At 71.3% G+C, this 55,401-nt stretch carries 58 protein-coding genes, 3 tRNA genes and 1 pseudogene (2 of these 62 running past the window's edge); 28 read left to right on the top strand and 34 right to left on the bottom strand.

The window, feature by feature from the left end:
* On the top strand, positions 1-654 hold the final stretch of the coding sequence (locus HOO61_RS04930; RefSeq protein ID WP_172257422.1) for a selenocysteine-specific translation elongation factor. 1,122 nt of this gene lie to the left of the window's left edge; the window shows 654 of its 1,776 coding nt (coding positions 1,123-1,776); its start codon lies off the left edge, out of view; the stop codon is at positions 652-654.
* Positions 655-667: 13 nt separating this feature from the next.
* On the opposite strand, the gene HOO61_RS24460 is transcribed toward HOO61_RS04930, so the two are convergent.
* The gene (locus HOO61_RS24460; protein WP_172257420.1) at positions 668-2,140 is read right to left on the bottom strand and encodes a fatty acid desaturase; all 1,473 of its coding nucleotides are present in this window, start codon (positions 2,138-2,140) and stop codon (positions 668-670) included.
* Positions 2,141-2,415: 275 nt separating this feature from the next.
* Between HOO61_RS24460 and ppgK the strand changes: the two genes are divergently transcribed.
* Positions 2,416-3,171 (top strand): polyphosphate--glucose phosphotransferase, encoded by a 756-nt coding sequence (gene ppgK, locus HOO61_RS04920; protein WP_172257418.1) that lies wholly within the window; start codon positions 2,416-2,418, stop codon positions 3,169-3,171.
* 158 nt (positions 3,172-3,329) lie between these two features.
* On the opposite strand, the gene HOO61_RS04915 is transcribed toward ppgK, so the two are convergent.
* Positions 3,330-3,824 carry a MarR family winged helix-turn-helix transcriptional regulator gene (locus HOO61_RS04915; RefSeq protein ID WP_367650028.1) on the bottom strand — a complete coding sequence of 165 codons (495 nt, stop codon included), beginning with the start codon at positions 3,822-3,824 and terminating at the stop codon, positions 3,330-3,332.
* Positions 3,825-3,931: 107 nt separating this feature from the next.
* Between HOO61_RS04915 and HOO61_RS04910 the strand changes: the two genes are divergently transcribed.
* Positions 3,932-6,139, top strand: coding sequence for an MMPL family transporter (locus tag HOO61_RS04910; RefSeq protein WP_367650027.1), 2,208 nt, complete (start codon positions 3,932-3,934; stop codon positions 6,137-6,139).
* On the opposite strand, the gene HOO61_RS04905 is transcribed toward HOO61_RS04910, so the two are convergent.
* Positions 6,120-7,499, bottom strand: a complete 1,380-nt coding sequence (locus tag HOO61_RS04905; RefSeq protein WP_172257416.1) for an NAD-dependent malic enzyme — start codon at positions 7,497-7,499, stop codon at positions 6,120-6,122. The two genes, HOO61_RS04910 and HOO61_RS04905, sit on opposite strands and share 20 nt — an antisense overlap.
* Positions 7,500-7,560: 61 nt before the next feature.
* Here HOO61_RS04905 and HOO61_RS04900 point away from each other — a divergent pair, with 61 nt between their 5' ends.
* The 5 genes from HOO61_RS04900 to HOO61_RS04880 all read left to right on the top strand — a co-directional run bounded on the left by HOO61_RS04900 (position 7,561) and on the right by HOO61_RS04880 (position 10,711).
* Entirely contained in the window at positions 7,561-7,839 is a 279-nt protein-coding gene (locus HOO61_RS04900; RefSeq protein ID WP_172257414.1) for a GNAT family N-acetyltransferase, read from the top strand.
* A gap of 86 nt (positions 7,840-7,925) precedes the next feature.
* Complete coding sequence (locus HOO61_RS04895) at positions 7,926-8,513, top strand: potassium channel family protein (protein ID WP_172257412.1); 588 nt, start codon at positions 7,926-7,928, stop codon at positions 8,511-8,513.
* Positions 8,510-8,896, top strand: a complete 387-nt coding sequence (locus HOO61_RS04890; protein ID WP_172257410.1) for a hypothetical protein — start codon at positions 8,510-8,512, stop codon at positions 8,894-8,896. Before HOO61_RS04895 ends, HOO61_RS04890 begins: the two co-directional genes overlap by 4 nt.
* Before the next feature lie 64 nt (positions 8,897-8,960).
* A complete protein-coding gene (locus tag HOO61_RS04885; protein ID WP_216658548.1) occupies positions 8,961-9,419 on the top strand; it encodes a DUF350 domain-containing protein in 459 nt (152 codons plus the stop codon).
* A 17-nt stretch (positions 9,420-9,436) separates the two neighbouring features.
* On the top strand, positions 9,437-10,711 hold the full coding sequence (locus tag HOO61_RS04880; RefSeq protein ID WP_172257408.1) for a glutathionylspermidine synthase family protein: 1,275 nt from the start codon (positions 9,437-9,439) through the stop codon (positions 10,709-10,711).
* On the opposite strand, the gene HOO61_RS04875 is transcribed toward HOO61_RS04880, so the two are convergent.
* Genes HOO61_RS04875 through HOO61_RS04865 form a run of 3 tightly spaced genes read right to left on the bottom strand, consistent with a single transcriptional unit; the run spans position 10,708 to position 12,838 of the window.
* A complete protein-coding gene (locus HOO61_RS04875; RefSeq protein ID WP_172257406.1) occupies positions 10,708-11,730 on the bottom strand; it encodes a hypothetical protein in 1,023 nt (340 codons plus the stop codon). The genes HOO61_RS04880 and HOO61_RS04875 overlap by 4 nt on opposite strands.
* Positions 11,730-12,206, bottom strand: a complete 477-nt coding sequence (locus HOO61_RS04870; RefSeq protein ID WP_172257404.1) for a glutathione peroxidase — start codon at positions 12,204-12,206, stop codon at positions 11,730-11,732. Before HOO61_RS04870 ends, HOO61_RS04875 begins: the two co-directional genes overlap by 1 nt.
* Positions 12,203-12,838: a nitroreductase family protein gene (locus HOO61_RS04865; protein ID WP_172257402.1), complete on the bottom strand. Its 636-nt coding sequence runs from the start codon at positions 12,836-12,838 to the stop codon at positions 12,203-12,205. Before HOO61_RS04865 ends, HOO61_RS04870 begins: the two co-directional genes overlap by 4 nt.
* 93 nt (positions 12,839-12,931) lie before the next feature.
* Here HOO61_RS04865 and HOO61_RS04860 point away from each other — a divergent pair, with 93 nt between their 5' ends.
* The gene (locus tag HOO61_RS04860; protein WP_172257400.1) at positions 12,932-13,786 is read left to right on the top strand and encodes a hypothetical protein; all 855 of its coding nucleotides are present in this window, start codon (positions 12,932-12,934) and stop codon (positions 13,784-13,786) included.
* Between the two features lie 12 nt (positions 13,787-13,798).
* Here the strand turns inward: HOO61_RS04860 and HOO61_RS04855 are convergent, their stop codons facing one another.
* Positions 13,799-14,110: a biopolymer transporter Tol gene (locus HOO61_RS04855; protein WP_172257398.1), complete on the bottom strand. Its 312-nt coding sequence runs from the start codon at positions 14,108-14,110 to the stop codon at positions 13,799-13,801.
* 99 nt (positions 14,111-14,209) lie between these two features.
* Positions 14,210-14,422 carry a hypothetical protein gene (locus HOO61_RS04850; protein WP_172257395.1) on the bottom strand — a complete coding sequence of 71 codons (213 nt, stop codon included), beginning with the start codon at positions 14,420-14,422 and terminating at the stop codon, positions 14,210-14,212.
* A gap of 102 nt (positions 14,423-14,524) precedes the next feature.
* Here HOO61_RS04850 and HOO61_RS04845 point away from each other — a divergent pair, with 102 nt between their 5' ends.
* Positions 14,525-14,965: an SRPBCC family protein gene (locus HOO61_RS04845; protein WP_172257393.1), complete on the top strand. Its 441-nt coding sequence runs from the start codon at positions 14,525-14,527 to the stop codon at positions 14,963-14,965.
* Here the strand turns inward: HOO61_RS04845 and HOO61_RS04840 are convergent.
* Together HOO61_RS04840 and HOO61_RS04835 are read right to left on the bottom strand one after the other, a co-directional pair.
* Positions 14,959-15,369, bottom strand: a complete 411-nt coding sequence (locus HOO61_RS04840; protein WP_172257391.1) for a DUF6632 domain-containing protein — start codon at positions 15,367-15,369, stop codon at positions 14,959-14,961. The genes HOO61_RS04845 and HOO61_RS04840 overlap by 7 nt on opposite strands.
* A 104-nt stretch (positions 15,370-15,473) precedes the next feature.
* Positions 15,474-15,560: transfer RNA gene (locus tag HOO61_RS04835), tRNA-Leu, on the bottom strand.
* A gap of 165 nt (positions 15,561-15,725) precedes the next feature.
* Here HOO61_RS04835 and HOO61_RS04830 point away from each other — a divergent pair.
* The 7 genes from HOO61_RS04830 to pknB are packed head-to-tail and all read left to right on the top strand — an operon-like array spanning position 15,726 to position 24,330.
* Positions 15,726-16,442: a DUF3662 and FHA domain-containing protein gene (locus tag HOO61_RS04830; protein WP_172257389.1), complete on the top strand. Its 717-nt coding sequence runs from the start codon at positions 15,726-15,728 to the stop codon at positions 16,440-16,442.
* Positions 16,435-16,920, top strand: coding sequence for an FHA domain-containing protein (locus HOO61_RS04825; protein ID WP_172257387.1), 486 nt, complete (start codon positions 16,435-16,437; stop codon positions 16,918-16,920). Before HOO61_RS04830 ends, HOO61_RS04825 begins: the two co-directional genes overlap by 8 nt.
* On the top strand, positions 16,920-18,161 hold the full coding sequence (locus HOO61_RS04820; protein WP_172257385.1) for a PP2C family serine/threonine-protein phosphatase: 1,242 nt from the start codon (positions 16,920-16,922) through the stop codon (positions 18,159-18,161). The genes HOO61_RS04825 and HOO61_RS04820 overlap by 1 nt, the downstream gene beginning before the upstream one ends.
* A gap of 13 nt (positions 18,162-18,174) precedes the next feature.
* Positions 18,175-19,581 (top strand): FtsW/RodA/SpoVE family cell cycle protein, encoded by a 1,407-nt coding sequence (locus HOO61_RS04815; protein ID WP_172257383.1) that lies wholly within the window; start codon positions 18,175-18,177, stop codon positions 19,579-19,581.
* Positions 19,578-21,041 (top strand): penicillin-binding protein 2, encoded by a 1,464-nt coding sequence (locus HOO61_RS04810; protein ID WP_172257381.1) that lies wholly within the window; start codon positions 19,578-19,580, stop codon positions 21,039-21,041. The genes HOO61_RS04815 and HOO61_RS04810 overlap by 4 nt, the downstream gene beginning before the upstream one ends.
* A complete protein-coding gene (locus HOO61_RS24785) occupies positions 21,038-22,531 on the top strand; it encodes a serine/threonine-protein kinase (RefSeq protein ID WP_172257379.1) in 1,494 nt (497 codons plus the stop codon). Before HOO61_RS04810 ends, HOO61_RS24785 begins: the two co-directional genes overlap by 4 nt.
* A complete protein-coding gene (pknB, locus tag HOO61_RS04800) occupies positions 22,528-24,330 on the top strand; it encodes a Stk1 family PASTA domain-containing Ser/Thr kinase (protein WP_172257377.1) in 1,803 nt (600 codons plus the stop codon). The genes HOO61_RS24785 and pknB overlap by 4 nt, the downstream gene beginning before the upstream one ends.
* A gap of 31 nt (positions 24,331-24,361) precedes the next feature.
* Here pknB and HOO61_RS04795 read toward each other — a convergent pair whose 3' ends face one another.
* Entirely contained in the window at positions 24,362-25,114 is a 753-nt protein-coding gene (locus HOO61_RS04795; RefSeq protein ID WP_172257375.1) for a DUF881 domain-containing protein, read from the bottom strand.
* Positions 25,115-25,209: 95 nt separating this feature from the next.
* Between HOO61_RS04795 and HOO61_RS04790 the strand changes: the two genes are divergently transcribed.
* Positions 25,210-25,662 carry a cell division protein CrgA gene (locus HOO61_RS04790; RefSeq protein WP_172257373.1) on the top strand — a complete coding sequence of 151 codons (453 nt, stop codon included), beginning with the start codon at positions 25,210-25,212 and terminating at the stop codon, positions 25,660-25,662.
* 338 nt (positions 25,663-26,000) lie between these two features.
* Here the strand turns inward: HOO61_RS04790 and HOO61_RS04785 are convergent, their stop codons facing one another.
* Together HOO61_RS04785 and HOO61_RS04780 are read right to left on the bottom strand one after the other, a co-directional pair.
* On the bottom strand, positions 26,001-26,945 hold the full coding sequence (locus HOO61_RS04785; RefSeq protein ID WP_172257371.1) for a rhomboid family intramembrane serine protease: 945 nt from the start codon (positions 26,943-26,945) through the stop codon (positions 26,001-26,003).
* Between the two features lie 48 nt (positions 26,946-26,993).
* Positions 26,994-27,506 carry a peptidylprolyl isomerase gene (locus tag HOO61_RS04780; protein WP_172257369.1) on the bottom strand — a complete coding sequence of 171 codons (513 nt, stop codon included), beginning with the start codon at positions 27,504-27,506 and terminating at the stop codon, positions 26,994-26,996.
* A gap of 218 nt (positions 27,507-27,724) precedes the next feature.
* Here HOO61_RS04780 and HOO61_RS04775 point away from each other — a divergent pair, with 218 nt between their 5' ends.
* Positions 27,725-28,537: a hypothetical protein gene (locus HOO61_RS04775; protein WP_172257367.1), complete on the top strand. Its 813-nt coding sequence runs from the start codon at positions 27,725-27,727 to the stop codon at positions 28,535-28,537.
* Between the two features lie 107 nt (positions 28,538-28,644).
* On the opposite strand, the gene HOO61_RS04770 is transcribed toward HOO61_RS04775, so the two are convergent.
* The 4 genes from HOO61_RS04770 to HOO61_RS04755 are packed head-to-tail and all read right to left on the bottom strand — an operon-like array spanning position 28,645 to position 31,651.
* Positions 28,645-29,661, bottom strand: a complete 1,017-nt coding sequence (locus tag HOO61_RS04770) for a lysophospholipid acyltransferase family protein (RefSeq protein WP_172257365.1) — start codon at positions 29,659-29,661, stop codon at positions 28,645-28,647.
* Positions 29,658-30,488: a patatin-like phospholipase family protein gene (locus HOO61_RS04765; RefSeq protein ID WP_172257363.1), complete on the bottom strand. Its 831-nt coding sequence runs from the start codon at positions 30,486-30,488 to the stop codon at positions 29,658-29,660. Before HOO61_RS04765 ends, HOO61_RS04770 begins: the two co-directional genes overlap by 4 nt.
* Positions 30,489-30,507: 19 nt before the next feature.
* A complete protein-coding gene (locus tag HOO61_RS04760) occupies positions 30,508-30,888 on the bottom strand; it encodes a DUF3817 domain-containing protein (RefSeq protein WP_172257361.1) in 381 nt (126 codons plus the stop codon).
* Positions 30,889-30,898: 10 nt separating this feature from the next.
* Positions 30,899-31,651 carry an SURF1 family protein gene (locus tag HOO61_RS04755; protein WP_172257359.1) on the bottom strand — a complete coding sequence of 251 codons (753 nt, stop codon included), beginning with the start codon at positions 31,649-31,651 and terminating at the stop codon, positions 30,899-30,901.
* 85 nt (positions 31,652-31,736) lie between these two features.
* Here HOO61_RS04755 and HOO61_RS04750 point away from each other — a divergent pair, with 85 nt between their 5' ends.
* The gene (locus HOO61_RS04750; protein WP_172257357.1) at positions 31,737-32,381 is read left to right on the top strand and encodes a hypothetical protein; all 645 of its coding nucleotides are present in this window, start codon (positions 31,737-31,739) and stop codon (positions 32,379-32,381) included.
* On the opposite strand, the gene HOO61_RS04745 is transcribed toward HOO61_RS04750, so the two are convergent.
* The 15 genes and pseudogenes from HOO61_RS04745 to dnaA all read right to left on the bottom strand — a co-directional run bounded on the left by HOO61_RS04745 (position 32,375) and on the right by dnaA (position 47,661).
* Complete coding sequence (locus tag HOO61_RS04745) at positions 32,375-33,631, bottom strand: RNA polymerase sigma factor (protein WP_172257355.1); 1,257 nt, start codon at positions 33,629-33,631, stop codon at positions 32,375-32,377. The two genes, HOO61_RS04750 and HOO61_RS04745, sit on opposite strands and share 7 nt — an antisense overlap.
* Before the next feature lie 4 nt (positions 33,632-33,635).
* Positions 33,636-33,968 carry a YciI family protein gene (locus HOO61_RS04740; RefSeq protein WP_172257353.1) on the bottom strand — a complete coding sequence of 111 codons (333 nt, stop codon included), beginning with the start codon at positions 33,966-33,968 and terminating at the stop codon, positions 33,636-33,638.
* Between the two features lie 113 nt (positions 33,969-34,081).
* Positions 34,082-34,753 carry a leucine efflux protein LeuE gene (gene leuE, locus HOO61_RS04735; protein WP_172257351.1) on the bottom strand — a complete coding sequence of 224 codons (672 nt, stop codon included), beginning with the start codon at positions 34,751-34,753 and terminating at the stop codon, positions 34,082-34,084.
* Between the two features lie 100 nt (positions 34,754-34,853).
* Positions 34,854-35,390: a hypothetical protein gene (locus tag HOO61_RS04730; RefSeq protein ID WP_172257349.1), complete on the bottom strand. Its 537-nt coding sequence runs from the start codon at positions 35,388-35,390 to the stop codon at positions 34,854-34,856.
* A gap of 296 nt (positions 35,391-35,686) precedes the next feature.
* Positions 35,687-35,762 (bottom strand) — tRNA-Ala (locus HOO61_RS04725).
* A 33-nt stretch (positions 35,763-35,795) separates the two neighbouring features.
* Entirely contained in the window at positions 35,796-35,921 is a 126-nt protein-coding gene (locus tag HOO61_RS23680) for a DLW-39 family protein (RefSeq protein ID WP_216658547.1), read from the bottom strand.
* Between the two features lie 60 nt (positions 35,922-35,981).
* Positions 35,982-36,055: transfer RNA gene (locus HOO61_RS04720), tRNA-Ile, on the bottom strand.
* Between the two features lie 72 nt (positions 36,056-36,127).
* Positions 36,128-36,694: a DUF3566 domain-containing protein gene (locus HOO61_RS04715; protein WP_172257347.1), complete on the bottom strand. Its 567-nt coding sequence runs from the start codon at positions 36,692-36,694 to the stop codon at positions 36,128-36,130.
* Positions 36,695-36,701: 7 nt separating this feature from the next.
* The gene (gene gyrA / locus HOO61_RS04710; RefSeq protein ID WP_172257345.1) at positions 36,702-39,437 is read right to left on the bottom strand and encodes a DNA gyrase subunit A; all 2,736 of its coding nucleotides are present in this window, start codon (positions 39,435-39,437) and stop codon (positions 36,702-36,704) included.
* Positions 39,438-39,497: 60 nt separating this feature from the next.
* Positions 39,498-41,585 carry a DNA topoisomerase (ATP-hydrolyzing) subunit B gene (gene gyrB, locus HOO61_RS04705; RefSeq protein WP_172258153.1) on the bottom strand — a complete coding sequence of 696 codons (2,088 nt, stop codon included), beginning with the start codon at positions 41,583-41,585 and terminating at the stop codon, positions 39,498-39,500.
* 414 nt (positions 41,586-41,999) lie between these two features.
* Entirely contained in the window at positions 42,000-42,569 is a 570-nt protein-coding gene (locus HOO61_RS04700; protein ID WP_172257343.1) for a DciA family protein, read from the bottom strand.
* Positions 42,559-43,686 carry a DNA replication/repair protein RecF gene (recF, locus tag HOO61_RS04695; RefSeq protein WP_172257341.1) on the bottom strand — a complete coding sequence of 376 codons (1,128 nt, stop codon included), beginning with the start codon at positions 43,684-43,686 and terminating at the stop codon, positions 42,559-42,561. The genes HOO61_RS04700 and recF overlap by 11 nt, the downstream gene beginning before the upstream one ends.
* Before the next feature lie 7 nt (positions 43,687-43,693).
* Positions 43,694-44,671, bottom strand: a pseudogene (gnd, locus tag HOO61_RS04690) (phosphogluconate dehydrogenase (NAD(+)-dependent, decarboxylating)); the annotation flags it as partial.
* Between the two features lie 45 nt (positions 44,672-44,716).
* A complete protein-coding gene (gene dnaN / locus HOO61_RS04685) occupies positions 44,717-45,853 on the bottom strand; it encodes a DNA polymerase III subunit beta (protein WP_172257337.1) in 1,137 nt (378 codons plus the stop codon).
* A 407-nt stretch (positions 45,854-46,260) separates the two neighbouring features.
* Positions 46,261-47,661: a chromosomal replication initiator protein DnaA gene (gene dnaA / locus HOO61_RS04680; protein ID WP_367650076.1), complete on the bottom strand. Its 1,401-nt coding sequence runs from the start codon at positions 47,659-47,661 to the stop codon at positions 46,261-46,263.
* 569 nt (positions 47,662-48,230) lie between these two features.
* Between dnaA and rpmH the strand changes: the two genes are divergently transcribed.
* From rpmH to HOO61_RS04640, 8 genes are all read left to right on the top strand, one after another.
* The gene (gene rpmH, locus HOO61_RS04675; RefSeq protein ID WP_011758123.1) at positions 48,231-48,368 is read left to right on the top strand and encodes a 50S ribosomal protein L34; all 138 of its coding nucleotides are present in this window, start codon (positions 48,231-48,233) and stop codon (positions 48,366-48,368) included.
* Positions 48,369-48,392: 24 nt separating this feature from the next.
* Entirely contained in the window at positions 48,393-48,746 is a 354-nt protein-coding gene (gene rnpA / locus HOO61_RS04670; RefSeq protein ID WP_172257333.1) for a ribonuclease P protein component, read from the top strand.
* Entirely contained in the window at positions 48,743-49,009 is a 267-nt protein-coding gene (yidD, locus tag HOO61_RS04665; RefSeq protein ID WP_172257331.1) for a membrane protein insertion efficiency factor YidD, read from the top strand. Before rnpA ends, yidD begins: the two co-directional genes overlap by 4 nt.
* A complete protein-coding gene (gene yidC, locus HOO61_RS04660) occupies positions 49,010-49,981 on the top strand; it encodes a membrane protein insertase YidC (protein WP_172257329.1) in 972 nt (323 codons plus the stop codon). It abuts the gene before it with no gap.
* Between the two features lie 197 nt (positions 49,982-50,178).
* Entirely contained in the window at positions 50,179-50,634 is a 456-nt protein-coding gene (locus HOO61_RS24005; protein WP_367650075.1) for a protein jag, read from the top strand.
* Positions 50,635-50,684: 50 nt separating this feature from the next.
* Positions 50,685-51,368: a 16S rRNA (guanine(527)-N(7))-methyltransferase RsmG gene (rsmG, locus tag HOO61_RS04650; RefSeq protein ID WP_367650026.1), complete on the top strand. Its 684-nt coding sequence runs from the start codon at positions 50,685-50,687 to the stop codon at positions 51,366-51,368.
* A gap of 202 nt (positions 51,369-51,570) precedes the next feature.
* A complete protein-coding gene (locus HOO61_RS04645; protein ID WP_367650025.1) occupies positions 51,571-52,509 on the top strand; it encodes a ParA family protein in 939 nt (312 codons plus the stop codon).
* Positions 52,506-53,510, top strand: a complete 1,005-nt coding sequence (locus HOO61_RS04640; protein ID WP_172257321.1) for a ParB/RepB/Spo0J family partition protein — start codon at positions 52,506-52,508, stop codon at positions 53,508-53,510. The genes HOO61_RS04645 and HOO61_RS04640 overlap by 4 nt, the downstream gene beginning before the upstream one ends.
* A gap of 123 nt (positions 53,511-53,633) precedes the next feature.
* Here the strand turns inward: HOO61_RS04640 and HOO61_RS04635 are convergent, their stop codons facing one another.
* Both HOO61_RS04635 and HOO61_RS04630 read right to left on the bottom strand, forming a co-directional pair.
* Entirely contained in the window at positions 53,634-54,410 is a 777-nt protein-coding gene (locus tag HOO61_RS04635) for a 1-acyl-sn-glycerol-3-phosphate acyltransferase (protein WP_172257318.1), read from the bottom strand.
* 46 nt (positions 54,411-54,456) lie between these two features.
* Positions 54,457-55,401: the 3' portion of a pyridoxal phosphate-dependent aminotransferase gene (locus HOO61_RS04630; RefSeq protein ID WP_172257316.1), read on the bottom strand. Its footprint extends 270 nt past the window's final position; 945 of the gene's 1,215 nt are visible here — the last part of the coding sequence; the start codon falls outside the window, past its right edge; it ends in the stop codon at positions 54,457-54,459.

The raw sequence follows: 55,401 nt of genomic DNA, 5'->3' as shown, positions 1-55,401 counted from the left end.
GAGCTCGCGCGGCGCGGCCTGGCCCCTCGCGACCGGTTGCGTCGGATCGGCGTGCCGGCCACACCCGGCGACCACCTCGAGGCCGGGCCGTGGCTGGTCAGCCGCGATCTCGCCGCGGCGCTCGCCGACCGGCTGCCGCGCCTCGTCGAGGAGCACGCGCGCTCCCATCCGCTCGACCCCGACGTGCCGCTGGCCGTCCTCGCCGACCGGCTCCGCCTGCCCAGCACGGACCTCGTGCTGCCGCTGGTGCGCCCGCCGCTGACGGTCGTCGGTGGTCGGGTGCGCGCGCCCGGGTCGGGGCTGCCGCGAGAGGTCGCCGCCGCCGTCGACGTCGTACGCCGAGAGCTGGAGGTCGCGCCCTTCGCCGCCCCCACCGCCGACCGGCTGCGTGAGCTCGGCCTCGACGAGCGCGCCCTCGGTGCCGCCGAGCGCGCCGGACTGCTGTGGCGCATCGCGCCGGGTCTGGTGCTGCTGCCCGGGGCCGACCGGGACGCCGCCGCCCGCCTCGCCCGGCTCGACCAGCCGTTCACCACCAGCGCGGCCCGGCAGGACCTCGACACCTCACGCCGGGTGGTGCTGCCGCTGCTCGACCGGCTCGACCGCGCCGGTCTCACCCGCCGCCTCGCCGACGACCGGCGCGAGGTGGTGCGCTGAGGTCGCCTCGGGCTCAGCCCGCCGCGCGCTCGGGCGCGCAGGGCACGAAGTCGACCTTGTCGCGCACCCCGCAGTCGGGGCAGCACCAGTCGTCCGGGACGTCCGCCCAGGCCGTTCCCGCGGCGAAGCCCTCGTGCTCGTCACCGGCGGCGACCTCGTAGACGTAGTCGCAGCCCGGGCACCGGGCCGCGAGCACCTCCTCCGGCTGCTTCGCCTGGGTCTCGACACGGGCTCGTTCCTCGCCCTGCCCGACCAGCGGCGGCGCGGCGGCGTACCGGGCGAGGTACTGCTCCCGCTTGCGCGGGCTGATGTTGGCCAGCGACACGTCGCCGCCGAAGTGGTCCACGACCCGCTGGTCCATCACCCGCCGCCACACCGCGGGCACGATGGCCAGCACGATCATCCCGGCGTAGCCGGTGGGCAGCACCGGGCTCTCCTCGAAGTCGCGCAGCGTCTGGTAGCGCCGCGTCGGGTTGGCGTGGTGGTCGCTGTGGCGCTGCAGGTGGTAGAGCAGCACGTTGGTCGCGATGTTGTTGGAGTTCCAGCTGTGGCTGGGCAGGACCCGCTCGTAGCGCCGGCGGTCGCCCTCGCCGACCTTCTGCCGCAGCATCCCGTAGTGCTCCATGTAGTTGACGACCTCGAGCAGCGAGAAGCCGACGACCGCCTGCACGAGGAGGTACGGCAGCACCTCGACGCCGAAGGCGACCAGCACCCCCGCCCACAGCACGAGCGTCATCAGCCACGCGTTGAGCACGTCGTTGTCGAGGCGCCACGGCGACTGCTTCCGCCGCGCGAGACGCCGCTTCTCCAACCGCCAGGCGGACCGCAGCGACCCGCCGACCGCGCGCGGCCAGAACGCGTAGAAGCTCTCGCCGAGCCGGGCGCTCGCCGGGTCCTCGGGGGTGGCGACCCGGACGTGGTGGCCCCGGTTGTGCTCGATGTAGAAGTGCCCATAGCAGACCTGGGCGAGCGCGATCTTCGAGAGCCAGCGCTCATTGGCCTCCTTCTTGTGGCCGAGCTCGTGGGCGGTGTTGATGCCGATGCCGCCGATGCAGCCGATCGAGACCGCCAGGCCGACCTTGTCGAGGGTCGACAGCGGCTGGTCGGCCAGCACGCCGAGGACGTCCCAGCCCCCGACGATCGCCATCGCGCCCAGGAAGCCGGCGTACTGGATGGGCAGGAAGAGGTAGGTGACCCACCGGTAGTAGCGGTCCTGCTCGAGCGCCTCGATCACGTCGTCGGGCGGGTTGGCGCGGTCGAGCCCGGCGACGAGGTCGATCGCGGGGACGATGCCGAGGATCACGATCGGTCCGACCCAGAACCACACGCCCCAGCCGGTCGCGACGTAGCCGCCGAAGGCGACGAACGCCAGGCTCGGCACCACCAGGCCGATCAGCCACAGGTGGCGCTTGCTGTCGGTCCAGATCTCGGTCGTGCCCTCGGGGACGGTGCCGCTGGGGGCGAGTCGGGTGGGGTAGCCGGTCATCTCCTGACCTCCTGCCGTGGTTTACATGACCATAGGATCTGTAAAGCCGCTTGACAAGAGGCCCGCTTGTGTCAAATCAGGAATCCCCGGCCGGCCGGCGGTCGCTGCACATGTCGGCCCGTGCACGGCCTGACATGTCCAGGAACCGCCGGTCAGCCGGGGATCGCTGAAGATGTCGGCCCGTCCACCGCCGCCGCGACCGCGATCCGGGCGCCCGGTCTCGCCGGGTGTTGCCCCCGTCACACCGGCGTACGGCTGGCGATAGGTTTAGTGCCATGGAACACCCCTTCGGCATCGACTTCGGCGGCACCGGCATCAAGGGCGCCCCGGTCGACCTCGAGGTCGGCGACTTCGCGCACGACCGCAAACGGATCGACACCCCCCGACCCGCCACCCCGCAGGCGGTCGCCGAGGTCTTCGGACAGATCATCGACAGCTTCCCCGCGTCCACGCGGCCGGTCGGCGTGACGGTGCCCGGCATCGTCCGGCACGGCGTGGTGCACTCGGCGGCCAACATCGACAAGTCGTGGATCGGCGAGGACGCGGACGCGATCTTCACCGCCGCCCTGGGGCGTGAGGTGCACGTCGTCAACGACGCCGACGCCGCCGGGCTGGCGGAGGCGGAGTACGGCGCCGCGAAGGGCCGCCGTGGACTGGTCATGGTCATCACGCTCGGCACCGGCATCGGCTCGGCGATGATCTGGAACGGCCAGCTCGTCCCCAACTCCGAGATGGGCCACCTCGAGCTGGACGGTGCCGTCGCCGAGGCGACCACGGCGACCAGCGCCCGCGAGCGTGAGGGCCTGTCGTGGGAGGAGTGGTCGGAGCGGCTCACCGCGTACTTCCGCCACCTCGAGCGCCTGTTCTCCCCCGACCTCTTCGTGATCGGGGGCGGGGTGAGCAAGTCGTGGGACAAGTTCGGCCACCTCATCAAGGTCGAGACCGAGATGGTGCCCGCGACCCTGCAGAACCGCGCCGGCATCGTCGGCGCCGCGCTCGTCGCGCACCGCATGGCCGGCACCGAGGACTGACCCGGGCCACAGCTGGCCCTGCGGTCGGTGGTCCAGCCACACTTCCGGTGCCCCGAACGTGGGTGGAACACCGCCCACCACCTAGCGGTGAGTAGCGCAGGTTCTCGCGCCCGAGAACATGTCCTGCTCACCGCTCGTCCAGCCTGATGCAGGGCCGGTCAGCCGTCGAGCACCCGCTCGAAGGCCTCGGTCGCGCCGCGGAGGTAGCGCCGTACGACGGCCTTCTCCTCCTCGGAGAAGCTGCCGTCGTGCCGGTGCAGGGCGGCGAACATCGGCATCAGGTGGCCGATGATCTCCTCGCGCCCGGAGTCGGTGATGTGCAGCTCGGTGCGGCGCCGGTCGACCTCGTGCGGGCGGCGCTCGACGTGACCCCGCGCGACCAGCCGGTCGACGATGCCCGTCGCCGCGGCGGTCGAGACCTCCAGCCGGCGCGCGACCTCCGCGGGGCCGATCTGCTCGCGACTGAGGTGCTCGAGGGTGACCAGCTCGGTCTCGCTGAGGCCGGCCCGTCGCGACACCACGTGGTTCACGCGGCTGCCCGCGGCGACGAGGTCGCGCAGGGCGAGGAGCGTCGGCGGCTGGGCGTCCTCGCGGCCCCGGTCCACCCAGGGCGGGGGCGCGACCACGTGCTGCTCCTCGGTCACGCTGGTCACACCTCCGGTCGTCGTCGTGCGCTTGCCTCGCTGAGGATACTATCGCTAACTTGATAAGTAACTTGCTTAGCAATCACCTTCCCTAGCTATCCCGTCGAGGAGACGCCGTGCCCTCCCACCACACCCCCGCCCCGGCCCGGGCGATCGCCGGACGCCGACTGGCCTGGTTCTTCGCGCTCGTGCCGATCCTGCTGGCGCTCTTCGTCATCGCCTTCGTGCCCGAGGGCGAGCGCGAGACCTCACCCCTGGACACGCTGCCCGTCGGGGCGGACAGCACGCTGGCCGTCGAGCTCGAGGAGCAGCTGCCCGACGACGAGGGCCAGGTGGCCATCGTGCTGTGGACCGCCGAGTCCGGTGAGCTCGACGCCGCGGCGCAGGACGAGCTGACCCAGCAGGCGGTCTCGCTGCTGTCGCAGAGCGGTGGGGGCGCTTCCGAGGGAGCCCCGGACGGCGCCGCGGCGGGCGGCGACCAAGGGACCGGCGGGGCCGGCGGGCCCCAGGGCGGTCCGCCCGGTGGCGGCGAGGGGCAGCAGTCCCCCCTCGTCGTGGCCGAGGACGGCACCGCGGCCTTCGTCGCCGTACCCGTCTCCTCGACCTCCGCCACCGACAACATCGACCGGGTCGAGGAGCTGCGCGACCAGCTGCGCGAGGACGCCCCCGACGGGGTCGAGGTCCAGGTCACCGGGCCGGCCGGCATCCAGGCCGACATCGGCCAGGTCTTCGACGGCGCCGACATCCGGCTCCTCGCCGCGACCGCCGCGGTCGTGGCCATCCTGCTGATCATCACCTACCGCAGCCCGGTGCTCTGGCTGGTCCCGCTGACGGTCGTCGGCATCGCCGACCGGCTGGCGGCGATCGTGTCGACCAACGTGCTCGAGGTGGTCGGCGTGGCCTGGGACGAGTCGACCGTCGGCATCCTCAGCGTGCTGGTCTTCGGAGCAGGCACCGACTACGCCCTGCTGCTGATCTCGCGCTACCGCGACGAGCTCAAGACCACCGAGTCGCGCTACGAGGCCATGGCCCACGCGCTCAGCCGGACCGTCGAGGCGGTGCTCTCGAGCGCCACCACCGTCGTGCTGGGCCTGCTCACGCTCCTCCTGTCGGCGATCCCGACCACGCGCGGTCTCGGCCTCGCCTGCGCGGTCGGCGTCGTCATCGCCGCGACGTTCGCCCTCGTCGTGCTGCCAGCAGCACTGGTGCTGTTCGGTCGGTGGGTCTTCTGGCCGCGGGTGCCGCACGTGGGCGACCCGGTCCTCGTCGACTCGCGCGGCGTCTGGCACCGCGTCGGCAGTGCCGTGTCGCGACGTCCGCGCACCTTCGTCGCCGTGACGGTTGCCGCGCTGGCGGTCATGGCTCTCGGCACCACGACCATCACCACGGGTCTCGACCCGGCCGACCAGTTCCTGGAGCGCCCCGAGGCCATCGCCGCCGCCGAGCGGCTCGGCGAGTCGTTCCCCGCCGGCACCAGCGACCCGATCCAGGTCCTCACCCGCGACGACGCCGACCAGGTGCTCACCGCCGTCGAGGGGGTCGGGGGCGTGGACTCCGCGCGCGTCACCAGCAGCGGTGACGGCATCAGCCGCATCGACGCCGTGCCCGACGCCGCCCCGGGCAGCGACGCGGCGCAGGCCGTCGTGCTCGACGTCCGGGGCGCGGTGGTCGACTTCGACGACACCCACGTCGGCGGCGGCGACGCCGAGGCGCTCGACGCGGAGGAGTACGCCGCAAGCGACCGGCAGCTGATCCTGCCGCTCATCCTGCTGCTGGTGCTCGGCGCCCTGCTCCTGCTGCTGCGCTCGATCGTGGCACCGCTGCTGCTCGTCGCGACGGTCGTGGCGACGTACGCCGCCAGCATGGGCGCGTCCTGGTGGCTCTTCCAGACCGTCTTCGGCTTCGAGGCGATGGACACGGGCGTGCCGCTCCTCGCCTTCCTGTTCCTCGTCGCGCTGGGCGTCGACTACAACATCTTCCTGGTCACCCGCGCCCGCGAGGAGGCGCGCGAGCACGGCACGCGCACCGGCATGCTCCGCGCCCTCACCGCGACCGGAGGCGTGATCACCAGCGCGGGCATCCTGCTCGCCGCGGTGTTCGCCGTCCTCGGCGTGCTGCCGCTGGTGGTGCTCGCCCAGCTGGGCGCGATCATCTTCGTCGGCGTGCTGCTCGACACGCTCGTCGTCCGCACCGTGCTCGTGCCCGCCCTCGCGCTCACCCTCGGCGAGAAGTTCTGGTGGCCGCGCAAGGTGGGTCCGCCGGACGTGGACGCCGGTACGACGCCGAGCCCGGCGCCCTCGTACGTCAGCTCTCCCGGCCGCTGATCGCCGATGCCACGCGCTTGGTCACGTCGGGGTGGAACACGCTCGGGATGATGAACGCCGCGTGGAGCTCCTCGGCGCTGACGGTGTCGGCGATCGCCTGGGCGGCACGCAGCAGCATGTCGGTGGTCACGTGCTGGGCGCCGGCGTCGAGGAGGCCCCGGAAGACACCGGGGAAGGCGAGCACGTTGTTGATCTGGTTGGGGTAGTCCGAGCGGCCCGAGGCCACCACGGCGGCGTACCGGTCGGCCTCGGCCGGGTCGACCTCCGGGTCGGGGTTGGCGAGGGCGAAGACGACCGGCTTGGGCGCCATCGTCGGGATCCACTCGGGGTCGAGGATGCCGGGCGCGGAGACGCCGACGAAGACGTCGGCGTCGACGAGCACCTCCCGGAGCGTTCCGGTGGCGCGGCGCGGGTTGGTCGCCCCGGCCAGCTCGGCGTGCGCCGCCGACAGTGACTCGTCGCCCGCGGCGAGCGCGCCCTCGCGGTCGACGACGACGACGTCCTTCGCTCCCGCGGCGAGGAGCAGGGTGACGATCGCGGTGCCCGCGGCACCGGCGCCGGACACCACGATGCGCACGTCGGCGAGCTGCTTCTCGACGCAACGCAGGGCGTTGGTGAGCGCGGCGAGCACCACGATGGCGGTCCCGTGCTGGTCGTCGTGGAAGACGGGGATGTCGAGCGACTCGCGCAGCCGGGCCTCGATCTCGAAGCAGCGCGGGGCCGCGATGTCCTCGAGGTTGATGCCACCGAAGCCGGGCGCGATCATCTCGACGGCCCGGACGATCTCGTCGGTGTCCTGGCTGGCCAGGCAGATCGGCCACGCGTCGATGTCGGCGAAGCGCTTGAACAGCGCGGCCTTGCCCTCCATCACCGGCATCGCTGCGCCGGGCCCGATGTTGCCCAGGCCCAGGACGGCCGAGCCGTCGGTGACGACGGCGACCGAGTTGCCCTTGATGGTGAGCTTGCGGACGTCCTCGGGGTTGTCGTGGATCGCCATCGAGACCCGGCCCACGCCGGGCGTGTAGGCCATCGACAGGTCGTCGCGGGTGCGCAGCGGCACCTTGGACTGCACGCCGATCTTGCCGCCGAGGTGCAGCAGGAACGTCCGGTCGCTGACCTTGTGGACCGTCACGCCCTCGACGCCGGAGACCGCCGTGACGAGCTCCTGCGAGTGCGTGGCGTCGGCGGCCGAGCAGGTGACGTCGACGGTGAGCCGGTCGTGGCGCGACTCGGCGACGTCGATCGCGGTGACGACGCCCCCGTTGTGCGCGATGGTGGTCGCGACGGAGCCGACGACGCTGTGGTCGGCCGCGGTGTACAACCGCATGGTGATCGAGTACGACGATGCGGTTGCTGCCATGAGGCAGACCCTCTCCCCCGCGCGGGGTTACGGGCAAGTCACCTCCGTCTAGGCTCAGGTTGTGGACACAGAGTTCATCGACGCCCCTGACCGCCACCGCTACGAGCTGCGCGCCGGCGACGAGCTCGTCGGCATCATCGACTACCGGATCCACGGCGACGTGATCCGGCTGATCCACACCGAGGTGCCGGAGGCCTTCAGCGGCCAGGGCCACGCCTCGACGCTCGCCCGCGGGGCGCTCGACGACGCCCGCTCGCGCGGCCTGACGGTGCGACCCGACTGCCCCTACGTGGCGTCGTACATCAAGAAGCACCCGGAGTACGCCGACCTCGTCGCGTGAGCCGCGGGACGCCGAGGCGTCTGCGTGGCCGGGACCGGGGGACGCCCTACACTCGCGGCGACACCACGGGGGAACGGGGATCGGGCATGGCCGAGCAGGTCACGGACGTCGACGGCGCCGAGAAGGCGATCGCGCGACGCATCGGCTTCGTCGCGCGCCCGGTGCGCGGACTCGTCAACGCCCCGCACCTGCTGGTGCTCGTGGTGCTCGGCATCTGGGTCGCGTGCTCCTTCACCTACGCAGCGCTGGAGGACAAGGGCCCGGTCGAGGGGCTGTGGTGGGGCATCGTGACCGGCTCGACCGTCGGCTACGGCGACTTCTACCCGTCCTCCACCGCCGGCCGCGCCGTCGGCGCGGTCCTCATCGTGTCGATGCTGGTGCTCGTCCCGATCGCGATCGGCCACGTCATCGCCAACCTCGTCTTCGACAAGGAGTCGCTCGCCGTGGCGACGGTCCTCGAGGACGTCCACGCACGGATCGACCGGCTCGAGCACCTCACCCTCGCTTCCCTCGAGGCGCAGCACGGCCGCGCGTGGCTCGAGGAGCGGCTCGCCGAGCACGAGGCGGCCGACGCAGCCACCACCGACGTCGCCGAGCAGATGCTGGCGATGTTCGCGCAGAAGAACGCCCCACCGACGAACGCCGATCAGGACCCGCCCGGAGGCGCCCGATGACCACGACCACCCGCCGCCGCATGCGGTCGACCAGCATTTCGCTGGGCATCACCGCCCTGATGGCGAGCAGCCTCACCGGCTGCTCCTCCAGCGCCGACTACGCCGCGGTGTGCGTCGACCCCGAGACCCAGGAGCGCGTCGACGACGACCAGTGCGACGACGACTCCGACTACAACGGCGGCGGTTCCGGCTTCTTCTGGTACTACCTCGGCGCCCGCACGCTCATCCCCGCGGTCGGCCAGACCGCAACCGGCGGCACCTTCCGGGGCAGCACCCTCAACGGCACGGTGCAGCGCGGCGGCCTGCCCACCACCGGCGGCTCCACCGTCAAGTCCGCCACCACCAAGGGCGGCTTCGGCGGCAGCAACCGCGGCTTCGGCTGAGCCCCGCCCGAGCGCACCGACCCACCACCCGAACCCGCCAGCACCGCTCCCAGGAGACCTCCCCGTGACCGACCTGATCGACGCCCTCCTCCACGCCGTCGCGTACGCCCTCGTCGGCGGCGCGATGCTCGTGGCGGCCTACTACGTCCTCGACCTCGCCACGCCCGGCCACCTCGGCACCCACCTGCGCGGGGTCGACGAGAACGGCAACGAGTCGGTGCACGCCCACTCCAAGGGCGCCGGCCTGGTCACCTCGGCGTGGCTGGTCTCCAACGCGGCGGTGCTCTTCACCGCCATCTGGACCAATGGCGAGACCTCGCTGGGCTGGGCGCTGGTGTGGACCGTCTGCTTCGGCGTGGTGGGCATCGTCCTCAACACGCTGATGTTCTTCGCGGTCGAGGCGATGACGCCGGGTGACCTGCGCCAGATCGTCACCGCGCCCGGTCCCGTACGTCCCCTCGCGCAGGTCGCGGCAGCCGTCGCCCTGTCGGTCGGCGCCATCGTGTGCGCCAGCATCGCCTGAGCAGGGGGCACCGACACATGTGGCGGCACCGGTCGCGGGCGCGTGAGGGCTGGCGCGAGACCGTCGTCGAGCAGGGCCTGGTCTTCCCGACCACGAAGATGCCCGACGGGTCCGAGCTCCCCTACTGGAACGAGGACGCCTGGTACGAGGTGACGATGGAGGAGGTGGAGGCGCTCGAGGCCGCCACCGAGGAGCTGTGGGCGATGTGCCTGCAGGCGGTCACCCACATGGCCACGACGATGACCGACGAGCGGCTCGGCCTGCCGCCCGGCTCGCTGGGCGTCGTACGACGCTCCATCGAGGCCGGCGACCCTGCTCTCTACGCGCGCTTCGACCTGGCGTACGGCGCCGACGGGTCGATCAAGATGCTCGAGATCAACGGCGACACCCCGACCGGCCTCGTGGAGACCGGGATCATCCAGTGGAACTGGATGGAGGACGTCATGCCGGAGATGGACCAGTGGAACTCGGTCCACGACCGGCTCGTCGACGGGTGGCGCAAGCTCCGCCGCTCCGGACACTTCGACGGCGACCGGATGCACTTCCTCTACGACCTCGGCGAGGAGGACTCCTACGACGGCGGTGAGATGGAGATGACCGTCCACTACCTGATGGACGCCGCCGTGCAGGCCGGGTGGATCACGATGGCTCACCCGATGGCCGAGGTCGGCTGGAACCCCGAGACCCGCGACTACCGCGACGTCCACGACGAGCCGCTGCGCAACGCCTTCAAGCTCTACGCCTGGGAGGAGATGCTGGCCGAGCCGTTCGGCCAGTACGTCGTCCAGCAGGCCGAGTCGCGCCCGACCAGGTGGATCGAGCCGGCCTGGAAGGTGCTGCTCAGCACGAAGGCGCTGCTGCCGGTGCTGTGGGAGCTCTTCCCGCGCCACCGCCTGCTGCTGCCGGCGTACTTCGACGAGCCGCGCGACCTCGATCGCTGGGTCGCCAAGCCGCTGCACGGGCGTGAGGGCGACAACATCCGCATCCACCTCGACGACATGCTCGAGGACGTCGTCATGCCCGGCGGCTACGGCGCCGAGGGCTGGGTCTACCAGGCCTACACCGACCTGCCGAGCTTCGAGGGCAACCGCGTCGTGCTGGGGTCGTGGATCGTCGACGGCGAGGCCGCCGGCATGCTCGTGCGCGAGTCCGACTCCATGGTCACCGACTACTTCTCGCGCGTCGCGCCCCACGTCATCAGCGACGGGCTCGCGCCGTCGGAGGACCAGGTGGCGCAGTGGCTGGCCGAGCGCGTCGGCCCCGACGCACCGTCCCTCCCCACGACCGGCTAGCGCACGATCGAGTCGGTGATGGTCCGGCTCGCGCCGAGGAAGAAGATCCCCGGCAGCGTCTCGAAGCCGTCACTGGTGTTGCCGAGCAGTCGCGAGTCGTCGATCCGCAGCGTGCCCGTGCGGTCGTTGGACACGAAGAAGATCGCGCCGCCGCCCTCGCGCGCGGTGTTGTTCGACATCACGCTGTCCTCGAGCGTGAGGTGGATGTCGTCGCCGTCCATGTAGATGGCGCCCCCCGAACCGCCGCCAGGGGTGCCCGGACGGGCGGGGTTGGCCCCCCGGCCCACGGCCGAGTTGCTCGTGAAGGTCGATCGGGTGATGTGCCACGAGACGCCGATGCTGCTGAGGGCCGAGCCGTTGCTGCACCGGCCGTGCTGGAAGAACGACCGGCTGACCCGCACCGGCAGGTCGCGGTACTGGTCGAGCACCCTCACCGCGGCGCCGCCCACGTCGGGGCCGGTGCGGTCGCAGCGGTTGTCGGCGAAGGTCGACCCCACGATCCGCAGCCGGCCGCCGCGCACGAAGACCGCGCCGCCACCACCGCCGTCGGTCGTCTCGCCGGTGCTGTTGCCGCGGACGAACCGCATCCGCTCGAGCACCAACCGCGGCTCGGCCTGGTCGTTGCAGTGCGGCGTCGTCCACACCTGCGCGCGGTCGCAGGTGTTCATGTAGAGGATGCGCCGCCGGCCCTCGCCGCTCAGGGTGACGAGGCCACCGCCGTCGAGGACGACACGGCTCGAGGTGTTGACGACCTTCGCCGTGCGCTTCATCGCGATGGTCACCGGGGACGGCCCGCAGTCGAAGGAGATCACGCCGCCCCTCGCCACGGCTCGTACGACCGCGGCAGAGGTGCAGGACGCGGGGGTCCCGGTGCCGACGACCACGTCGGCCGCTCGCTCGTTCACCCCCACCGCTGGTTGAGCAGGTCGCGCAGCGACCGAGTCGAAACCATCCGCTCCCGCCGGAGCAGCCGACGCCACCACCGCGGCGAGCACCGCGGCGACGACGCCGGCGCGCATCAGAGGGCCTTCTCGATGTCGTCGGCCAGCTTCGCCGGCTCGGTCTGCGGCGCGTAGCGGTCGATGACCTGGCCGTCGCGCCCGACGAGGAACTTCGTGAAGTTCCACTTGATCGTGCTGCCGAGCAGCCCGCCCTTGGAGTCCTTGAGCCAGTCGAAGAGCGGGTGCGCGTCGTCGCCGTTGACGTCGACCTTGGAGAACAGCGGGAAGGTCACGCCGAAGTTGCGCTCGCAGAAGTCCGAGATCTCCGCCTCGTCGCCCGGCTCCTGGTTGCCGAACTGGTCGCACGGGAAGCCGAGCACGACCAGGCCCTGGTCGGCGTAGGTGTCGTGCAGCTGCTGCAGGCCCTGGTACTGGCCGGTGAAGCCGCACTTCGAGGCGGTGTTGACGACGAGCACGACCTTGCCGTCGTACTGCGCGAGGTCGGTGTCGGTGCCGTCGATCGCGGGGGCCGAGAAGTCGGAGAGAGAGGTCATGGCCCAGAGTCTGCCAGCGGTGCTGTCACGAACGGCTCGCCGAACCGGCCACCGAAGACCCACTCCTCCATGGGCCTGCGCGCCCGGTCGCGGTGGTCGCGCGCGGCGGTGCGCTCGTCGACCTCGGCCGGGTCGCCCGGCACACCGACCGCGATGCCGGTGAGCACGCGGTGGGTGGCGGGCACGCCGAGCGCCTCGGCCAGCGCGTCGTGGTCGAAGCCGGCGAACTGGTGCGCGTGCAGCCCCATCGCCCGCGCTTGCAGGGTGAGGTGGGCCGCGGCCTGGCCGACGTCGTAGAGGGCGTGGTCGCTGTACGACGCCGCGCCGGGCTCCTCGCTCTCGCGCACGTGCGCGGTGGTGACGAAGACGACCGACGCACGCGGCACCCAGCCGGCGTTGCCACGGCTCAGCGTCGCGACGAGCCGCTCGTGCTGGGGCGTCCCCGGGACGCAGACGAAGAACGCCCACGGCTGGGTGTTGCCCTTGCTCGGCGCCCACTGCGCCGCGCGCAGGAGGGTCTCGATCTCGGTGCTGCTCAGCCGGTGCGCGTCGTCGTACACGCTCGGGCTCCAGCGCGAGCGCAGCGGCTCGGCCAGTCCGGCGGCGGTGGGCTGCGGCGCACGATCGGTCACGCGGTCGAGTATGGCGGGGCCGTACCCGGGCACACGTCATCCCTGCGCCGTCCAGTTGAAGCTACGCGGCGTCGAGGTGAGGATCTACCTGCCATGAGTCCCTACTTCGACAGCGGCTCCCCCGCTCCTCGCGAGGTCGCGCTCCCACTCGCTCGCGCGTACGTCGAGCAGCTCGCCTGGCGGTTGCCGTGGTTCCGTGACCGCGTGGGCGCCGCGGGCGGCCCCCCGGTCGACGGCACGGTCGCCTCCCTCGATGCCCTGGCCGCGTTCGTCGCCGTCCGGGCGCACGACCCGGGCCCGGTCACGGCGGACCCGTTCTGGTTCCAACCACCCGGCCGACGGCCGGACTGGACCCCAGCGGGGGCCGAGTGGGTCGAGGGGCTCGCCGCCGCGGTGGCCGAGGTGATCACCACAGCGACCGGTGCCTGGTGGGTGTTCGACACCGACGCGCGATACGTCACCGGTCACCAGCCGGTGCTCCAGGGCATCGTCAACACTCCGCAGCGTCTCGCAACACTGGCGGTGCTGGAGGCGTCGTCGGGACGGACGCCGAGACCGCTCTCCGTCCTGGTGCCCCGGATGATCGACCAGTACGACCCCGCTCTGCGGCTCGCCGGCGCGCCCGCCTTGAGCGCGGAAGGCGGCGCCCCGGCCGCGGCCGTGCCCCAGGTTGCACCGGTGACCGTGGAGGTGACCTCCCTGACGGGCGGCCCGTGGAACGTGCAGGTGAGCCTTCCGGAGGAGGTCGAGGACCTCCTGGGCCCGGAGGCGTACGCGAGCCTGGAGGAGCTCTTCGCCGCCGTGCCCGGCGTGAGGGAGGTCGTGTTCGAGGACCGGGACGTGGCGGTACTGGCGACCGACGGCCTGGATCCGCGGGCGCTGAAGGAGGCACTCGACGCCCTGCTGGCGGACCTGGGTCGCCGCGACGGATCGTCGTCGCGGACCTGAGGCGTCCACGCCTCAGTCGTCGAGGGCGTCGAGCTCGGCCAGCGCGGACTCCCGCCGCTCGCGCCGCTCGGCGTCGGTCTGCTCCCACCACTTCGGGCCGCGCTCGCCGAGCCCGACCTTCGCGAGCTGGGTGCGGTGGCGGGTGGCCGCGAGCTCGGCGTCACCGGCGGCGGTGCGCACCCCCGACCTCCCGCGCCCGAGGTGGGACTTCAGGCGCGCGAGCGCGTCCTCCGGGATCGCCGGGTCCGTACGCCGCCAGCGCCGGCCGTCCACGACCAGCCACTTCTCGTCCTCGGTCGGAGGGTCTGTCCGCTCGGTGGCCACGTCCCGAGCATGCCCGACGCGCCGGAGCGTCGTTGACCGGTCACCGCGGCAGGGGCGGCTCGTCATCCACGAAGCTGCGGATGACGAACGTCCGCTTCATCACCGGCGGGCCACCCACCGAACCGCGCCGCGGATGCTGACGAGGACGACGGCACCCCACAGGATCGTCTGCTGCACGAGCAGCCCTGCGGCGAAGCCGAGGACCGCGGCCACCGGCCCGAGTCCCGACATCCGGGCTGCGTCGACGAGCAGGGCGATCACTGCACCGGCGGCTCCGAAGAGCACTCCGGCGCGGAATCCGTCGGTGGTCACGGCCCCAGTGTGCCGGTGCCCATGTCTCGGCGGGGCTTTCGGCACTGGGCATCAGGAGCCGCGGGGACGAGCATCGGTGTCGAGAGGGAAGGACGTGCAGCGATGGTGCACATCACCGGAGAGGTCCTCATCGACGCGGCGACCACCACGGTGTTCGACACCGTCGCCGACGAGCGCAACGAGCCGCGCTACAACCCACGCATCGCGCGGGTCGAGATGCTCACGGACGAGCCGGTCCGAGCCGGCTCACGCTTCGTCGCCGAGCCCAGGGGCATGGGCGCCCGGGGCCGGATGGACCTGGAGATCGTGGAGCACGAGCGGCCCCACCGGCTGCACAACGTGATCCGCTCGTCGTACATGCTCGTCGACGGGACGCTCACCTTCTCCGAGTCCGGGAACGCGACGCGGCTGCGGTGGGACTGGGCCATGCGGCTCGTCGGTCCCCTGCGGATCCTCACGCCGCTGCTGGTGCTGGTCGGCCCCCGGTGGGAACGCCGCAACTGGGTCGACCTGAAGACCTACCTGGAGGGGCGGAGTCACTGAGCCTTGGGCGCGGACGTCTGCCCGAGGCCGGCGGCCCGGACGAGCACGGCGAGCACGACCGCCACCAGCAGCAGGGCGGGCACGTCGCCCCAGAGGTGCCCGCGGTGGTGGGTCGCACTGAGGGCCTGCACCGCCATGATGCCCGCGTGCACGGCGCTGGAGCACGCGGCGAACCAGATCAGGCTGAGGTGCGCCTCGGGCCGCCGCGCGGCGACGACGAGGAACAGGCCCAGGGTCGCGTACAGCCCCACGATCATCATGAAGTAGCGGGACTCGTGCGGAGCGCCGTCGTGCCATGCCCATCCCGAGGGCCACACCGCCGCCAGCGGGTAGAGCAGCACCATCACCGTGCCGAACACGACGAGGGCGACCCGCAGGAGTCGGTAGCTCAAGGAGTGGGTCATGTCGGCTCCGGGAGGTCGGTGCTGCGCGCCCATCACGGTACGCCTCGCGCGTGCCGAGAGAACGACGAAGGCCCCGGACCGCAGTCCGGGGCCAACGTGTGTGGTGGTGCGCGAGGGGGGAGTTGAACCCCCACGTCCTTTCGGACACACGGACCTGAACCGTGCGCGTCTGCCTATTCCGCCACTCGCGCGAGAAGCGGGCTCAGGCTACCCCACCGCCGACGCGCCCTCCCAATCGGCTGGACGCCGGGGCGCCCCCGTGGCGGAGGAGCGACCGGCCGGTACGCTCGGCGGCACCGGTCGGGCGGTCGTTGATGCCTGCCCACCACGACGGTTCGACGAGAGGAGGCCTGAGGATGAACCCCTTGCAGCGCTTCGAGCAGCGCCTCGAGACCGTGATCTCCGGCGCGTTCGCCCGGGCCTTCCGCAGCGCCGTGCAACCCGTCGAGATCGCCGCCGCGCTCCAGCGGGAGTGCGACAACAACGCTCAGGTGCTGAGCCGGCAGCGCCGACTGGTGCCCAACGACTTCCATGTCGAGCTGTCCGCCACCGACCTCGACCGCATCGTCGGCCTCGGTCGCGCCCTCGAGCAGGACCTGGTCGACCAGCTGCAGGACCACGCCGACGCGCAGGGCTACGTCTTCACGGGCCCGATCAGCATCGCCTTCGAGTCCGCCGACGACCTGACCACCGGGCGCTTCCGGATCCGGTCCAAGGCTCAGGCAAGCGTCACCGACAACGACCAGCGCACCCGTACGCGCTCCTCCCACGCCACCCTCGAGGTCAACGGCACGCGCCACCCGCTGCGCCCGCCGGGCCTCGTCATCGGCCGCGGCACCGAGGCCGACCTGCGCATCAACGACCCCGGCGTGAGCCGGCGCCACCTCGAGCTCGAGGTGAGCATCGACGGCGTCGAGGCCGTCGACCTCGGCTCGACCAACGGGATCCTCGTCGACGGCACCAAGGTGCCCCGCGCACGGCTGCGTGACGGCTCGACCATCAAGATCGGCCACACCGAGATGACGGTGCGCATCGACGGCGGACGCGACGAGGCCGGGGGCTGGAATGTCTGAGCTGACCCTCTTCCTGATCCGGGTCGCGTTCCTGGCCATCCTCTGGATCTTCGTGCTGTCCGCGATCTCGGTGATCCGCTCCGACATGTTCGGCGCCCGCGTGCCCGAGACGGCCCGGGGTGGCGCCCCCGCCCCGGGACGCAAGAACAACGGCAAGGCCAAGGCCAACAAGAAGCCGCGCCGCGGCGCCCCGACGCACCTGCTCGTGGTCGAGGGCGAGAACCCCGGCACCCGGGCCGAGCTCGCCGACGCCCCGCTCCTCATCGGCCGCGGCAGCGACGCAGCGATCAAGCTCGACGACGACTACGTCTCCACCCGCCACGCCCGGGTGGCGGCCAGCGGCGACGAGTGGTTCGTCGAGGACCTCGGCTCGACCAACGGCACCTACGTCGGCCCGGTCCGCATCACCCAGCCCACCACCATCGGCCTCGGCGTCCAGGTCCGCGTCGGCAAGACGATCCTGGAGCTGCGGAAGTGATGTACCTCCACTACTCCGCGATCTCCGACGTCGGCCGGGTGCGCCGGGAGAACCAGGACAGCGGGTACGCCGGTCCCTGGCTGCTCACGGTCTGCGACGGCGTCGGTGGCGCGGTCCGCGGCGACCTCGCCTCGAGCACCGCCGTGCAGGCGCTGCGCAAGCTCGACCAGGAGCCGGACGACGACCTCCTCGGCCAGGTGGCCGGGGCCGTGCACCGCGCCGACGACCGCATCGCCGAGCTCGTCGAGGAGGACCCCGCCCTCAACGGCACCTCGACCACCGCCACCGTCGCGCTGTTCGACGGCACCCGCTTCGGTGTCGGTCACATCGGCGACAGCCGCGCCTATCTCTACCGCCGCGGCGAGCTGCGCCAGCTGACCCACGACCACACCTTCGTCCAGTCGCTCATCGACGAGGGCCGCATCACCGAGGAGCAGTCGCGGACCCACCCGCACCGCAACCTCATCCTCAAGGCGCTCGACGGCATCCGCCACGAGGAGCCCGACCTCTTCGAGTTCCCTGCCGAGGTCGGCGACCGCGTCTTCATCTGCAGCGACGGCGCCTGCGGCACGCTCACCGACGACCGGATGGCCGAGATCCTCGGCACCGGCACCCCCGACTTCGCCGCCGTCGAGCTCGTCCGGGCGAGCCTCGAGGCCGGCAGCACCGACAACGTCACCTGCATCGTCGCCGACGTCTCGGAAGAGGCGCCGCCCGCGGACCTCGCCCCGCTGCTCGTCGGCGCCGCGGCCGACCTGCCGCGACGGCTCCCGCTCGGCGGCGCGGTCGGCGGGCTGTTCCGCGGCCACCGCTCCGGCGACACCGGCGAGATCCCGCCCGTGCCCGACGACGTCCCCGAGGGCGCCTACGTCGCCGACCCGATCGACCCGGAAGCCGCGCGCTACGCCCCTCGCGATCCCGGCCGCTTCTCCTGGCTACGCCGCCTGCTGGTCGCCGCCGTGCTGCTCGGCCTGGCCTGGGTCGTGCTGGCCGCCGGCTGGTCGTGGAGCCAGCAGCAGTTCTACGTCGCCGAGCTGGACGGCAAGGTCGCGATCTTCCGCGGCATCGACGCCGACCTGCCCGGCATCTCCCTCTCCCACGCCTACGAGGTCACCGACGTCGAGCTCGACCGGCTCAGCGACATCAACGCCGAGACGGTGCGCGAGGGAATCGACGCGACCGACCTCGACGACGCACGGCGCACGGTCGACAACTTCGCCGCGGGCCAGGAAGTCGAGTGACGGGCGGGCTGCGATGAGTCAGACCGGAACCCTGATGGGCTTCGTGCACCGGCGCCGCCGGGGTGCGGAGCTGTTCCTGCTCGTGCTCGCACTGATGGTCGGCATCGGCGCCTACGCCGCCGTCGGGCTCGGCGTCGAGGGCGTCGTGCCCGCCGACCTGCTCGGCTACGGCGGCTGGCTCACCGCGCTGATCGTCGCCGCCCACATCACCGTGCGCATCGTGGCGCCGTACGCCGACCCGGTCCTGCTGCCACTCGTCGCCGCGCTCAACGGGCTCGGGCTGGCCGTGATCCGGCGGCTCGACCTGACCTACGAGGCCAACGGGCTCGACCAGCACACGTTCGCGCGCCAACAGCTGACGTGGATGACGCTGGGCGTGATCCTCTTCGTGCTCACCCTGGTCCTGCTGCGGGACCACCGGGTGCTGCAGCGGTTCACCTACACCGCCGGCCTGCTCGGCATCCTGCTGCTGATCCTGCCCTTCCTGCCCCTCGTCGGGCGCGAGATCAACGGCGCCCGCATCTGGATCAACGTCGCCGGCTTCAGCTTCCAGCCGGGCGAGGTCGCCAAGGTGCTGCTGGTGATCGCGTTCTCCGGCTACCTCGTCCTGCACCGCGACGCCCTCGCGCTCGCCGGTCGCCGCGTCCTGTTCATCGACCTGCCGCGCGGGCGCGACCTCGGCCCGATCCTGGCGATGTTCGGCGTCTCGATGATGATCCTGGTCCTCCAGAACGACCTGGGCTCCTCGCTGCTGTTCTTCGGCCTGTTCCTCGCGATGCTCTACGTCGCGACCGAGCGTCCCGGCTGGCTCGTCGTCGGTGGCCTCCTGTTCGGCGCCGGTGCGTTGGCGGCGTACACCTTCGTCGGAAACGTGCAGAACCGCTTCAACTTCTGGCTGGACCCGCTCGCCTACTACGACCAGTCGCCCGGCAGCTACCAGCTCGTCGAGGCCCTGTTCGGTCAGGGCTGGGGCGGCCTGATCGGGCGCGGCCTGGGCAACGGCTTCCCCGAGCGGGTGCCGTTCGCCTACTCCGACTTCATCGTCTCCACGATCGGCGAGGAGCTCGGGCTGACCGCCGTCATGGCGATCATCCTCTGCTACGGCCTGATCGTGGAGCGGGCGCTGCGCATCGCGCTGATCTCGCGCGACGGCTTCGGCAAGCTCCTGTCCGTCGGCCTCGGCGCCATCGTCGCGCTGCAGGTCTTCGTCGTCATCGGCGGCGTCACCGGGCTGATCCCGCTGACCGGCCTCACCACGCCGTTCCTCTCCTACGGCGGCTCCTCGCTCGTGGCCAACTGGGTGATCGTGGCGCTGCTGCTGCGTGTCTCCGACCAGGCCCGCCGCCCGGCGCCGCGCCTCGAGCCCGACGACGACTCCGGCGCCGACAGCGAGAGCACGCAGGTGGTGAAGCTCCGATGAACAAACCGATCAGGGTCGTCTCGGTCTTCTGCCTCGTCCTCTTCCTGGCGCTGCTCGTCAACGCCACCTACCTGATGTACGTCCGCGCGGACACGCTTTCCGACGACCCGCGCAACCGGCGGATCATCACCGCGACGTTCTCCCGCGAGCGCGGCGCGATCCTCGTCGGCAAGGAGGCGGTCGCCCGCAGCGTCCCCTCCGACGACCAGTACAAGTTCCAGCGCACGTACTCCCAGCCGTTCAAGTACGCCCCGATCACGGGCTACTTCTCGTGGTACAGCCAGACCGGTGTGGAGCGCTCGCAGAACGCCGTCCTGGCCGGGGACGACTCTCGCCTGTTCGTCACCCGGCTCGTCGACATGCTGAGCAACAGCGACCCCAAGGGCGGCAACGTCCAGCTCACCGTCGACGCCGCCGCCCAGGACGCCGCCTGGGCAGGACTCGAGGGCCTGCCCGGTGACAACGCCCAGGGCGCGGTCGTGGCGCTGGAGCCGACGACCGGGCGGGTGCTCGCGATGGCGTCCACCCCGACGTTCGACCCCAACAACTTCGCCTCGCACGACTTCGGTGCGGTCGCCGACCTCAGCAAGGAGCTCAACAACGACCCGCTCGAGCCGCTCATCAACCGAGCCATCAGCACGACGCTCCCCCCGGGGTCGACGTTCAAGCTCGTCACCGCCGCGGCCGCGATCGAGTCGGGCAACTACGACGCCGACTCGCAGGTCCCCGGCGGCTTCCGCTTCAAGCTGCCGCAGTCCACGACCAGCGTCGGCAACTACGACGGCGGCAACTGCGGCGGGCGCCGCATCACCCTGACGCAGGCGATGCAGGTGTCCTGCAACGTCACCTTCCTCACCCTCGCCAACGAGCTCGGTGTCGACGCGATGGCCGACCAGGCGGAGAAGTTCGGCTTCAACGACACCTCGCTGGAGGACCTCGGCGGCCAGGCCGAGTCGCTCTACCCGCGCGACATGGACCCGCCGCAGACCGCGCTGTCCGGCATCGGCCAGTCGAGCGTGACCGCGACCCCGCTGCAGATGGCGATGGTCGCCGCCGCGATCGCCAACGACGGCGACGTGATGCGCCCGTACGTCGTCGACGAGGTGCGCGCGCCCAACCTCTCGGTCCTCGACCGCACCGACCCGCAGAGCATCAGCAAGGCGATCTCCAGCACCACCGCCGACGAGCTCACCTCCATGCTCGTCGCCACCGTCGACTCCGGCACCGCGACCCCGGCCCAGATCCCGGGGGTGGAGGTCGCCGGCAAGACCGGCACCGCGCAGTCGACGGCCGACCGACCGCCCTACGCGTGGTTCGTCTCCTTCGCCCCTGCCGACGACCCCCAGGTCGCCGTCGCGGTGCTCGTGCAGTCGAGCGACACCTCGCGCGACGAGATCGGCGGCGGACGCCTCGGCGGACCGATCGCCAAGTCGGTGATGGAGGCGGTGATCAACCAGTGACCGCGCTCGCACCCGGTGGCCACGTCGACGACGCCCACCGCTACGTCCTCGAGTCCCGCATCGCCACGGGCGGCATGGGCGAGGTGTGGTCGGCGCGCGACACCGTCCTGGACCGGCCGGTGGCGGTCAAGGTGCTCAAGCCCGAGTACGCCGACGACGCGCTGTTCCGCACCCGCTTCGAGACCGAGGCCCGCCACGCCGCGGCACTGCACCACCCCGGCATCGCCGCCGTCTTCGACTACGGCCATGGCGCCCCCGTCGACGGCTCGACGACCCCGCGCCCCTACCTGGTCATGGAGCTCGTCGAGGGCCAGCCGCTCTCCGCGCTGCTGCGCCCGAGTGCACCGCTGGACCCGGCCGCCACCCAGGAGCTGCTCGCCCAGGCGGCCGACGCCCTCGGCGTCGCGCACGCCGCCGGCATCGTGCACCGCGACGTCAAGCCCGCCAACCTCCTCGTGACGCCCGACCGCCGGGTCAAGGTGACCGACTTCGGCATCGCCCGGGCGGCCGAGGGGATGGCGCTGACGCAGACCGGTGAGGTGATGGGCACGCCCGCCTACATCTCGCCCGAGCAGGCCGAGGGCGGCACCGCCACCGCCGCATCCGACGTCTACTCCCTCGGCGTGGTCGCCTTCGAGTGCCTCGCCGGCCGCAAGCCGTTCGTCGCCGACACCCCGGTCGCCACCGCGATCGCCCACCTGCGCGACCCGGTCCCTGAGCTGCCCGGCTCGGTGCCCGCCGACCTCGCTGCTGTCGTACGCCGCGCGCTGGCCAAGTCCCCGCAGGACCGCTTCCCCGACGGGTCCGCCTTCGCGCGAGCGCTGCGCGACCCGGCCTCGGCGGCCGGCGCCGGAGCGGCCACGGTCGTCACACCGGCGGTCGCGCCCGTCGGCACGGCAACACAGGTGATGCCGGCAGCGGCCCCTGCACCCGATCCCACGCCCACGCCCGCCCCCGCACCCGCTGCGTCCCGACGTCGTACGACGCCGTGGCCCCTGCTGATCGGCGTCGCGGCCGTGGTGGCCGCGGTGCTGCTCGCCGTCTGGCTGGGCACCCGGGACAGCGAGACCACCGGGTCGGCCGGCGACCCCACCCCCGGTCGGGAGCAGTCGCAGGAGCCCAGCCAGACCCCGACCCAGACGCCCACCGAGACGCCCACGGAGACCCCCACGGAGACCCCCACGGAGACCCCGACCGAGACTCCGACGGACACGCCCACCGAGTCGCCCACCGAGACGGAGCCCGCCACGGTCGAGGTCGACCCGGCCGCCTATGTCGGGCGTGATCGCAAGGACGTCGAGAAGGAGCTGCGCGACCTCGGCCTGAAGCCGGTCGCCGTCGAGCTGGAGAACCCCGGTGACCAGGCGGACGGCACCGTGGAGTCGGTGGAGCCGAGCGGCACGCTGCAGGAGGGCGACCAGGTGACCGTCAGCTTCTGGGCCAAGGTCCCGCCCGGGCAGCAGAAGGACGAAGGGAGCGACGAGGGATGACGCAGCCGGAGCCGACGCTCATCGGCGGTCGCTACGAGCTCGGCGAGCTCCTCGGTCGAGGTGGCATGGCCGAGGTCCGCAAGGGCAAGGACCAGCGCCTCGGACGCACGGTCGCGGTCAAGCGGCTGCGCACCGACCTCGCCAGCGACGCGACCTTCCAGGCCCGCTTCCGCCGGGAGGCGCAGTCGTCGGCCTCGCTCAACCACCCCGCGATCGTGTCCACCTACGACACGGGCGAGGAGATGGCCACCGACGGGTCGGGCGTCGCCCAGCCCTACATCGTGATGGAGTGCGTCGAGGGGCGCACGCTGCGCGACATCCTGCGCGAGGGCCGCAAGATCCTGCCCGAGCGCGCCCTCGAGATCACCGCGGGCGTGCTGTCGGCGCTCGACTACAGCCACCGCGCCGGCATCATCCACCGCGACATCAAGCCCGGCAACGTGATGCTGACGCCCACGGGCGACGTCAAGGTGATGGACTTCGGCATCGCCCGCGCGATCTCCGACGCCTCCTCGACCATGACGCAGACCGCTGCCGTGGTCGGCACCGCGCAGTACCTCTCCCCCGAGCAGGCCCGCGGCGAGACCGTGGACTCGCGCTCCGACGTCTACTCGACCGGCTGCATGCTCTACGAGCTGCTCACCGGCCGCCCGCCGTTCGTCGGTGACAGCCCGGTCGCGGTCGCCTACCAGCACGTGCGCGAGCAGGCGGCCCCGCCGTCCGACCTCGACGACCAGCTCGACCCCGAGATCGACGCGATCGTGATGAAGTCGCTCGCCAAGCGCGTCGAGGACCGCTACCAGAGCGCCGCGGCGATGAAGGCCGACATCGAGCGCTACCTCGCCGGCCACCCGATCCAGGCTCCGCCGCCGGTCGTCCCGCCCCCGGAGGCGGACTACGCCACCACGGTCGCGCCGGCCGTCACCTCGGCCGCCGCCGCAGCGCCGCCGCCCCGGGACGACGAGCCGTCGCGCAGCCGCGCGGGATGGTGGGTCCTCGCCGGGATCCTCGTCGTCGCCCTGCTCGCGGGCGGTGCCTACCTGCTCAACGGCATGCTCTTCGAGGACGCCCCGGAGCGCACGGCCGTCCCCAACGTCGTCGGGCTCACCGAGGACGAGGCCCGTCTCCGGATCGCCGACGCCGGCTTCCAGGTCGGACGGATCACCCGCGAGACCTCCGAGACCGTCGCCCCCGACACCGTGATCTCGCAGGATCCCAACCGCGACGTGTTCGCCGACCCCGGCACTTCCGTCGACTTCGTGCTGTCGCTCGGCAAGCCGGAGGTCGAGGTCCCCTTCGTCGTCGGCACGCTGCGCAAGGACGCCCGCGCGGCGATGCTCGCGCAGAACCTCAAGGTGCGCTTCCAGGAGCAGGACTCCGACGAGCCCCGCTACCAGGTCCTCAGCACCGAGCCGGCGGCCGGCACGGCGGTGGAGGAGGGCACGACGGTCACCATCGTGTTCTCCGACGGGCCCGAGAAGGTCCCCGACGTCCGCGGGCTGCAGCAGCGCCAGGCGGAGCGCGCCATCCGCGACGCCGGGTTCACGCCGGACGTCCGCACCGACGCCGCGTCCACCGAGCCCAAGGGCACGGTGGTCGACCAGATCCCGGCCGGCGGGACCGCCGACCAGGGCAGCACCGTGACGATCTTCGTGTCGGCCTTCGAGGAGCCGGTCGAGACCCCCACGGAGACGCCGCCGACGGAGACGCCCCCCACCGAGACGCCCCCCACCGAGACGACCCCGCCGACGGAGACCCCGCCAACCGAGACGCCTCCCACCGAGACGCCGGTGCCGTAGGTCTGACCCCGGTCAGCGCTCGGTCAGTCGGTCACTCGGGCATCGGGGTGGCGTAGGTGAGGTCGAGGAGACCGTCGTACGCCGGTGCGACGGCCGAGTCGAGACGAGCCATGTCCCACGAGACGCCGCCACCGGGGATGAGGGTGTAGTCGCGGTAGGTCGCCAGGATCGGGTCGGTCGTGAGCTCGGCCTCCATGGCGGCCGGGTCGCCGATGCCCTCGATCACGTAGGGCGGCGAGTAGGGGATGCCGTGGAGGGTGACCTGGTTGCCCTCGCACTTGATGCCGGTCGTCGAGATCAGCCGCTGGCCCTGGATGGTCACCGCCTCGGCCCCGGCGTTCCACATGGCGTTGGCCACCGCCTGGATGTCCTGCTGGTGCACCACCAGGTCGTTGGGGTCGCCCTCGTAGGCCAGCCGCGTCTCCTCCGGCGCGTCGTCGAGGGTGACCCGCACCGCGGGGCCGGTCTTCTCGGTCAGCCCCGCGGGGTCGACGAGGGTCGCGATCTCGTCCTGGGCGCGTCCGACGGAGCGGTCGCCGAGCTCGGTGCTGAGGGCCTCCACCTCGGCGTTGAGCTCGGCCGCCCGTGCGGTGAGCTCGCCCGCCTCGTCGCGCTCGGCGCGGACCACGGACGCCAGGTCGGTCAGTCGCCCGCCACGCAGGTCGAAGCCGTCACTCTGCTCCGCGCTGACCGCGAAGAGGGCTCCGCTGAGCAGCACGACCACCGGAGTGGCCACCCGCCAGGCGAGACGACGCCCGGGGGACGAGTGGGACGGAGGGCGCATGCCTACTACGCTAACCCCCCGTCGGGCGTCTTACCGCCCGTGACCGGCGCCGCGAGCCCGCCGGGACCCTGAACAGCCAAGCCCCAGGAGCAGCAGTGTCGAAGTCCCCCACGATCACCTCCGAGGAGAAGACGTCGCTCTTCACCCCGCGGTTCATCGTCGCCCTGGTGCTCATCGCCGCCGGCATCGGCTGGCTCGTCTTCTACTACGTCCAGGGCCGCGGCAACCCGCTCGCGTTCCCGCCGGTCGACGGCAGCCCGAAGGCCGTGTCCGACCTGGGTGACTGGAACTACCTGATCGGCTTCGGCCTGCTGATGGTCGGCCTGATGGTCTCCGCGCACCCGTCGACGCCGCTGGGCCGCGGTCGCGGCGTCGTGGTCGGCATGCTCGGCTGCTTCCTCGTCGGCCTGCTGTGGATCTGCACGTTCTACGTCTTCTCCGACGATCTCTCCGACCTGCCGATCTTCAACGACCTCGGCCAGTGGAACCTCGTCGTCGGCATCGCCTTCATGGCGGTCGGCTTCAGCTTCGCGACCAAGTGGGAGTAGGTTCTCCCTCGGCCCGCTGACGCGGGTCGGACATCCGTCGCCTCGAGCGGTGGGTGAGGCGCCTTCCTGGGGAAGGGAAGGCGTCTCTCCCACCGCTCGAGTCATTTCGGGTCGCGTGCACCCGACGAGCGGTGCGTGGGACAGGTTCCGGCGCCTGATTTCCTGCCTCACTCACCGCTCGGGCCGGGCGTCGGATTTCCACACTGTGGAGAACCTCTGTGGAGAATTACATGCGTGTAGTTATCCACAGCTGTGTGCACACCTGTGGGAAATGCACGCAGCCCCCGCCTCCGTCGTACGACGAGGGGCGGGGGCCGCGGTCGGGCGTGTGGCCGGTGTCAGGACAGGGCGAGGTCCCGCACGAGCGCGAGGGCCAGCAGGGCGGTCAGCACGAGGGCAAGACCGATCCACTGCACGAGGCTGCGGCTCGACTTCGGGGCGTAGGCGATGATCGCCGCGGCCAGTGCGCCGCCGACGAGGCCACCGAGGTGACCCTGCCAGGAGATGAAGCGCCAGCCCACCACGGTGATGACGACGCCGATGACGAGGTTCTGCACGAGCCACTGCGAGTGCAGCCGGCCCTTGCGGGCGACGACGAGCAGGGCGCCCAGCAGGCCGAAGATCGCGCCGGAGGCGCCGACGGTGGAGCTGAACTCGTAGCTGAACCAGACCACCATCACCGACCCCGCCAGGGCGCTGACGAGGTAGATCGCCAGGAAGCGCGCCCGCCCGACGATGCCCTCGAGCACGGGGCCGAAGATGAACAGCGCGAACATGTTCATCGCGACGTGCCAGATCTCGACGTGGGTGAACGCCGCGGTCAGCAGCTGCCACCAGGCGCCGTCGGAGAAGCCGGGCTGGAAGGTCGCACCGGAGGCCTCGCAGACGCTCTCACCGATGTCGTAGAGCGACCCGTTGCCGGGGTCGCACACGCCCACCGGCCGGAGCGCCAGCAGGTGGGTGAGCCACGACGAGCGCCCGCCCGTCGCGGTGATCGCCAGCCACACGGCGGCGTTGATGCCGATGAGGACGAACGTCGTCAGCCGCGGGTCGGCGCTGCGCTCTCCGCCGTACATGGCGCGGTTCTGGCGCGAGCCCTTGTTGGCCTCCTTGACGCAGTCGGGGCACTGGAAGCCCACCGCCGCGTCGCGCATGCAGTCGGGGCAGATCGACTTGTCGCAGCGCTGGCAGCGGATCCAGGTCTCGCGGTCGGGGTGCCGGTAGCAGGTGGGCACCCCGGCCGCGGTCGGGTCCGCGGTCGGCCCCTCGGGCGGTTGGGTCATGGCGGGGTCACGCGAGTCGCGTCGGGGGTGTGGTGCGGACCGGGTGGGTCAGCGCTCGATGGTGACCGACTCGATGACCACGGCGTCCTGCGGACGGTCCATCGCACCGGTGGGGGTGGTCGCGATCGCGTCGACCACGTCGCGGCTGGCCTGGTCGGCCACCTCGCCGAAGATCGTGTGCTTGCGGTTGAGCCACGGTGTGGCGCCGACGGTGATGAAGAACTGCGAGCCGTTGGTGCCCGGGCCGGCGTTGGCCATCGCGAGCAGGTAGGGCTTGTCGAAGACGAGCTCGGGGTGGATCTCGTCCTTGAACGTGTAGCCCGGGCCGCCGGTGCCGGTGCCGAGCGGGCAGCCACCCTGGATCATGAAGCCCTCGATGACGCGGTGGAAGCCGAGGCCGTCGTAGTACTTCTCGCCGCTGCGGCCGGCGTCGTCGCGGTAGTCCTTGGTGCCCTCGGCCAGGCCGACGAAGTTCTCGACGGTCTCGGGCGCGTGGTTGGGGAACAGGTCGATGACGATGTCGCCCCGGTTGGTCTTCAGGGTCGCCTTCAGGTCGGCCATGGGATGTGCCTCTCAGCTGTGGTCTGTCGTACGTCGGTGGTGGCGCGGCACCACGGCCGCGCGCCCCTCGATCCTGCCACGCCACGCCCACGCCCCTGTCAGGCCCCGGTGTGGGCAGGGCGCCCGCGTGACGCCGTACGTCCTGCCCACCCGGACGGGGCTGGCCGCGTCAGGGTGCCCGTGGTGAGATGGAGCCTCAATCACTGAGGAGGTCACGCATGCCTTTCGGCCGCAAGAAGTCCCTGATGGACCGGGCCCACGACTATGTCGAGCAGGTCTCGGAGACCGTCACCGACACCGTCATCCCCCAGCTCGAGTCAGCCTGGGAGCAGGCGGTGGAGAAGGCGGGTCCCGCGATCGCCGACGCGCGTGACAAGGCCCAGCCGCTGCTCGACGAGGGGCGCACGCGCGCGACCGAGGCCGCCACCGCAGGTGCCGCCCTCGCCGCCGTGAAGACCGCCGAGGCGCGTGAGAAGGCCGCCCCGCTGCTGGCCGAGGCCCGCGCCAACGCCGCCGACAAGGCCGCCGTCGCCGCCGCGCTCGCCTCCGAGCGGGCCGCCGAGGGTCGCGACCTGGCCGCCGCGAAGGTCAACGAGCTGCGCGGCGTCGAGCCCGAGCCCAAGGGCGGCAGGCTCAAGAAGTTCCTGCTGGTCACCGGCCTGCTGGCCGTCGGCGGCTTCGTCTTCACCAAGCTCAAGGGCAAGCAGGACGCCGAGGCCAACTGGCAGTCGACCTACGTGCCGCCGGCCCCGCCGAAGCCCGCCACCCCGTCGTCGGCCACCCCGCCGCCCACGCCCGCCTCCCCGGCGACCACGTCGGCCGCGCCCGGCGGTGACCCGCTCACCGACCCGCTGCCCGAGGAGGTCACGGCCGACGACGTCGTGACGGCCGACCCGCCGGCCACCGACGACCCCGGCGGCGGCGCCCCGGGCGAGGCGATCAGCGACTCGGTCGAGGAGGCGCACCAGCCGACCGACCCCGACGCACCCGCCGACGTGATCGACATCGACGACGTGCCGCGGAAGAACTAGCAGCACCGCAGCACCCGAACACCGCACCGGGCGGTGTCCCACCCACCTTCGGCAGCTCGCGAAGGTGGGTGGGGCACCGCCCGAGTCGCGTCCACGGCGGCGTGCGCTCAGAGGGGCTCGAGGCGGTTGTCCTCGATCCAGTCGTCGATCCGCTCCCACCAGTGGAAGAGCCAGTCGATGCGCTCCTCGCGCTCGCCCGGGATCTCCTCGCGCGCGACGCGCCACCAGCGCATCGTGATCTGCTTGTCCATCGGCAGCTCGCGCCACAGGTCGCCGACGGTGAGCAGGTGGTCGAGCCCGGTGTGGGCGACCATCAGCACGTCGGCCTCCGGTGCCGCGTCGAGCGCTGCCAGTACGCCGCCGGGGCGGGGCGCCAGGACGTGCACCATCTCCTCCGCGCGCACCGCCATCCGCTCCAGGCCGAGCTTGCGGAGCTTGGCGATCGCGCGATCGCGTCGCGCGGCGGTGAAGTTGCCGCCCTCGGGGAAGATCACGAACGCGTCGTTGTGGTCGAGGCCGGTGGCCAGCGACGCGATCTGCGACTCCAGGTCCTCGCCGGCGGCGGGGTTGGGGGAGATGAAGCGCGCCGGGACCCGATTCAGCACCACGTCGATCGCGGGGTCCCACGCGAGGGTGTTCTTGAGGACGACCCGCGGCTCGCGGTGGTACCAGTGCAGCAGGGCGTACATCAGCACGAACGAGTCGCCGGGCCCGGCGTGGCGGCACATCACCAGCACCGGCCCGTCCGGCACCCGTGACGGGTGCGGTCCGTCGGTGCGGATGCGCAGCGCCAGCACCCGCCGGGCCTCGCGGAAGAACACGATCAGCGCGCCCTGCACCAGGTCGTAGTGGATGCCGGCGAAGTAGGGCGAGCGGATCTTCCAGCCGAAGCCGCTGGCCAGCCACAGGCCCAGCATCACCGCCAGCATCACGGTCTCGAAGGTGGCGTACAGCAGGACCAGCCACAGCACGCGCAGAGCCCGCCACCGTCCGGGCAGCATCGGTGACACCGCCGCCGCCACCAGCAGCCAGCCCGGCAGGGTGACCCACATCAGCACCGTAAGGACCACCACGAGCGGCGCCACGACCAGCCGCCTCAGGATCCAGACCAGCGGGCGCCTCATGGCCGGCCGAGCTCGGCGTCGAGGTAGTCCCGCGAGGCGGCGTACGTCGCATCGATACGGCCCTGGACCCCCGAGAAGTCGCGGTGGGAGAGCAGCGAGTCGTCGCGTGACGACGTGCCCGCAGCGGGCAGCACGTGGGCCTCGACGCCCTCGGGGATGGTGGCCATGTCGCGCATGAAGCGGTGGCGGCGGGCGACCTCGAAGCTCACCCTCGCGACCTCCCACGGCCGGGTCGGCACCCGCAGCGGGCGGTCGATGCGCCCCACCTGCAGCACGAAGACGCGGGTGGCGCCGAGCTCGACCGCGCGCCCCACCGGGATGGAGTTGACCAGGCCGCCGTCGAGGAAGTGCTCGCCGTCGACCTCGGCCGGTGGCAGCAGACCCGGTACGGCGGCGCTGGCGAGGATCGCGGGCACGATCGGTCCCTCGGTGAACCAGTGCTCGGCGGCGCGCTCGATGCTCGCCGCGCACACCTCGAGGCGTACGGGCAGGTCCTCGAAGCGCGCGTCCCCCAGCTCCTCCTCGAGACGGGCGCGCAGGGGCGCGGAGGAGTAGATGTGGGTGCCGGTGGACACGGCACGGCGGACGGTGCGCAGCGGGCGGTCGCCGTACACGTCGCGGCCCTGCGCAGTGGCGGCCCAGAGCTCGGTGAGCCGGTCGACGACGCCGAGCTCGGGCTGCCGCGCGACCATCGCGCCGTTGAGCGCGCCGACGCTCGTGCCGAGGACGAGGTCCGGGACGATGCCGCGCTCGAGCAGCGCCCGCAGCATGCCGACCTCGACGGCGCCCAGCACCCCGCCTCCGCCGAGCACGAACGCGGTCACCATGGGTGGAGCCTAGTGAGGATCAGGCAAGCGCGGGGTGCTCGGCGCGGACGCGCGCAGTGGCGCGGTGCTCGGCCCAGAAGGAGACCAGCGGGATCGTGCCGCAGACGAGGGTCACCACGGTGAACGGGAAGTCCCACGCGGCGCGACGCGAGAGCAGGAACGCGCTGAAGAGGAAGATCATGTAGAGCCAGCCGTGCGCGACACCGAGGTAGGTGGTGATGAGCTCGCCGGCGTGCTGGGCGTCGGAGCCGGGCGTGACCCACGTCGGCGTGCTGTCGAAGACGCCCCACATCGGGGACCCGTCGAAGTTGGCCAGCGGGACGCCGACCAGGCAGAGCACGACGAGCAGGACGCCCACGATGGAGGCCATGACGCGGTAGGCGGTGAGGGTGCGTGACACGGCGGCCAACCTATCCGGCGCTCGGTCGGGACAGCTCGGGCGCCACGTCGGGATCCAGGTCGGGCTTGGTGGCGTCGCGGCGCCAGCGCCACCAGATGAAGGCCGCGAACGCCCCGAAGACCCACCACTCGAAGGCGTAGAGCAGGTTGCGGATGCCGGTCGTCCGGCTCGGGGTGGGCAGCGACGCGAGCTCCGCCTCCTCCAGCCCGGGGCCGGGCTCCTGGCTGATCACGTACGCCGACCACAGGTCGACGTCGACCCGCTGCACGGCGTCGGCGACGCGGATCTCGGGGAAGACGTCGTCGGACGGGTCGTCGTCGACGACCAGCGTGCCCTCCGGGGGCTGCAGCCAGCCGGTCACCTCGGCCTCGCCCGCCACGGCGAGCAGGTCGGGGTCGGGCTCGGGTGCCCAGCCGCGGACGACGAGCACCGCGGCGTCGCCGGTCTGGAGCGGCGTCACCGCCCAGTAGCCGGGCTGGTCACCGCGGTCGCGGTCGGCGACCCAGAAACCCCCGTCGAGCCACTCACCCGACACGTCCACGGGACGGCCCAGGTCGGGGGCGGGGAACGGGTCGTCGTTGCCCATCACCTCGTCCAGCGGCACCGCCGCGACGCCGGTCAGGTCGCGTGCCTCGGCGTCGCGGTGCGCCTGCCAGGCGTCGTACTGCCACTTCCCGAGCAGTCCCGCGATGCCCACCAGCACGAGCGCGAGGACCGCCGCGCCGAGGTCGGTCAGCAGGCCGGGTCGGCGGGGGGCGGTCACGGCCTCGATTGTCCCAGCCACCACGAAGCGCCACGAATCGGCTCCGCGCCCGCGTGACGCGTGCCACGATGCGCGGCATGGGGTGATGGAGACCGCGGTCGCGCTGCGCACCGGCGATGCCGACGAGGTGGCCGACGTGCTGCTGTCGATCCTGCGGGGGCTCGGGCGTCGGGTCGACCCGGTCGCCGATGCCGACCGCGGCCGGACCGACGAGCGCTACGACGTCAGCGTCACCCGCTCCGCCCCGGGCTGGGTCGTCGTGCGCCCGCACTACGTGGTGCCTTCCGACAAGCTCGCGGTCGAGCTGACCCGTCGGCTGCAGGTGCTCGCGTCGGCGGTGGTGATCTACGAGGACGTGTTCTGGTCGCACTGGCTCGTCGACGGGGGCGAGGTGCTGGACCGGCACGTCAACCTCCCCGGCTACTTCGGTCCGGGGGAGTTCGACGACTCCTGGCAGGGCGACCCCGAGCTCGTCGCCCAGGCCGTCGGGGCGGACCCTGCCGAGATCGGGCCATACTTCCGCCAGGTGTCGGTGCGTCGGGCCCGCTCGCGGCTGCTGCCGCCGATCAGGGCACACCGGTCGGACTCCCACACCCTCCTCGACGGCTGGGTGGTGACCGAGATGTGGCGTCGCATGGGCATCCGCTGGCCCGACCCGTCCGCCGGCATCCGGCTCCCGCTCGGCGACGAGGGGACGACGCTGCTCAGCGAGGGCATCCGCGGCTACTGAGCCGGGCCGAGCTCGTCGCGCCGCCGGGTGAGGTACGCCGACTCGGCAGAGTTGCGTGCCAGCCCGATCGCCCGGTCGTAGGCCGCGCGCGCCTCCGGGCTGCGGCCCAGCCGGCGGAGCAGGTCGGCCCGGGTCGCGTGGAACGCGTGGTAGCCGTCGAGGCGTGCTGCCAGCGCGTCCACCTGGGCGATGGCGACGTGCGGACCGTCGAGCGCGCCGACGGCGATCGCGCGGTTGAGGGCCACGACCGGCGACGGGTCGAGCCGGGTCAGCTGGTCGTAGAGCGCCACCACCTGTGACCAGTCGACGTCCCGGGCGTCGGCGGCGTCGGTGTGGACGGCGTTGATCGCGGCGAGCACCTGGTAGCGACCGGGCGGCAGGCCCGAGGCCAGACGCTCCCGGACGAGGGCGTGACCCTCGGCGATGAGCTCACGGTCCCAGGCGCCACGGTCCTGCTGGTCGAGGGTGACCAGCTCGCCGCCCGCGGACACCCGGGCCGTACGCCGTGCCTCCGTGAGGAGCATCAACGCGAGCAGCCCCGTCGCCTCGGCATCGTCGTCCAGCAGCTCGCGCACCAGGCGGATGAGCCGGATCGCCTCCCCCGTCAGGTCGGCACGCACCGGTTCGCTCCCGGGTCCGCTGGCGAGGTAGCCCTCATTGAAGACGAGGTAGAGCACGGTCAGCACGCCGTCGACGCGGGCCGGCAGGTCCGCCGCGGCAGGGACGCGCCACGGGATGCCGGCGGCCCTGATCTTCGCCTTGGCGCGCGTGATCCGTTGCGCGATGGTCGGCTCCGGCACGAGGAACGCGTGCGCGATCTCGCCGACGGTGAGGCCGCCGACCATCCGCAGCGTGAGCGCGACGCGCGCCTCCATCGCGAGGGCGGGGTGGGCGCAGGTGAAGAGCAACCGGAGCCGCTCGTCCGCGACGGCCCCGGTGGGCTCGGGTGGTCCGGCGAGCTGGTCGGTGAGCATGTGGGCCTGCCTCTGCTTGGCCGCGCGCCGGCTCTCCCGGCGTACGCGGTCGAGCGCCTTGTTCGCGGCGGTGGTGGTCAGCCAGGCGCCCGGGTTCGGGGGTACGCCGTCGGCGCGCCACCGCTCGACGGCGACGGCGAAGGCCTCGGCAGCGGCGTCCTCGGCGACGTCGAGGTCGCCGAAGCGCCGCGCGAGGGTGGCCACGACCCGGGCCCACTCCTCGCGGTGGACCCGGGCCAGGAGGTCGTCGAGCCCCTCGGCGCCGGGGTGGGTCATGGGGTCACGCCACGCCGCCGAACGGACGGACCTCCACCTTGCGGTGGCAGGCGCGCGAGGCGTCGGCGGACAGCGCGAGGGCGACGTCGAGGTCGTCGGCGGTGACGACCCAGAAGCCGGCGAGGAACTCCTTGGACTCCACGAACGGCCCGTCGGTGAACACCGGCTCGCCGCTGCGGCTGTCGGCGACGGTGGCGTCCTGCGGGTCGGTGAGACCGCCGCCGAAGACCCAGCGGCCCTCGTCCTTGAGCCGGTCGTTGAAGGCGTCGATCGCGCCGGGTGCGGAGTCGTCGGCCGGGTTGTCGGTGTCTCCGATGACGGTGAGGAGGTAGTGCATGACGGTCATCTCCAGTGGTCGGCGGCCGCCCCTGCCGGGCGACCTCTCACCCCTACCACGAACGCGACGACCCGGATACGACAGCGCCGGGCGACCGATTTCTGCGCAGCGGGTCAGGCCGAGGCCAGCGCGAGCTTGACCGCGAAGCCGACGAAGACCGCGCCGACGGCCGACGTCGCCCCGGCCGACAGCGCCTTGCGACGCCGGAAGGCGGCCGCGAGGTGGGTGCCGGCGAGGATCAGGACCGTCAGGTACGCCGCGCTGGCGAGGGTCGCCAGGGTGCCGAGGGCGAGGAACGACACGGCCGGGTGGGCGTAGGCCGGGTCGACGAACTGCACGAAGAACGCGACGAAGAAGAGGATCGCCTTGGGGTTGAGCAGGCTGATCACCAGCGCCCGCCGGTAGGGCCGCTCGCCCCGCGCCCTCGGCTCGACCCCCGCCTCGACGGCCGCGTCGGCGATCTGCTCGGCGACCGTCAGGCGCGAGCGCCACATCCCCCAGGCCGCGCGCAGCATGCCGATCGCGAGCCACAACAGGTACGACGCCCCCGCCCACTTCACGACCGCGAACGCCGCGTCGTTGGCCTGGAGCAGCGACGCGACACCTGCCGCGGACAACGTCATCAGCACCGCGTCGCCCGTCCACACGCCCGCCGCGCCGGCGTACCCGCTGCGCACCCCGCGTCGCGCCGCGACGGAGAGGACGTAGAGCGAGTTCGGACCCGGCAGCAGGATGATCAGGACGAGTCCGACGAGGTAGGTCGGGAGGTCGGTGATGCCCAGCACGGGACCAGTGTGCGACCGCGCGTGAGGCCGCCGGGACCGATTTCGAGGGATGGGCGGAAGGTCACACGAGAGCGCGGATCCGTGAGGTCACCGGGTGACCTCAGGACTCCACGATCTGCCGGACCAGCTCGGCGACCGGGGGCGAGGTGTCGACCCGGTGGACCGGGCCGCTGAACCGGGTCATCCACTCCTCGTGGAGCACCCGGCTGCGCCCCGGGAAGTCCGACACCTCGTAGCCGGCCGCCCACGTCATGAACTCCTCGTGCGTCGTGGCGAGATCGCCGCCGGCGTGGATCCGATCGCCGTACCTCACCGACTCCCGGGCCTTCAGGCGAGCGAGGCGTACGTCGGGGTCCACGGTGCAGAAGACCAGCCGGTCGACGTGGTCGAGCATCGGCTCGCCCCAGCCCATCACCGAGCCGGACAGGACCCACGCCCGGCGTGGGAGGAAGACCTCGGCCATCAGCCGCAGCCGGTCGGCCTCGGGTCGCTTGTCGGTGTACGGCGGGTCGGTCGGGACCCAGAAGTAGTCGTCGGTGTCGGCGTGCGGCACGGACCACCGGTCGGCCAGGGCACGGGCGAGGGTCGTCGTCCCCGAGGCCGTCGCGCCGATGACCAGGACGCGACAGGGAGTCATCTGGTGGAGCCTAGGGGACTCGAACCCCTGACCCCCTGCTTGCAGCGCACGGATGGTCGAGCCGCTACCAATTGCGCCCGGTGCAACACGCGAGCGAGAGTGGTGGAGCCTAGGGGACTCGAACCCCTGACCCCCTGCTTGCAGCCACGGATGGTCGAGCCGCTACCAATTGCGCCCGGTGCAACACGCGAGCGAGAGTGGTGGAGCCTAGGGGACTCGAACCCCTGACCCCCTGCTTGCAGCCACGGATGGTCGAGCCGCTACCAATTGCGCCCGGTGCAACACGCGAGCGAGAGTGGTGGAGCCTAGGGGACTCGAACCCCTAACCCCCTGCTTGCAAAGCAGGTGCGCTACCAATTGCGCCAAGGCCCCGTTGGACGCTGAGCACGCCCGGGTAGTGGAGCGTCAGGCCTTGTCGACGGTGTCGGTGGCCTCGGCCCAGAGGGCCTGCTCGTTCTTGCCCTCGTCCATCTTCTTCTTCGCGACGAACGCACCGGCGGCGGCGAGGGCGACCAGCAGGAGCTTCTTCATGGACTCTCCTCGGATCGGAGCGAAGGTGCGGAGCGAAGGGGTGGTGCGAGGGGGATGGAGTGGGCCTAGGAGGACTTGAACCTCCGACCTCTTCCTTATCAGGGAAGCGCTCTAACCGTCTGAGCTATAGGCCCGTGCAACGCCGCAAGCGGCGACGCCGAAGGTTACCTGACCGTGGTCAGGCGGTGCCAATCGAGGCGGTCAGCTCACTTCTCGTCCTCGGCGAGGGTCACCTCGATGCCGCCGAGGAGGGCGGCCGCGAGGTTGTAGAGGAACGCGGTGAGCGTGGCGATCGCGGTGATCAGGATGACGTCGACCACCGAGACGAGCAGCGTGAAGCCGAGCACGCGGGACATCCCGACGTAGTCGGTGACGTCGAAGGTGGAGTTGCCGCTGTCGCCCTCGACGATGCTGGCGACGGCCGAGTTGATCGACTCCCACACGCCGGCCGCGCCGAGCACCGACCACACCATGAAGATGGCGACGAAGGTGACGACGCCGAAGGCGACGGAGAGCAGGAACGACGTCTTCATCACCGACCACGGGTCCACCCGGGTCAGCCGCAGGCGGGCGCGGCGCGGCTGGCGCCCGGCCGCACGTCGTACGCGACTGCCGCGCGACGAGGCGGGTCCCGCGTTGGCGCGGTGCTCCTCGGCGGCGCTGGACAGCGTGTCCTGGAGCCGCTCGGTCAGGGACCGCTTGGCGGGCTCGCGGTCGCCCGCGGAGGTACGGCGGGCGGTGTCACGACCGGGTGGCGCGGTGCGTTCCGACATCGATCACTCACTCCTCGGTGTCGTCGTCGGCGGCGGGCTCGACAGGCGCCTCGACGGCGTCCTGCCCGTCGATTGTTGCACCGTCGGCCACGTCCGGCGAAACGGTCGCGGCCTCGCGGGCGCCTGCCTCGACCTCCGAGGCGGACTCGGCTGCCTGCTCCTCGACCTCCTCGTCCTCGCGCGCCTCGACCGATCGGGCCACCACGGCGACCGTGTCACCCTTCTTGGGCGTCACGAACTTCACGCCCTGGCTGTCACGGCCGGTCGGGCGGAAGTTGGCGTCGATGGGGCTGCGGACGACCTGCCCGCCGCTGGTGATGGACAGGACCTCGTCGCCCTCCTCCACGATGAACGCGCCGACCAGGCCGCCGCGGTCCTCGTTGGTGAGCTTGACCGCGCGGATGCCCATGCCACCGCGGTTGGTGGTGCGGTAGTCGGTGATGCGGGAGCGCTTGGCGTAGCCGCCGTCGGTGATGGTGAAGACGTACTGCTCCTTCACCTCGCTCTCCTCGACGGACTCGCCGGCCTCGGCCACCGCCTCCTCCGCGGCGACCTGGGCCGCGCGGATCACCGAGAGAGACAGCACCGAGTCGTCGTCGTGCTTGAACTTCATGCCCCGCACGCCGCCCGTGGCACGCCCCATCGGGCGCAGCTGGTCGTCGTCGGCGGTGAACCGGATCGCCTGGCCCTTGCGGGAGACGAGCAGGATCTCGTCGTCGGCGTTGACCAGCTCGGCGCCGATGAGCTCGTCGTCGTCCTCACGGAAGTTGATCGCGATGACGCCCGCCTGGCGCGGGCTGTTGTAGTCGCCCAGCTTGGTCTTCTTGACCAGGCCGGTGCGGGTGGCGAGGACGAGGTAGGGCGCCTGGTCGTAGTCGCGGATCGCGAGCACCTGGGCGATGTCCTCGTCGGGCTGGAAGCTCAGCAGGCCGGCGACGTGGCCGCCCTTGGCGTCGCGCGCGGCCTCGGGCAGGTTGTAGGCCTTCGTGCGGTAGACCCGACCGGCCGTGGTGAAGAACAGCAGCCAGTGGTGGTTGGTGGTGGCGATGAAGTGCTGGACGACGTCGTCGCCGCGCAGCGTCGCGCCGCGCACACCCTTGCCGCCGCGCTTCTGCAGGCGGTACTGGTCGGCGCGGGTGCGCTTGGCGTAGCCGCCGCGGGTGATGGAGACGACGAGGTCCTCGTCGGGGATCAGGTCCTCCATGGACAGGTCGCCGTCGGCCGCGATGATCTGCGTACGCCGCTCGTTGCCGTGCTTGTCGACGATCTCGGTGAGCTCGTCGGAGACGATCTGCCGCTGGCGCGCCACGTTGGCGAGGATGTCCTCGAGGTCGGCGATGACGCGCTCGAGCTCGGCGAGGCGGTCCATGATCTTCTGCCGCTCGAGGGCGGCGAGGCGGCGCAGCTGCATCTCGAGGATCGCGTTGGCCTGGACCTCGTCGATGTCGAGGAGCTCGATCAGCCCGGTGCGGGCCTCCTCGACGTCGGGACTGCGCCGGATCAGCGCGATGACCTCGTCGAGCGCGTCGAGCGCCTTGGCGAGGCCGCGGTAGATGTGCGCCTGGCGCTCGGCCTCGGCGAGGCGGAAGCGCGTACGCCGCTGGATGACCTCGATCTGGTGGGTCACCCACTGCGAGATGAACTGGTCGATCGGCAGGGTGCGCGGCACCCCGTCGACCAGCGCCAGCATGTTGGCCGAGAAGTTCGACTGCAGCTCGGTGTGCTTGAAGAGGTTGTTGAGCACGACCCGGGCGACCGCGTCGCGCTTGAGGATGATGACCAGCCGCTGGCCGGTGCGGGAGCTGGTGTCGTCGCGGACGTCGGAGATGCCCTGGATCTTGCCGGAGTCGGCGAGCTCGGCGATCTTCAGCGCGAGGTTGTCCGGGTTGACCATGTAGGGGAGCTCGCTGATCACGAGCATCACCCGGCCCTTGGCGTCCTCGTCGATCTCCACCACCGCGCGCTGGGTGATCGAGCCGCGCCCGGTGCGGTAGGCCTGCTCGATGCCCTGGCGACCCACGATGAGGGCGCCGTTGGGGAAGTCGGGTCCCTTGATGCGCTCGAGAAGCGCGTCCTGGAGCTCCTCCCTGGTGGCGTCGGGGTGCTCGAGGGCCCACTTGGCGCCGTCGGCGACCTCGATGAGGTTGTGCGGCGGGATGTTGGTGGCCATGCCGACAGCGATGCCGGCCGAGCCGTTGACGAGCAGGTTGGGGAAGCGGCTCGGCAGGATGGTCGGCTCCTGCGAGCGACCGTCGTAGTTGGGCTGGAAGTCGACGGTGTCCTCGTCGATGTCACGCACCATCTCCATGGCCAGCGGCGCCATCCGGCACTCGGTGTATCGCATGGCGGCGGCGGAGTCGTTGCCCGGCGAGCCGAAGTTTCCCTGGCCGTTGATGAGCGGCGCGCGCAGCACCCAGGGCTGGGCGAGGCGGACCATGGTGTCGTAGATCGCCGAGTCGCCGTGGGGGTGGTACTGACCCATCACGTCGCCGACGACGCGCGAGCACTTGGAGAAGCCGCGGTCGGGGCGGTAGCCGCCGTCGTACATCGCGTAGAGGATGCGGCGGTGGACCGGCTTGAGGCCGTCGCGCACGTCGGGCAGCGCGCGTCCGACGATCACAGTCATCGCGTAGTCGATGTAGGACTGCTGCATCAGCGTCTGGAGCTCGATCGGCTGGATGCGCTCGTCGCCGAACCCGAAGCCGTCGCCGCCGCCGGAGGTACCCGTGGGGATCTCAGTCATTGTGTCTTCTCTCCTGCGTTCTATCGATGTCTAGGTGTGGTCGTAGATGCGACTAGCGACCTAGATATCGAGGAATCGAACGTCCTTGGCGTTGCGCTGGATGAAGGATCGGCGCTGCTCGACGTCCTCGCCCATGAGGATCGAGAAGATCTCGTCGGCCTGGGCGGCGTCCTCCAGCGTGACCTGCTTCATCAGGCGGGCGTCGGGGTCCATCGTGGTCTCCCACAGCTCGTCGGCGTTCATCTCGCCGAGGCCCTTGTAGCGCTGGACCGGGTTCTCCTTCGGGAGCTTCTTGCCCTGGGCCTGGCCGTCGCGCAGCAGCGCGTCGCGCTCGGCGTCGGAGTACACGAACTCGTGCTCGGCCGGCTTGTTCCAGCGCAGCCGGTAGAGCGGGGGCTGGGCCATGTAGACGTAGCCGTGCTCGATGAGCGGCTTCATGAAGCGGAACAGCAGCGTCAGCAGCAGCGTGTTGATGTGGTGGCCGTCCACGTCGGCGTCGGCCATCATCACGACCTTGTGGTAGCGCAGCTTCTCGAGGCTGAACTCCTCGTGGATGCCCGTGCCGAGCGCGGAGATGATGGCCTGGACCTCGGTGTTGGCCAGCACCTTGTCGATGCGAGCCTTCTCGACGTTGAGGATCTTGCCGCGGATCGGGAGGATCGCCTGGATGCGGGGGTCGCGGCCCTGGCGGGCCGAGCCGCCGGCCGAGTCGCCCTCGACGATGAAGACCTCGCACTCGGCCGGGTTGGTCGACTGGCAGTCGCTGAGCTTGCCGGGCAGGCCGCCGCCACCGAGGAGGCCCTTGCGGTTGCGGGCCAGCTCGCGGGCCTTGCGGGCGGCGATCCGGGCGCTCGCCGCGGCCTGCGACTTGCGGACGATCTCCCGGCCCTCGGCGGGGTTCTGCTCCAGCCACGCCCCGAGCTGGTCGTTCATGATCCGCTGGGCGAAGCCCTTGGCCTCGGTGTTGCCGAGCTTGGTCTTGGTCTGGCCCTCGAACTGCGGCTCGCTGAGCTTGATGGAGATGATCGCGGTCAGGCCCTCGCGGATGTCGTCACCCGAGACGCGGTCCTCCTTCTTCTTGATCAGCCCCCACTCCTCGCCCCAGTTGTTGACCAGGGAGGTGAGCGCGGCGCGGAAGCCCTCCTCGTGGGTGCCGCCCTCGTGGGTGTTGATGTTGTTGGCGAAGGTGTGGACCGACTCGGTGTAGGAGGTGTTCCACTGCATCGCGACCTCGAGGCTCATGTGCTGCCCGGAGGCGCCCTCGGCGGTCTCGGCCTCGAACGAGATGACGGTCGGGTTGGCCACGGTCTTGCGGCGGTTGAGGTGCTCGACGTAGTCGACGAGGCCGCGGTCGTACTTGAAGACCTGCTCGAGGCCGCCGGTCTCGGCGCGCTTGATCGCGTCGTGGCCGGCGTTGTCGACCTCGTTGTCGATGGTGTCGTCCTGGACGGCGTCGACGCGGGACTCGGCGTCGGGGCGCTCGTCGCGCACGACGAACTCGACGCCCTTGTTGAGGAAGGCCATCTCGCGCAGCCGCGAGGTGATCGTCTCGAGGCTGTAGTGGGTGTGCTCGAAGATGTCCTCCGAGGCGTACCAGGTGACCGTCGTGCCCGTCTGCTCGCCGTCCTCCATCGGCCGCACCTGCGCGAGGTCGGCGTCGGGGACGCCGAGCTGGAAGCTCTGGCGCCACAGGTGGCCGCGGTTCTTGACCTCCGCCACCAGGCGGCTCGACAGCGCGTTGACGACCGAGACACCGACGCCGTGCAGGCCGCCGGAGACCTTGTAACCGCCGCCGCCGAACTTGCCGCCCGCGTGGAGCATGGTCAGCGCCATCGTCAGCGCGGGCATCTCCTGGCCGGGGGCGGTGTCGGTCGGGATGCCGCGACCGTTGTCCTCGACGCGGACGCCGCCGTCGGCCTGGAGCGTGAGCACGATGCGGGTCGCGTAGCCGGCCAGTGCCTCGTCGACACCGTTGTCCACGATCTCCCAGATCAGGTGGTGCAGGCCCCGCTCACCGGTGGAGCCGATGTACATGCCGGGGCGCTTCCGCACCGCCTCGAGGCCCTCGAGCACCTGGATGGCGGACGCGTCGTACTCGACGCTGCCGTCGACCGCGGTGTTGGACCGCTTCTCGACGGCCTCGACCACGGCGTCGGCGAGGGCCTCGGCGCGGTCGGCCTCGGACGGGGCATCGGCGGGCTGTGGATCGGGAGCGGAACCGGAGGTGGAGTCGGTGGTGGCCGGGGTGGACTCGTGGTTCTCTTCGCTCAAGGCACAGCCTTCTGCTCTTCGCCCCGGAACCCGGTCCGGGGGCGCTCGACATGAGTCGAGTCGCTGCGGTTGCGGTGGCAACACGACGTGCGACTCGTAGGGCTCATATTACCCGCCAAGGGCTCTGAACCGAAGCATCAACCCCCGCTTGGGGATGGATCGGTCCGAAAAAGTGCCCCCAGACGGCCCGTGCGGGCCTGTCAGCCGGTCGAACAGGGGGGTCGGTGGGCCCCCATGTGGTCCGGAGGCTCCCAGATCGGCAGATCGCGGCTCTCGTGCGACCAGTGGCGGTCAGCCGTAGGTGTCACGCGGACCGCGGCCGTCGCGGCTCGACAACCGGCCCTTCGTCCAGCTCGGCAGGTGCGGGCCGAGGACCTCGATCAGCGTGACGGTGCCGTGCCCGAGCTCCTCGTTGAGGCGTCGTACGACGGTGGGTGCGAGCAGCTTGAGCTGGGTGGCCCAGGCGGTCGAGTCGGTGCGCACCACCAGCCGACCGTCGGCGAAGGTCTCCGGGGTGCAGTGGCCCGCCACCTCGTCGCCGACGAGCTCGGCCCACCGGCCGAACACGCCCTGCACCTTGAGGTCGAGCTCCCACCCGTGGTTGGCGATCAGGCGTCCCATCGCCTGGTCGAGCAGCTGGGGGTCGCGGTCGTCGGGCCGGGCGCCCGACGCCTTGGCCGTCGTACGACGTCGCGCGGGGCCGCTGCGACGTCGCGCCGGTGAAGCCCCCGGGTTCGCGGCCGCCGCGCGGGCGGCCGCGCGAGCCAGGTCGAGGCCGTCGGCGCGATGCTCCTCGGCGACCGGCTCGGGGGCCTCGGGCGTCCCGGCCGTCTCGTCGGGGGACCGGTCGTCAGTCGTCACGGGTCACCGTCCCGTCGGCGACGAGGTAGCGCACCCCCTGCAGGGCCGCGGGCACGTCGGCAGCGACCGCGGCCGTGACCAGCACCTGCTCGGCGCCGGCGACGAGCTCGGCGAGCTGCTGGCGACGCTCGGCGTCGAGCTCGGCGAAGACGTCGTCGAGCACCAGGATCGGGTCGTCGCCGTCGGCGCGCAGCAGGTCGTACGACGCCAGCCGCATCGCGAGCGCGAACGACCACGACTCCCCGTGCGAGGCGTAGCCCTTGACCGGCAGGCGGAGCTCGGGGTCACCGAGGGTGAGCACCAGCTCGTCGCGGTGCGGCCCGACGAGCGAGATGCCGCGGTCGAGCTCCTCCTTGCGCCGGGCGGCGATCGCGTCGAGCAGCGCCCGCTCGAGGTCGTCGCCGATCTCGACGCTGGCCTTGTACGCGAGGTCGGCGTCGTCCCGGCTCGCGCCGCGGGCCACGGCCTCGTAGGCCTTGCCGAGGTAGGGACGCAGGTCCTCGACCAGCCGGAGCCGGGCGCCGAGGATCTCCGCGCCGACCCGGGCGAGGTTGTCGTCCCAGATCTCCAGCGTGGACATGGCCGCGTCGCGCGAGGAGCCGCGGGCCACGCCGGCCGTCTTGAGGAGGCTGTTGCGCTGCTTGAGCACCCGGTCGTAGTCCGCGCGGACGCCCGCCAGGCGTGGCGAGCGGAGGATGAGCAGGTCGTCGAGGAACTTGCGCCGGTCGGACGGGTCGCCCTTGACCAGGGTGAGGTCGTCGGGGGAGAAGACCACGGTCCGCACGAGACCGACGATCTCGCGGGGGCGCGGCAGGGGGGAGCGGTTGATCCGGGCGCGGTTGGCCCGGCCCGGGTTGAGCTCGACCTCGAGCAGCGCCGGGCGGCCCTCCTTCACCACCGACGCGCGGACGATGGCCTGGTCGGCGCCCGCCCGCACCAGGGGGGCATCGGTCGCCACCCGGTGCGAGGAGAGCCGCGACAGGTAGTCGATGGCCTCGACGAGGTTGGTCTTGCCCTGGCCGTTGCGTCCGATGAACGCCGTCGCCCCCGGCTCCAGCGCGACGTCGATGTCGGCGTAGGAGCGGAAGTCGTGCAGGGTCAGGTGCGCGACGTGCACGGGTCCATCAGCTCTCGCCGGGCTCCTCGGCGCTGCCCGCGCCGGCCTTCTTCGCCGTCTCGGACTGCTCGGCACCGGCCGTGCCCTCGGCGTCGCCGCCCTTGGGCGCCGCGGAGCGGACCGCGTGACCGCCGAACTGGTTGCGCATCGCGGCGACGGCCTTCATCGTCGGCGAGTCGTCCTGGCGGGAGACGAAGCGGGCGTAGAGCGCCGCCGTGATCGCCGGGGTGGCCACGGCGTGCTCGATGCCGGCCTCGACGGTCCAGCGACCCTCGCCGGAGTCCTCGGCGTAGCCGGCGACCTGCGACAGGCCGGGGTCGTCGTCCAGCGCAGCGACCATGAGGTCGAGCAGCCAGGATCGGATGACCGTGCCCTCGCGCCAGGAGCGGAAGACCTCGGTGACGTTGTCGGTCAGCTCAGCCTTGTCGAGCAGCTCCCAGCCCTCGGCGTAGGCCTGCATGATCGCGTACTCGATGCCGTTGTGGACCATCTTGGAGAAGTGACCGGCGCCGACCTTGCCGGCGTGCACCGAGCCGAACTCACCCTCGGGCTTGAGCGCGTCGAAGGCCGGCTGCACCTTGGCGATGTCGTCGGCGTCGCCGCCGTACATCAGGGCGTAGCCGTTCTCCAGACCCCAGACACCGCCGGAGACACCGCAGTCGACGTAGCCGACCTGCTTCTCCGCGAGCAGCTCGGCGTTGGCGATGTCGTCGGTCCACCGCGAGTTGCCGCCGTCGACGACGACGTCGCCCTCGCCCAGGAGGGCGGCGAGCTCCTTGATCGTCGCGCGCGTCGGGTCGCCCGCGGGCACCATGACCCACACGACCTTGGGGCTCGGCAGCGCCTCGACCAGCGCCTCGAGCGAGTCGACGTCGCTGACGTCGGGGTTGCGGTCGTAGCCCACGACCGTGAGTCCCGCGCGGCGCATGCGCTCGCGCATGTTGCCGCCCATCTTGCCGAGCCCGACGAGTCCGATGTCCATAGAGGCGACCCTAGCCGTGCACGAGGAGCGAGTGAACGGCGTGGGTCGTCAGCTGAGCAGGCGGCGCGGCATCAGCAGGTAGCGGAACGACCCGGTGTCGTCGGAGGCGTCGGTGCCGGAGATGACCACGGGCTTGGTCGCCTGGGTGAAGGCGAGGTCGACCATCTCCCCGTCGATGGCGGTGAGGCCGTCGAGGAGGAACTGCGGGTTGAAGCCGGTGGTCAGGTCGTCGCCGGTGATGTCGGCGTCGACGGCCTCGGTGGCCATCGCCTCGTCACCGGAGCCGGCGTCCAGCACGATCTGGTTGTCGCTGAACTTCATCTGCACCGCGGTGTTGCGCTCGGCCACGAGGGCCACGCGCTTCACGGTCTCGATGAGCTCGGCCTTGTTGACCTTCGCCACGGTCAGGTGCTCGGCGGGGAAGAGCGACCGGACCTTGGGGAACTCGCCGTCGAGCAGGCGCGTCGTCGTACGACGGACGCCGCCGAGGCCGGTGCCCTCGAAGCCGATGAGCCCCTCGCCGGCGCCGCTCGCGCTGAGGGCGATCGTCACCTCGGCGCCGGAGGTGAGGGACTTGGCGGTGTCGCCGAGCACCTTGGCCGGCACCAGCGCGGCGACCGACTCGTCGGGCGACTGGGGGTTCCACGTGAGCTCGCGGTGCGAGAGGCGGAAGCGGTCGGTGGCGAGGAGCGCCATGGTCGAGCCGTCGATCTCGATTCGGACGCCGGTCAGCACGGGCAGCATGTCGTCACGACCGGCTGCGGTCACGGCCTGGGCCACGGCGTGGGCGAAGTCCGCGCTCGAGACGGTGCCGGTGGCCGACGGCATCTCGGGCAGCGTCGGGTAGTCGGAGACGGGCATCGTCTGCAGGCTGAAGCGCGCGGAGCCGCAGGTGAGCGAGACGCGCGGGCCCTCGAGGGTCAGCTCGACCGGCTTGGCCGGCAGGCTTCGGCAGATGTCGGCCAGGAGACGTCCGCTCACCAGCGCCTTGCCCTCGTCGTTGACCTCGGCCGAGAGGGTGGCGCGGGCGGAGGTCTCGTAGTCGAACGTCGAGAGCACCAGGCCGGCGTCGCTCGCCTCGATCAGCAGGCCGGCCAGGACCGGGGAGCTGGGGCGGACCGGCAGGCTGCGCGCAGCCCAGGCAACGGCATCGGCGAAGACGTCGCGTTCGACGCGGAACTTCACAAGGGTCTCCTCGACGAGGGGTGGTGCGGGCAACGAGCGGATGCACGCAGGCGGGAACCACACGCATGGACGTGGGAAGTGCATCCTGCCACGCGCTGCCGACGCCGCGGCAGGGTTCTCCCCAGAGGAGCGCGGGTCAGGTGTTGGTGGGAGATCGGGTCAATGGTGAGGTTCATAGTCGTCATAGGGTCCGTGGAAAGTGTGGACGACGGGTGTTCGTGCAGGTCAGCGACCTGAAACCCTGTGGATGAAGGGTGTGGATGCCGGACGGCGACACCGGTACGTGGTGTGGACGGCGCCGCGGTTCGTGTCGTTCGTCCCGAGGCGTCCACAGGGGCTGGGGACGACGCGACGGACCGAACCACAACTTCTCCACACGGCACGTCGTACGAGGTGACGCCGGCGGCTCAGGCCTGGCGGGCCTGCATCTTGACCCGGTTGGTGAGCTCGCTGACCTGGTTGAAGACCGCACGGCGCTCGGCGAGGAGCTGACGGATCTTGCGGTCGGCGTACATCACGGTCGTGTGGTCGCGGCCGCCGAACTCGCGGCCGATCTGGGGGAGCGACATCGAGGTCAGCTCGCGGCACAGGTACATGCCGATCTGCCGGGCCATGACCAGGTGCCGGCCGCGCGAGGGGCCGGTGAGGTCCTCGAGCGAGACGCCGAAGTAGGCCGCGGTCTGGGCGATGATCAGCGCGTGGGTGATCTCGGGCTCGCCGCCCTCGGGGATCAGGTCCTTGAGGACGATCTCGGCCAGGGTCATGTCGACCTCCTGGCGGTTGAGGTTGGCGAACGCCGTCACGCGGATCAGCGCACCCTCGAGCTCGCGGATGTTCGTCTGGATCTTGGAGGCGATGAACTCGAGCACGTCCGGGGGCGCCGTGAGGCGGTCCATCGCCGCCTTCTTGCGCAGGATCGCGATGCGGGTCTCGAGGTCCGGCGGCTGCACGTCGGTGATGAGCCCCCACTCGAACCGGTTGCGCAGTCGGTCCTCCAGCGCCTCGAGCCGCTTGGGCGCACGGTCGGAGGTCAGCACGATCTGCTTGTTGGCGTTGTGGAGGGTGTTGAACGTGTGGAAGAACTCCTCCTGGGTCTGCGTCTTGCCCTCGAGGAACTGGATGTCGTCGATCAGCAGCACGTCGACATCGCGGTAGCGCCGCTTGAACCGGTCCTGCCGGTCGTCGCGGATCGCGTTGATGAACTCGTTGGTGAACTCCTCGGAGGAGACGTAGCGCACCTTGGCGTTGCTGTAGAGGCTGCGGACGTAGTGGCCGATCGCGTGCAGCAGGTGGGTCTTGCCCAGGCCGGACTCGCCGTAGACCAGGAGCGGGTTGTACGCCTTGCCCGGCGCCTCGGCCACGGCAACCGCGGCGGCGTGGGGGAACCGGTTGGACGAGCCGATGACGAAGGTCTCGAACGTGTACTTGGGGTTGAGGCGGGTCTCCAGGGCGGAGGGCCGACGCTCCGCACCGACCCCGGCCGGCTCGTAGGGCTCGACCGCGACGGGCGCGGGCGGCTCGAACGGGGCCGGGCGGTCCTTTGTCGACAAAGCGCTAGATCCATCTGTCGCTTCGTCGATCTGCGGCTGGGCCTCTGCCTCGAGCGCGGGGTTGACCGTGACCAGCATCCGGATCTCGCGACCGAAGCCCTCGGACAGCGCGTCCTCGATGTGGTTGCGCAGCCGGCCCTCCAGCTGGTTGCGGGTGAAGTCGTTGGGGACGGCGATGATCGCGGTGTTCTCGTGCAGCGTCATCGGCACGCTCGGTCGCAACCACGCGCGCTGGTTGGGCTGGAGGTCCTCGACGATCTGCTGCCACGCCGTCCCGAGATCTACCTGCTGGTCGTCCACCCGGACCGCCTTCGCTTCCACCATGTCGTCGTACGCGTGTGCTGCTCGGAATCCGGCCTGGGAGCCACCGCGACGCTGAGTCGGGCGGTCAGGCTTCCACAGAGTTGTCCACAAGCTGTGAACTGCCGGGACCGATCTGCGGGATCGGACCTCCGGGGCTCGACGAACTCGGAATCCTTCCAGCGTTTCCGCAGGTCAGAGACCGGTTCGGATGGTCTGTGACCCGGATCACATGGCGTGCTGGACCCTGGTCGGACCGAGGTCGGGACGGACCGCGGAGGCACCGAACGTAACAACGGGGCGACGCGCGGAGCAAGATGTCATCCACAGGCGGATCCTCAGGGCATGCTCGCGGGTTTGACCCCCCGAACGCCCGCCGCGTACCGTTGGCCGGTCGCTCCCCGTCGACGGGTGCCGCATGTCCACGATCCGCCACCTGGCGGCCGCGCGGGCGGGCGGTGCCGGTTGAACGCCAGCACCGACGCCGTGTGGAGTGGACATCCCTCGAAACCTTCGGAGAAATAGCCGTGAGCAAGCGTACGTACCAGCCGAACAACCGTCGCCGTCACAAGGTGCACGGCTTCCGCCTGCGCATGCGGACCCGCGCCGGTCGCGCCATCCTGTCGAGCCGTCGCCGCAAGGGCCGCAAGAGCCTGGCCGTCTGACGGCCAGAGCCCACGGCACCCGCCGTGCTCTCCGCTGTCCACCGCCTCACCACCGCTGACGGCTTCCGCCGCACGGTGCGCCAGGGGCGACGCGCCGGTTCCTCGACCCTCGTGGTCCACCTGTGGGTGGACGCAGGTGCGGCCCCGGCGCCGGCACAGGTGGGGTTCACGGTCGGCAAGGCCGTCGGCAACGCCGCCACGCGAAATCGTGTGAAGAGACGACTCCGGCACCTGACCCGGGAGCACCTCGCGACGCTGGAGGAGCTCCCGGGTCGTGCTGCGCTCGTGGTCCGTGCCCTGCCGGCCGCGGCCGACGCGTCGTACGCCGCCCTCGGCGCCGACCTCGCCCGTACCCTGAGCAGGGTGGGCCCGTCATGAAGCACCTCCTCATCTGGCTCATCCGCGCGTGGCGCTTCGCGATCAGCCCTCTCTACGGCCAGGTCTGCCGCTACCACCCGAGCTGTTCGGCGTACGCCCTCGAGGCCGTCACCGTGCACGGCTCGGTCCGCGGCACCTGGCTGGCCACCCGTCGCCTCAGCCGTTGCCACCCGTGGGCGGCCGGCGGCTACGACCCCGTTCCTCCCGGCGCCGGCTCGGCCGACCGGTCCTCATCCACGTCCACTGCAACTCGAGGAGCATGAGTGCTCGACTTCTTCGGCACCATCGGCGGCGCGATCATGGCACCGCTCTACTACGTCATCTCGGCGGTGCTGGTCGGGTGGCACAAGCTGTTCGGCAGCATCTTCGGTCCGGAGACCGGCATCGCGTGGGTGCTGTCGATCATCGGTCTGACGCTCGTGATCCGCATGGCGCTGATCCCGCTCTTCGTGAAGCAGATCAAGTCCAGCCGCAACATGCAGCTGATCCAGCCGAAGGTCCGTGAGGTCCAGAAGAAGTACGGCCACGACCGGGAGCGTCTCGCCCAGGAGACGATGAAGCTCTACAAGGACGCCGGGACGAATCCGTTCGCGTCCTGCCTCCCGATCCTGCTGCAGATGCCGATCTTCCTCGCGCTGTTCCGGCTGATCGACCAGGCCGCGAAGAACCCCGAGGTCGAGCGCGGTCTCATGACCGTGGAGCTCAACGAGCAGTTCGGTGACGCGGTCTTCCTCGGCGCCAAGATCTCCGACACCTTCCTCAACACCGACGACATCGGCGTGCGCGTGCTGGCCGCGGTGCTGGTGCTCGCGATGACGGCGACGACCTTCCTCACCCAGCGCCAGCTGATGAGCAAGAACATGCCGGCCGACGCGCTCTCGGGCCCCTACGCGCAGCAGCAGAAGATGCTGCTCTACGTCCTTCCCGTCGTCTTCGCCGTCGGTGGCATCGCGTTCCCCATCGGCGTCCTCTTCTACTGGACCACGTCGAACCTGTGGACCATGGGCCAGCAGTTCTACGTCATCCGCAACAACCCGGCCCCCGGTACCCCGGCGGCTGATGCCAAGGAGGAGCGCGACCGCGCCAAGGCTGCGCGCAAGGGCCTGAAGACGCCCGCGCAGATCGAGGAGGAGCGGCTCGCGGCAGAGGCCGAGGCGCGCCGTGCGGAGAAGTCGCAGACCCGGCAGCAGCCGCACCGCCAGACCAAGGCCCAGCGCAACAAGAAGAAGCGCTGACCCAGACATCCCCGACGACGCTCGCGAGGGTGTCGTCCGACCTGATCGAGAAGCAGGAGACACACGTGAGTGAGCAGTTGACCGACGGCGAGACCACCGGGGCGAGCACCGAAGTGAGCACGGGGGCTGCGACCGAGGCCACGGAGGGCACGTCCGAGACGGCCGCCGCCGCGGACGCCGCGGCTCGTCCGTCCAAGGTGCAGCGCCTCGAGCACGAGGGCGACATCGCCGCGGACTACCTCGAGGAGCTGCTCGACATCGCCGACCTCGACGGTGACCTCGACATGGACGTGGAGGGCGACCGGGCGAGCGTGCAGATCGGCGGCGCCGACCTGAGCCAGCTCGTGGGACGCAACGGCGAGGTGCTGGAGGCGCTCCAGGAGCTGACGCGCCTGGCGGTCTACCGCGAGACCGGCGAACGGTCCCGGCTCATGCTCGACATCGACGGTCACCGCGCCCAGCAGCGCGAGCGGCTCGTGGCTCTCGCGGAGACCTCGATCGCCGAGGTGCGGGCGTCGGGCGAGTCCGTGTCGCTGGAGCCGATGAGCGCCTTCGAGCGCAAGGTGGTCCACGACGCGGTGGCCGCCGCCGGCCTGACGTCGGAGTCGGAGGGCGCGGAGCCCAAGCGGCACGTGGTGATCCTTCCGGCGTGAGCGACGACGTTTCACGTGAAACACCCTCCGTGCCTCCCCAGGCGCGGAGGGTGTTCGCGTCCGACCGGCTCCCCCTGGCCGAGCGCTACACCGAACTGCTCACCACCGAGGGAGTCTTGCGCGGGCTGATCGGCCCCCGCGAGGCACCCCGCCTGTGGGAGCGCCACGTCCTCAACTCGGCGGTGCTGGGCGAGGCCGTCCCGGAGGGGGTGTCGGTGTGCGACATCGGTACGGGCGCGGGTCTCCCAGGTCTCGTCCTCGCGATCGCGCGGCCGGATCTCGCCGTCACGCTGGTCGAGCCGCTCCTGCGGCGTACGACGTTCCTCGACGAGGTGGTGTCCGAGCTCGGGCTGTCCCACGTCACCGTGGTGCGCGGGCGTGCGGAGGACCTCCATGGGGCGTCGACGTTCGACGTCGTCACCTCCCGAGCGGTCGCTCCCCTCGAACGGCTGTTGGGGTGGTCGATGCCGCTCGTGGCGCCGTCCGGTGCGACGATCGCCATGAAGGGCCGGTCGATCCACGAGGAGATCGAGCAGGCGCAGGAGTTCCTGACCGCGTGGCGGTGCGGCACCCCCGAGGTCTTCGAGGTGGGCACCGGTCTTGTCGATCCGCCCACGACCCTGGTGCGGGTGCCGTGGGCCGATCCGTCCCGGATAGGTTGGCCCCTTGCCCGCGTCGCCAAGCGGCGTTCCGGGCGTCGGGACCGGTCATCGGTCAAGCGAGAGGTGAGCTGAGTTGAGCCAGGGCCCCAGTGACAACACGGGATGGCGCACGACGCACGATGCGCCGTATCCGTTTTCCACCGCCTCCGATGCCCCCGCTGAGCGCGAATATCCACAGAATGTGGGTGTTCGTCCACAGGGCGGGGACGACAATGCTGTTTCACGTGAAACCGCTTCGGACGACGTTTCACGTGAAACACGACCCTCGTGGCAGGTGCGCACCGCGGGTGATCTCGCGGGTCGGGACACCGACTTCTCGGACCACGCCACCCCGCTGGCGCAGGCAGCCCAGCACTCGGTGCTGGCACGGACCGGCGGTCTCCGACGCCAGGGCGTCCCCCGACCCGACGCCACGCGCGTCCTGGTCGTCGCGAACCAGAAGGGCGGGGTCGGCAAGACCACGTCGACGGTGAACGTGGCCGCCGGCCTCGCGCAGCTCGGTCAGAAGGTGCTGGTCATCGACCTCGACCCGCAGGGCAACGCCTCCACCGCCCTCGGCATCGAGCACCACCGTGGCGTCCCGTCGACGTACGACATGCTGGTCGAGGGTGCTCCCCTGGCGGACGTGATGACCGAGTCCGCCGACCTCCCGGGCGTGTGGGTCGTGCCGGCGACCATCGACCTCGCGGGCGCCGAGATCGAGCTCGTCAGCGTCGTCGCGCGCGAGCAGCGTCTGGACCGGGCGATCAGCGGGCACCCCCTCGTCGGTGGGGCCGCCGAGGTCGGCGAGGAGCGCTTCGACTACGTGCTCGTCGACTGTCCCCCGTCGCTCGGGCTGCTCACGTTGAACGCCCTCGTGGCCGGCCGGGAGATGTTCATCCCCATCCAGGCCGAGTACTACGCCCTGGAAGGTCTCGGGATGCTGCTGGAGACGGTCGAGATGGTGCGACAGCACCTCAACCCGCGACTGACGATCTCCACGATCCTCCTGACGATGTACGACGCCCGCACCCGCCTCGCCGCGGGGGTGGCCGACGAGGTGCGCGGCCACTTCGGCGACCAGGTGCTCAAGACCGCGGTCCCCCGCTCGGTGCGCGTCTCGGAGGCGCCGTCCTACGGGCAGACCGTGATGACCTACGATCCGGCGTCGGCGGGAGCACTCTCCTACTTGGAGGCCGCCCGCGAGATCGCCAGCAAGGGAGCCCCCGCATGAGCAGCAACGCACCGCGCCGGGGCCTGGGCCGCGGCCTGGGCTCCCTGATCCCCACCACGCCGAGCCAACCGCCGCCGGGCTCGACGACGGGCGCGCCGGGAGCAGCAGCGTCCGTGGTCGACGGAGTCGGTCGGCCGGAGTCGGCTGCCGCTCGTGTCGATGGCGTACAGCCGCCGGCAGGTCAGGTGGCCGGCGCCTACTTCGCCGAGCTGCCGATCACGCAGGTCCGCCCGAACGCCCGCCAGCCGCGTCAGGTGTTCGAGGAGGAGGCGCTGGCCGAGCTGGTGCACTCGATCCGCGAGGTCGGCCTCCTCCAGCCGGTCGTCGTACGACGCACGGGCGAGGACGCCTACGAGCTGATCATGGGCGAGCGTCGTTGGCGTGCCTCCCAGGAGGCGGGTCGCGACACGATCCCCGCGATCGTCCGGGAGACCGACGACGACGACATGCTGCGCGACGCGCTGCTGGAGAACCTGCACCGCTCCCAGCTCAACCCGCTCGAGGAGGCGGCGGCGTACGGCCAGCTCCTCGAGGACTTCGGCTGCACGCACGAGGAGCTCGCCCAGCGCATCGGCCGGTCGCGCCCGCAGATCTCCAACACCCTGCGCCTGCTCAAGCTCTCCCCCGCGGTGCAACGCCGCGTCGCGGCCGGCGTGCTGTCGGCCGGGCACGCGCGCGCCCTGCTGTCCGTCGACGACGAAGGTCTCCAGGACCGGCTCGCCGCCCGGGTCACGGCGGAGGGCATCTCCGTGCGAGGGCTCGAGGAGATCGTGTCCGTCGGCGCCGTCGACGAGGCCGCCCCCCGCGTCATGCGGAACAAGCCCGTCGCGCCCGGTCTCGACGAGCTCGCGGACCGACTCTCCGACCGCCTCGAGACGCGCGTCAAGGTCGACCTCGGCAAGGCCAAGGGCAAGATCACCGTCGAGTTCGCGAGCCTCGACGACCTGCGCCGCATCGTCGACATCATGGACCCCCGCAACCGCGACGACCGGCCGATCTGAGCCGAGCAGCCGCCCACCCCGCTGTCGTACGAACTCCCCGCTCGAGCGGGCCCTCTGCGGCGAGCTGGCAACCAACTGTCGACAAAGCGACTGATCGACCTGTCGACAGATCGATCTAGCCATTCACCGCTTTGTCTTCTTCGCCCGCTTCTCGGCACGTTTGCGAGCGCGCTCGCGCTTCTCCGCGGCGTCGAGGCGGGCCGCCTCCTCGAGCGTGGGGGCCGAACCGCCCATCGAGGCGGGCACCCACCAGGAGCCGGGCGGCTGCTCGTCGGCGGGGTAGGAGGCGACGGTGTCCCGGAGCATCTGCGACATCTGGGCGTGGAGGCGAGCGGTGTCACCGACGGGGTTGTCGCCCGTCGGGTACATCGGCTCACCGACGGTGATCGCGATGGTCTTCCCCCGGGAGAAGTCGCGCGGGTGGTCCTTGGTCATCATCCGCTGCGTGCCCCACATGATGACCGGCACGAGGGGTACGCCGGCCTCCGCCGCGATGCGTACGGCTCCGGTCTTGAACTCCTTGAGCTCCATGGCGCGCGAGATGGTGGCCTCGGGGAAGATCCCGACGGCCTCGCCCTGCCGGAGGTAGTCGACGGCGGTGTGGAAGCTGCCCAGCCCCTCCCCGCGGTCGACCTCGATGTGGTGCAGCGACCGCATCAGCGGGCCGACCCACCGGTGGTCGAACAGCTCGCGCTTGGCCATGAAGCGCACGAGGCGGCCGGACGGGTTCGCCGCCAGTCCGCCGTAGACGAAGTCGACGTACCCGACGTGGTTGTAGGCCAGCAGCACGCCACCCTCGCGCGGCACGTGCTCCGTGCCGGAGAGCCGGATGCGCTGGCCGAGGGCCTTGAACGCCGTCTTGGCCGTGACGATGATCGGGGGGTAGGTCACATCGCGCATGGCGAGGAGCCTAGGGTCACGGGACTCCCGCCGCGACCCTTCGTGATCAGCGTCGCGTCGCGAGGAAGTCGGCGATCCGGCCGATGGCCTCCTCGAGCACCGACGCCTCCGGCAGCGTGACGAGCCGGAAGTGGTCGGGGTCGGGCCAGTTGAAGCCCGTCCCGTGCGTGACGAGGATCTTCTTCGCCCGCAGGAGGTCGATGACGAAGTCCTGGTCGTCCTCGATGGGGTAGACGTCCGGGTCGAGCCGGGGGAAGCAGTAGAGGGCGCCGCGTGGCTTGACGTTGCTGACTCCGGGGATCTCGTTGAGGAGCGAATGGGCCAGCATCGACTGCTCGTAGAAGCGACCTCCGGGACCGATGAGCTCCTCGATGGACTGGTAGCCGCCCAGGGCCGTCTGGATGGCGTGCTGGGCGGGCACGTTCGAGCACATCCGCATGTTGGCGATGAGGGTGAGGCCCTCGAGGAAGTCGGTCGCGATCTCCTTGGGGCCGGAGATCATCACCCAGCCGGCGCGGTAGCCGCACACCCGGTAGGCCTTCGACAGACCCGAGAACGTCAGGCACAGCACGTCGTTGCCGCCGTACGTCGCCGCGTGGTGGTGCTGCGCGTCCTCGAAGAGGATCTTCTCGTAGATCTCGTCGGCCATCACGACGAGGTGGTGGCGACGGGCGATGTCGACCAGCGCCTTGACGGTCTCCTCGCTGTAGACGGCACCCGTGGGGTTGTTGGGGTTGATGATGACGATCGCGTGGGTGTTCTCGGTGATCTTCGACTCGATGTCGGCGAGGTCGGGGTTCCAGTCGTTCTCCTCGTCGCACCGGTAGTGCACCGGCAGCCCGCCGGCGAGGGTCACCGCTCCCGTCCACAGGGGGTAGTCGGGGGCCGGCACCAGGATCTCGTTGCCGTCGTCGACGAAGGCCTGCAGCACCATCGAGATCAGCTCGGAGACACCGTTGCCGATGAAGATGTCCTCGACGCCGACGTCACG

The sequence above is a fragment of the Nocardioides sp. zg-1230 genome, assembly GCF_013155335.1.
Classification (GTDB): Bacteria; Actinomycetota; Actinomycetes; order Propionibacteriales; family Nocardioidaceae; genus Nocardioides.
This window is presented reverse-complemented; position numbering and strand designations above follow the sequence as displayed.

Excerpts from the sequence above, each read along its gene's own strand:
- HOO61_RS24460 (WP_172257420.1), bottom strand. The coding sequence starts at position 2,140 with ATGACCGGCTACCCCACCCGACTCGCCCCCAGCGGCACCGTCCCCGAG.
- ppgK (WP_172257418.1), top strand. The coding sequence starts at position 2,416 with ATGGAACACCCCTTCGGCATCGACTTCGGCGGCACCGGCATCAAGGGC.
- HOO61_RS04905 (WP_172257416.1), bottom strand. The coding sequence starts at position 7,499 with ATGGCAGCAACCGCATCGTCGTACTCGATCACCATGCGGTTGTACACC.
- HOO61_RS04895 (WP_172257412.1), top strand. The coding sequence starts at position 7,926 with ATGGCCGAGCAGGTCACGGACGTCGACGGCGCCGAGAAGGCGATCGCG.
- HOO61_RS04890 (WP_172257410.1), top strand. The coding sequence starts at position 8,510 with ATGACCACGACCACCCGCCGCCGCATGCGGTCGACCAGCATTTCGCTG.
- HOO61_RS04880 (WP_172257408.1), top strand. The coding sequence starts at position 9,437 with ATGTGGCGGCACCGGTCGCGGGCGCGTGAGGGCTGGCGCGAGACCGTC.
- HOO61_RS04875 (WP_172257406.1), bottom strand. The coding sequence starts at position 11,730 with ATGCGCGCCGGCGTCGTCGCCGCGGTGCTCGCCGCGGTGGTGGCGTCG.
- HOO61_RS04870 (WP_172257404.1), bottom strand. The coding sequence starts at position 12,206 with ATGACCTCTCTCTCCGACTTCTCGGCCCCCGCGATCGACGGCACCGAC.
- HOO61_RS04860 (WP_172257400.1), top strand. The coding sequence starts at position 12,932 with ATGAGTCCCTACTTCGACAGCGGCTCCCCCGCTCCTCGCGAGGTCGCG.
- HOO61_RS04845 (WP_172257393.1), top strand. The coding sequence starts at position 14,525 with ATGGTGCACATCACCGGAGAGGTCCTCATCGACGCGGCGACCACCACG.
- HOO61_RS04840 (WP_172257391.1), bottom strand. The coding sequence starts at position 15,369 with ATGACCCACTCCTTGAGCTACCGACTCCTGCGGGTCGCCCTCGTCGTG.
- HOO61_RS04830 (WP_172257389.1), top strand. The coding sequence starts at position 15,726 with ATGAACCCCTTGCAGCGCTTCGAGCAGCGCCTCGAGACCGTGATCTCC.
- HOO61_RS04825 (WP_172257387.1), top strand. The coding sequence starts at position 16,435 with ATGTCTGAGCTGACCCTCTTCCTGATCCGGGTCGCGTTCCTGGCCATC.
- HOO61_RS04820 (WP_172257385.1), top strand. The coding sequence starts at position 16,920 with ATGTACCTCCACTACTCCGCGATCTCCGACGTCGGCCGGGTGCGCCGG.
- HOO61_RS04815 (WP_172257383.1), top strand. The coding sequence starts at position 18,175 with ATGAGTCAGACCGGAACCCTGATGGGCTTCGTGCACCGGCGCCGCCGG.
- HOO61_RS04810 (WP_172257381.1), top strand. The coding sequence starts at position 19,578 with ATGAACAAACCGATCAGGGTCGTCTCGGTCTTCTGCCTCGTCCTCTTC.
- pknB (WP_172257377.1), top strand. The coding sequence starts at position 22,528 with ATGACGCAGCCGGAGCCGACGCTCATCGGCGGTCGCTACGAGCTCGGC.
- HOO61_RS04795 (WP_172257375.1), bottom strand. The coding sequence starts at position 25,114 with ATGCGCCCTCCGTCCCACTCGTCCCCCGGGCGTCGTCTCGCCTGGCGG.
- HOO61_RS04785 (WP_172257371.1), bottom strand. The coding sequence starts at position 26,945 with ATGACCCAACCGCCCGAGGGGCCGACCGCGGACCCGACCGCGGCCGGG.
- HOO61_RS04780 (WP_172257369.1), bottom strand. The coding sequence starts at position 27,506 with ATGGCCGACCTGAAGGCGACCCTGAAGACCAACCGGGGCGACATCGTC.
- HOO61_RS04775 (WP_172257367.1), top strand. The coding sequence starts at position 27,725 with ATGCCTTTCGGCCGCAAGAAGTCCCTGATGGACCGGGCCCACGACTAT.
- HOO61_RS04770 (WP_172257365.1), bottom strand. The coding sequence starts at position 29,661 with ATGAGGCGCCCGCTGGTCTGGATCCTGAGGCGGCTGGTCGTGGCGCCG.
- HOO61_RS04765 (WP_172257363.1), bottom strand. The coding sequence starts at position 30,488 with ATGGTGACCGCGTTCGTGCTCGGCGGAGGCGGGGTGCTGGGCGCCGTC.
- HOO61_RS04750 (WP_172257357.1), top strand. The coding sequence starts at position 31,737 with ATGGAGACCGCGGTCGCGCTGCGCACCGGCGATGCCGACGAGGTGGCC.
- HOO61_RS04745 (WP_172257355.1), bottom strand. The coding sequence starts at position 33,631 with ATGACCCACCCCGGCGCCGAGGGGCTCGACGACCTCCTGGCCCGGGTC.
- HOO61_RS04740 (WP_172257353.1), bottom strand. The coding sequence starts at position 33,968 with ATGCACTACCTCCTCACCGTCATCGGAGACACCGACAACCCGGCCGAC.
- HOO61_RS04730 (WP_172257349.1), bottom strand. The coding sequence starts at position 35,390 with ATGACTCCCTGTCGCGTCCTGGTCATCGGCGCGACGGCCTCGGGGACG.
- HOO61_RS23680 (WP_216658547.1), bottom strand. The coding sequence starts at position 35,921 with ATGAAGAAGCTCCTGCTGGTCGCCCTCGCCGCCGCCGGTGCGTTCGTC.
- HOO61_RS04715 (WP_172257347.1), bottom strand. The coding sequence starts at position 36,694 with ATGTCGGAACGCACCGCGCCACCCGGTCGTGACACCGCCCGCCGTACC.
- gyrA (WP_172257345.1), bottom strand. The coding sequence starts at position 39,437 with ATGACTGAGATCCCCACGGGTACCTCCGGCGGCGGCGACGGCTTCGGG.
- yidD (WP_172257331.1), top strand. The coding sequence starts at position 48,743 with ATGAAGCACCTCCTCATCTGGCTCATCCGCGCGTGGCGCTTCGCGATC.
- HOO61_RS04640 (WP_172257321.1), top strand. The coding sequence starts at position 52,506 with ATGAGCAGCAACGCACCGCGCCGGGGCCTGGGCCGCGGCCTGGGCTCC.
- HOO61_RS04635 (WP_172257318.1), bottom strand. The coding sequence starts at position 54,410 with ATGCGCGATGTGACCTACCCCCCGATCATCGTCACGGCCAAGACGGCG.